The 57,671-nt window shown below is 73.3% G+C and carries 37 protein-coding genes (2 of these 37 cut by a window edge); 14 read left to right on the forward strand and 23 right to left on the reverse strand.

Going from position 1 to position 57,671, the window contains the following annotated elements:
• The 3 genes from ACSRUE_RS44105 to ACSRUE_RS44115 all read right to left on the reverse strand — a co-directional run.
• Positions 1–972, reverse strand: the beginning of a protein-coding gene (locus ACSRUE_RS44105; protein WP_441288812.1) for a protein kinase domain-containing protein. It extends 1,857 nt beyond the left edge of the window; the window shows 972 of its 2,829 coding nt (coding positions 1–972); the start codon lies at positions 970–972; its stop codon lies off the left edge, out of view.
• Between the two features lie 138 nt (positions 973–1,110).
• On the reverse strand, positions 1,111–2,043 hold the full coding sequence (locus ACSRUE_RS44110; protein WP_441288813.1) for a 3D domain-containing protein: 933 nt from the start codon (positions 2,041–2,043) through the stop codon (positions 1,111–1,113).
• The gene (locus tag ACSRUE_RS44115) at positions 2,040–3,797 is read right to left on the reverse strand and encodes a hypothetical protein (protein ID WP_441288814.1); all 1,758 of its coding nucleotides are present in this window, start codon (positions 3,795–3,797) and stop codon (positions 2,040–2,042) included. Before ACSRUE_RS44115 ends, ACSRUE_RS44110 begins: the two co-directional genes overlap by 4 nt.
• Positions 3,798–4,142: 345 nt before the next feature.
• On the opposite strand from ACSRUE_RS44115, the gene ACSRUE_RS44120 reads away from it, so the two are divergent.
• The 6 genes from ACSRUE_RS44120 (at position 4,143) to ACSRUE_RS44145 (ending at position 14,586) form a co-directional block, all read left to right on the forward strand.
• Positions 4,143–5,285: an SDR family oxidoreductase gene (locus tag ACSRUE_RS44120; protein ID WP_441288815.1), complete on the forward strand. Its 1,143-nt coding sequence runs from the start codon at positions 4,143–4,145 to the stop codon at positions 5,283–5,285.
• A complete protein-coding gene (locus ACSRUE_RS44125; RefSeq protein ID WP_441288816.1) occupies positions 5,282–6,706 on the forward strand; it encodes a GDSL-type esterase/lipase family protein in 1,425 nt (474 codons plus the stop codon). The genes ACSRUE_RS44120 and ACSRUE_RS44125 overlap by 4 nt, the downstream gene beginning before the upstream one ends.
• A 132-nt stretch (positions 6,707–6,838) precedes the next feature.
• Positions 6,839–8,305, forward strand: coding sequence for a protein kinase domain-containing protein (locus ACSRUE_RS44130; RefSeq protein ID WP_441288817.1), 1,467 nt, complete (start codon positions 6,839–6,841; stop codon positions 8,303–8,305).
• Positions 8,305–8,961, forward strand: coding sequence for a tetratricopeptide repeat protein (locus tag ACSRUE_RS44135; RefSeq protein WP_441288818.1), 657 nt, complete (start codon positions 8,305–8,307; stop codon positions 8,959–8,961). Before ACSRUE_RS44130 ends, ACSRUE_RS44135 begins: the two co-directional genes overlap by 1 nt.
• A 373-nt stretch (positions 8,962–9,334) precedes the next feature.
• Entirely contained in the window at positions 9,335–13,534 is a 4,200-nt protein-coding gene (locus ACSRUE_RS44140) for a protein kinase domain-containing protein (RefSeq protein WP_441288819.1), read from the forward strand.
• Positions 13,535–13,539: 5 nt separating this feature from the next.
• Complete coding sequence (locus ACSRUE_RS44145; RefSeq protein WP_441288820.1) at positions 13,540–14,586, forward strand: tetratricopeptide repeat protein; 1,047 nt, start codon at positions 13,540–13,542, stop codon at positions 14,584–14,586.
• Between the two features lie 127 nt (positions 14,587–14,713).
• Here the strand turns inward: ACSRUE_RS44145 and rpsS are convergent, their stop codons facing one another.
• The 9 genes from rpsS to rpsL all read right to left on the reverse strand — a co-directional run bounded on the left by rpsS (position 14,714) and on the right by rpsL (position 21,646).
• Complete coding sequence (gene rpsS / locus ACSRUE_RS44150; protein ID WP_437761495.1) at positions 14,714–15,013, reverse strand: 30S ribosomal protein S19; 300 nt, start codon at positions 15,011–15,013, stop codon at positions 14,714–14,716.
• A 2-nt stretch (positions 15,014–15,015) separates the two neighbouring features.
• Complete coding sequence (rplB, locus tag ACSRUE_RS44155) at positions 15,016–15,846, reverse strand: 50S ribosomal protein L2 (RefSeq protein WP_437761496.1); 831 nt, start codon at positions 15,844–15,846, stop codon at positions 15,016–15,018.
• A gap of 2 nt (positions 15,847–15,848) precedes the next feature.
• Positions 15,849–16,145 (reverse strand): 50S ribosomal protein L23, encoded by a 297-nt coding sequence (locus ACSRUE_RS44160; protein ID WP_012233478.1) that lies wholly within the window; start codon positions 16,143–16,145, stop codon positions 15,849–15,851.
• Between the two features lie 15 nt (positions 16,146–16,160).
• The gene (gene rplD, locus ACSRUE_RS44165) at positions 16,161–16,784 is read right to left on the reverse strand and encodes a 50S ribosomal protein L4 (protein WP_012233477.1); all 624 of its coding nucleotides are present in this window, start codon (positions 16,782–16,784) and stop codon (positions 16,161–16,163) included.
• A gap of 13 nt (positions 16,785–16,797) precedes the next feature.
• Positions 16,798–17,109 carry a 30S ribosomal protein S10 gene (gene rpsJ / locus ACSRUE_RS44170; RefSeq protein WP_012233476.1) on the reverse strand — a complete coding sequence of 104 codons (312 nt, stop codon included), beginning with the start codon at positions 17,107–17,109 and terminating at the stop codon, positions 16,798–16,800.
• Between the two features lie 10 nt (positions 17,110–17,119).
• A complete protein-coding gene (tuf, locus tag ACSRUE_RS44175) occupies positions 17,120–18,310 on the reverse strand; it encodes an elongation factor Tu (protein ID WP_012233037.1) in 1,191 nt (396 codons plus the stop codon).
• A 9-nt stretch (positions 18,311–18,319) separates the two neighbouring features.
• The gene (fusA, locus tag ACSRUE_RS44180) at positions 18,320–20,434 is read right to left on the reverse strand and encodes an elongation factor G (protein ID WP_437761497.1); all 2,115 of its coding nucleotides are present in this window, start codon (positions 20,432–20,434) and stop codon (positions 18,320–18,322) included.
• A 305-nt stretch (positions 20,435–20,739) separates the two neighbouring features.
• Positions 20,740–21,210 carry a 30S ribosomal protein S7 gene (gene rpsG / locus ACSRUE_RS44185; protein ID WP_012233474.1) on the reverse strand — a complete coding sequence of 157 codons (471 nt, stop codon included), beginning with the start codon at positions 21,208–21,210 and terminating at the stop codon, positions 20,740–20,742.
• Between the two features lie 37 nt (positions 21,211–21,247).
• The gene (rpsL, locus tag ACSRUE_RS44190) at positions 21,248–21,646 is read right to left on the reverse strand and encodes a 30S ribosomal protein S12 (protein ID WP_012233473.1); all 399 of its coding nucleotides are present in this window, start codon (positions 21,644–21,646) and stop codon (positions 21,248–21,250) included.
• 1,399 nt (positions 21,647–23,045) lie between these two features.
• On the opposite strand from rpsL, the gene ACSRUE_RS44195 reads away from it, so the two are divergent.
• Positions 23,046–23,795 carry a hypothetical protein gene (locus ACSRUE_RS44195; protein WP_441288821.1) on the forward strand — a complete coding sequence of 250 codons (750 nt, stop codon included), beginning with the start codon at positions 23,046–23,048 and terminating at the stop codon, positions 23,793–23,795.
• A 79-nt stretch (positions 23,796–23,874) separates the two neighbouring features.
• On the opposite strand, the gene ppk1 is transcribed toward ACSRUE_RS44195, so the two are convergent.
• Entirely contained in the window at positions 23,875–26,088 is a 2,214-nt protein-coding gene (gene ppk1 / locus ACSRUE_RS44200) for a polyphosphate kinase 1 (RefSeq protein ID WP_441288822.1), read from the reverse strand.
• Between the two features lie 193 nt (positions 26,089–26,281).
• On the opposite strand from ppk1, the gene panC reads away from it, so the two are divergent.
• Both panC and tmk read left to right on the forward strand, forming a co-directional pair.
• On the forward strand, positions 26,282–27,172 hold the full coding sequence (gene panC, locus ACSRUE_RS44205; RefSeq protein ID WP_441288823.1) for a pantoate--beta-alanine ligase: 891 nt from the start codon (positions 26,282–26,284) through the stop codon (positions 27,170–27,172).
• Positions 27,173–27,871, forward strand: coding sequence for a dTMP kinase (gene tmk, locus ACSRUE_RS44210; RefSeq protein ID WP_441288824.1), 699 nt, complete (start codon positions 27,173–27,175; stop codon positions 27,869–27,871).
• Positions 27,872–27,953: 82 nt separating this feature from the next.
• Here the strand turns inward: tmk and ACSRUE_RS44215 are convergent, their stop codons facing one another.
• Positions 27,954–29,510, reverse strand: a complete 1,557-nt coding sequence (locus ACSRUE_RS44215) for a hypothetical protein (RefSeq protein WP_437943865.1) — start codon at positions 29,508–29,510, stop codon at positions 27,954–27,956.
• Between the two features lie 411 nt (positions 29,511–29,921).
• Here ACSRUE_RS44215 and ACSRUE_RS44220 point away from each other — a divergent pair, with 411 nt between their 5' ends.
• Positions 29,922–31,055, forward strand: coding sequence for a vWA domain-containing protein (locus tag ACSRUE_RS44220; RefSeq protein WP_437943864.1), 1,134 nt, complete (start codon positions 29,922–29,924; stop codon positions 31,053–31,055).
• Positions 31,056–31,082: 27 nt separating this feature from the next.
• Here the strand turns inward: ACSRUE_RS44220 and ACSRUE_RS44225 are convergent, their stop codons facing one another.
• Complete coding sequence (locus ACSRUE_RS44225) at positions 31,083–32,255, reverse strand: tetratricopeptide repeat protein (protein WP_437943863.1); 1,173 nt, start codon at positions 32,253–32,255, stop codon at positions 31,083–31,085.
• Between the two features lie 338 nt (positions 32,256–32,593).
• On the opposite strand from ACSRUE_RS44225, the gene ACSRUE_RS44230 reads away from it, so the two are divergent.
• A complete protein-coding gene (locus ACSRUE_RS44230) occupies positions 32,594–32,815 on the forward strand; it encodes a DUF465 domain-containing protein (protein WP_437761505.1) in 222 nt (73 codons plus the stop codon).
• A 267-nt stretch (positions 32,816–33,082) separates the two neighbouring features.
• Here ACSRUE_RS44230 and ACSRUE_RS44235 read toward each other — a convergent pair whose 3' ends face one another.
• The 5 genes from ACSRUE_RS44235 to ACSRUE_RS44255 all read right to left on the reverse strand — a co-directional run bounded on the left by ACSRUE_RS44235 (position 33,083) and on the right by ACSRUE_RS44255 (position 39,267).
• Positions 33,083–33,592: a hypothetical protein gene (locus tag ACSRUE_RS44235; protein ID WP_437943862.1), complete on the reverse strand. Its 510-nt coding sequence runs from the start codon at positions 33,590–33,592 to the stop codon at positions 33,083–33,085.
• A 135-nt stretch (positions 33,593–33,727) separates the two neighbouring features.
• Complete coding sequence (locus ACSRUE_RS44240) at positions 33,728–34,918, reverse strand: serine/threonine-protein kinase (RefSeq protein WP_441288825.1); 1,191 nt, start codon at positions 34,916–34,918, stop codon at positions 33,728–33,730.
• A 36-nt stretch (positions 34,919–34,954) separates the two neighbouring features.
• On the reverse strand, positions 34,955–36,331 hold the full coding sequence (locus tag ACSRUE_RS44245; protein ID WP_441288826.1) for a serine/threonine-protein kinase: 1,377 nt from the start codon (positions 36,329–36,331) through the stop codon (positions 34,955–34,957).
• 78 nt (positions 36,332–36,409) lie between these two features.
• Complete coding sequence (locus ACSRUE_RS44250; protein ID WP_441288827.1) at positions 36,410–37,801, reverse strand: formylglycine-generating enzyme family protein; 1,392 nt, start codon at positions 37,799–37,801, stop codon at positions 36,410–36,412.
• A complete protein-coding gene (locus tag ACSRUE_RS44255; RefSeq protein WP_441288828.1) occupies positions 37,801–39,267 on the reverse strand; it encodes a formylglycine-generating enzyme family protein in 1,467 nt (488 codons plus the stop codon). The genes ACSRUE_RS44250 and ACSRUE_RS44255 overlap by 1 nt, the downstream gene beginning before the upstream one ends.
• A 191-nt stretch (positions 39,268–39,458) precedes the next feature.
• Here ACSRUE_RS44255 and ACSRUE_RS44260 point away from each other — a divergent pair, with 191 nt between their 5' ends.
• Entirely contained in the window at positions 39,459–40,409 is a 951-nt protein-coding gene (locus ACSRUE_RS44260) for a hypothetical protein (protein WP_441288829.1), read from the forward strand.
• 26 nt (positions 40,410–40,435) lie between these two features.
• Positions 40,436–41,470: a PEGA domain-containing protein gene (locus ACSRUE_RS44265; protein WP_441288830.1), complete on the forward strand. Its 1,035-nt coding sequence runs from the start codon at positions 40,436–40,438 to the stop codon at positions 41,468–41,470.
• Between the two features lie 490 nt (positions 41,471–41,960).
• Here the strand turns inward: ACSRUE_RS44265 and ACSRUE_RS44270 are convergent, their stop codons facing one another.
• A complete protein-coding gene (locus ACSRUE_RS44270) occupies positions 41,961–42,491 on the reverse strand; it encodes a GxxExxY protein (protein WP_441288831.1) in 531 nt (176 codons plus the stop codon).
• On the opposite strand from ACSRUE_RS44270, the gene ACSRUE_RS44275 reads away from it, so the two are divergent.
• Positions 42,396–43,097: a hypothetical protein gene (locus ACSRUE_RS44275; RefSeq protein WP_441288832.1), complete on the forward strand. Its 702-nt coding sequence runs from the start codon at positions 42,396–42,398 to the stop codon at positions 43,095–43,097. The two genes, ACSRUE_RS44270 and ACSRUE_RS44275, sit on opposite strands and share 96 nt — an antisense overlap.
• 13 nt (positions 43,098–43,110) lie before the next feature.
• On the opposite strand, the gene ACSRUE_RS44280 is transcribed toward ACSRUE_RS44275, so the two are convergent.
• Together ACSRUE_RS44280 and ACSRUE_RS44285 are read right to left on the reverse strand one after the other, a co-directional pair.
• Positions 43,111–50,961 (reverse strand): beta-ketoacyl synthase N-terminal-like domain-containing protein, encoded by a 7,851-nt coding sequence (locus ACSRUE_RS44280; RefSeq protein ID WP_441288833.1) that lies wholly within the window; start codon positions 50,959–50,961, stop codon positions 43,111–43,113.
• An 11-nt stretch (positions 50,962–50,972) separates the two neighbouring features.
• Positions 50,973–57,671, reverse strand: partial view of an SDR family NAD(P)-dependent oxidoreductase gene (locus tag ACSRUE_RS44285; RefSeq protein WP_441288834.1) — the 3' portion only. The gene runs 957 nt beyond the window's last position; 6,699 of the gene's 7,656 nt are visible here — the last part of the coding sequence; its start codon lies beyond the right edge, outside the window — the gene reads right to left on this strand; it ends in the stop codon at positions 50,973–50,975.

Here is a 57,671-nt window from a genome sequence, read left to right on the forward strand (position 1 = left end):
GGGGCGCCTCGTGCTCGTCGGCGAGGAGCGGCGGGGCACGGACGCGCCGGCCTCCTCGAGGACGCGCAGCACCTCCTGGCGCATCTGCGCGGCCGACTCGAAGCGGTTGCGCTTGTCCCAGGCGAGCGCCTTGTCGACGAGGCCGATGACCGAGGCGGGCAGCTCGGGCGCGATCCGCGCGAGCGACGGCGCCGGCGTCGTCGCCGCGAGGATGAACGCCTCGTTGTCCGAGCGCCCCTGGTGGAGGCGCTGCCCGCTGAGCACGGCGTACAGGGTCGCGCCGATCGAGAAGAGATCCGCCCGCCCGTCGACCCCCTCGGTCAGCCCCATCGCCTGCTCGGGCGCCATGAACGAGGGGGTCCCGAGCGCCGTGCCCGCCTTGGTCTTGTCGCCGGGCGCGCCGCGCATCCTCGCCACGCCGAAGTCGAGCAGCTTCACCACGTTGTCCTTCGTGATGAAGATGTTCGCGGGCTTCAGGTCGCGGTGGACGATGCCCTCCGCGTGGAAGCTCTCGAGCGTGTGGAGCACCTCCCCTGCGATCCAGAGCGCCTCGGCGACAGGGAGCTTCCGGCTCCTGCGCTTCCAGAGCTGCTGGACGGTCTCCCCGTCGAGCAGCTCCATCACGAGGAACGGCTCGTCCTGCTCGGTGATGTCGTCGTCGAGGATCGCGACCCGGCCGGGGTGATCGATCTTGTTGGCGACGTAGCCCTCGCGCAGGAACCGCTCGCGGATGCCGACGTCGCGCGCGAACTCGGCGTGCAGGATCTTCAGCGCGGCGCGCGAGCCGTTCCGGTGGTGGGTGGCGGCGTACACGGAGGCCATGCCGCCCACGCCGAGGAGCGAGTCGATCCGCCACTTGTTCTTGACGGTCATCCCGAGGCGGGCGCGCGCCCGCTGCTTCTCGTCCGGCGCGTCCGTGACTTCCGAGGGCGGAGGGATGACGGACTCGGGGAGGACGCCACGTGAAGTCATTCGGCCACCGGAAGGCGGGAAATCGTATCACCTCCCCGCCCGCGCCAGGTTCCGGATTTCACGCGGGAGGGCGGCCGGCCTTACGGTCCCTCGCGCTCCCTCCGCGGGCGCCCCCGCCGGCGCCGCGGGAGACCGCGCTCAGGAGGCCCCCCGCGCGGCGAAGATCGCGCGACAGCGCGCGTCGTCGAGCACGGGGCGCACGCCGCGGTTCGACGGGAAGAGCGCGTTGAGGCGCGCGGTGACCGCAGGATCGCCCGTGAAGACGTCGATCTGCCGCCCGACGACCTTGATGCCGCGATCCTCGGCGACGAAGCACCCGTCGTGTCGGCCCCCGCCCGGGAGCGGCAGCCCGACGAGCTCGGGCACGAAGAGGGGCGTGCCGAGCGGAATGACGCTCGAGTCGACCGCGACCGTGCGCAGCGGCGTGATCGGGCGCCCGGTCGCGCCGCGGCCATACGGGAACCGCCGCGGATCGAGCCGCTCGAAGCAGACCTGCTGGCCGGTGCGCGGGCAGACATCGGCGCACGCGCAGCCGCGTCGCGCAAAGCTTACCGTGTCACCCGAAGCGAGCCGGCCGCTGCCCTGGACGCAGACCTGGTCGTGGAACGCGCGCGGGACGCTCGCGAGCGTCCCGCAGGCAGCGTCGTAGAGGACCGCATCCTTCGGCCCTCCGCCCTCGCTCGGGAAGTCGTAGTAGGTGTTCCGGAACATCCCGGGCGCGAGCCCCGGCGCCGCTTGCGGCGCCGGCGTCGCGCGCGCGGGCCGGCCGTGCTCGCGCACGAGGATCACGGGGTCGTCCTGCGCCGAGGCCGCGCCCGCGGCGCCGCCCAGCTCGGTCTGCGCCTCGCCGGGCGCGCCGCCGACAGCGGCGCTGGCGCGCCGGTCGCGATCGCGGTCGTCCGGGGAGGGCTCGTGGAGCCAGCCGCCGCCTCCGCGCGCGATCTGCGGCTCGCTCGAGCCGTCGTGGACCCAGTCCGCGCCCCCCTTGGTCGCGCACCCCGCGGGGAGCGCGAGCAGGAACGCATGGATCCCGCCGAGGACGAGCGCTCGCGCGCGTGCCGCGCTCGTCAAAAGGCGCCTCCGAGCCGGGCGAGCTCCCGGATGGCCGCGGCGGCGACGTCGGCGCGCGCCCAGAACGCGGCGGGTGAGCCGGCGCTCTCGGGCGCGGCGCCGGCCGCGATCACCACGGGCGCGGTGTCGCCCGCGCCCGGCTGGCCAAGGCGGCTCGCGACGAGCCGCAGCGGCTCGACCACCAGCGCGAACGCGATGTCCGAGCCGAGCGGCGCCAGCGCGGTCTTCATGGACGGGATCTCGCCGAGGCGCTCTCCCTGGAGCGCGCCGACCACGCTGCGGAGCCCCGCGCCCGGATCGTTGCCGACGGACGCGAAGAGGCCGTCGTCGCGGACCAGGTAGAGCAGCTCGATCGACGACGGCGGCAGCGACGCTCCCTGCGCGGCGGGCCCGCCCTTTCCGCCCTGCGGCCCCTTGCGCGCCTGCGCCCCTCCCGCGCCGGTGGGCGCGCTCGCTCCGGCGGTCCGCTCGAACCGCACCCGCCGCACGTCGCCGTCGAGCAGCGGGAGCGCCGCCTTGCCCGCGGAGACCCGGAGCCCCTCGCGCTGCAGCGCGGCCTTGATCGGCGGGATCTCCGCGCTCCCGAGGAGATCCTGGATGGAGGCCTCGAGCTTGGCCCGGTCGCCCACGGCGGCGCGCACGAACGCCGTGGGACCCGCGCCGTCGAAGCGGAGCCCGCCGGCGAACCAGTCGCCGCGCGCGTCCGACGCCGCGCGGATCGCGGCGCCGACCCGCTCCCGCTCCGCGGCCGGGAGGTCGCCCTCGACGAGCCCAGCGAGGGCGTCGACGAGCCTGGGCACGTCCTCGGCGCGCGTCGCGGCCCGATCGCGGACGAGGATCCCGACGAGCGAGTCGGCGGGCAGATTGAGCAGCGGCTTCACGTCGCCGACGGCGAGCTCGGCCGACGCCTTCGACGCCGGGCCGCCCCCTGCCTTCGGCGTTCCGGAGACGCGCAGGTGCGCGTTCTCGTCCAGCACCAGCGTGAGGCGCGCTCGCTCGAGATCGCCGAGCATCGCGAGCGCGCTCTCGATCATCGGGCCGAGCGGCACCGCGGTGGCGCGCGGCGCGCCGTCGGGGCCGCGCGCCTTGTCCCAGGCGCTCCGCGCCGCCTTGAGCACCGGGCCCTCGAGCGCGGCCCTCGGGATCTCGACCGCGAGATCCTCCTTCGGCACCTGCGCCTGCGGCATCGTCCGCGCGACGTAGGGGCCCAGGGAGATCAGGTCGCCCGGCGTCTCCGCGACGAGCAGGTAGTTGCCGAGGACGCCGAGGGCCACCGGGCTCGCCCCCTGGAGCGGCTCGAGCAGCGCGATGGCGGTCGCCGCGTCGGGCTTCGCGCGGAAGCGCGCCCCCTCGCCTCGCGTGAGCTGGTCGATGAAGCGTCCCCCGTCCTTCACGTGGATGCCGAGCGCGGCCCGCGGGCGCGCCCCATCCGCGGCCTCCACGGCCGCGCCGAGCACCGGCACCCCGCCGTCGATCTCGGACGCGACGGTGATGGGCAGGCCGAGCAGCGACGCCGCGAGGGCGCCGGCGCTGCTCGGGAGGAGCGCCGCCGAGCCGCCGACGAGGGCGCGCGCCCTGGCCCACGTGGCGTCCGGCGTCGGGAGGAACGCCTCGGCGATGAGCCCCGCCGGCGCGGGCACGGGGCTCAGGGCCGCGGCGCCGGCGTCGGACGGCGCGCCAGGCGATTTGCAGCCCAGAGCGCCCGCGCTCAGGCCGAGGACGGTGGCCAGGAGCGCCGCAGCGCCGCGGCGCATGGCAGAGGTCGATCGCGCGATCACGACCCGAACGGTAGCGCCTTCCCGCCGCGATCGACCACGAACCTGCAAAATCACAGCGTGCGCGCCGGGCGACGCACGGGAGGTCCTCGCCGGGCGGCTCGTGCGTGGGGAGGCGACTCCCGGGCACGTCCCATCGACCGAGCGAGGAACCGCCGGGCCACGGTCGCGGATGGCGAACGCCCTTGGCTGCAGCCGCGGGTGCACGCCCCGGCCGGACGGCGCGCGCAGCGTGGCAGCTGCCCCCATCACCCCTGCGCTGGTGCGAGGCGGCGTCAGCGGAAAGCTGCGGAGCAGGCGCACCGCTGCGGTAAGCTCCAGCCGATGCCTCGCCCCGGCTACGACAGCGTGGTGCTCATCACCGGCTTCCCCAAGTTCATCGCGCGGAAGATGCTGCAGCACATCCTCGCGTCGGAGCCGCGCACGCTCGTCGTTGCCGTCGTGATCGCGAAGTCGTCGGCGCAGGCCAGCGCGGAGCGGGACGCGCTCCCGGCGGCGGACCGCGAGCGCCTCGTGCTGCTCGAGGGGGACGTCGCGGCGATGGATCTCGGGCTGTCGGGCGCCGAGTTCCGGCAGCTGGCCCGCGAGGTCGACCGGATCCATCACCTCGCGCACGTGGGCCACGCCGGGGCCGACCGGAGCACCGCCCACGCCGTGAACGTCGTCGGGACGGCCGAGGTGATCGAGCTCGCCCGCGCCTGCACCTCGCTCCAGTGCCTCGTCCATCAATCGACCGCGTTCGTCGCGGGGGACCGGACGGGGATGGTGTACGAGGACGATCTCGAGGCCGGCCAGGCGTTCCGCAACCCCGTGGAGGAGACGCGGATGCGCGCGGAGGTGCTCGTGCGGCGGGCGATGCGCCACGTGCCGGCGGCGGTCGTCCGGCCGACCACGGTGGTGGGCGACGCGACGACCGGGGAGATCGACCGGCTCGACGGCCTGTACCTCCTTGTGCTGCTCATCATGGCAGCGCCGGCCGACATGGCGATCCCGATGCCCGGCCGCGGCGACGTGCCGCTCAACATCGTCCCGATCGATCACGTCGTCCGCGCGTCCCACGCGATCGGCCTGAACCGCCTCGCGCCGGGTCGCACGCTCCACATCGCCGACCCGCACCCGCTGTCGGCGCGGCGGGTCTTCGATCTCATCGCGCGGGCGAGCGGCCGCCGCGCCGCGCGCGGTCACATCCCGTCGAACCTCGCCAAGGCGCTGCTCCGTACGCCCGGGATCGAGCGCTTCGTCCGCAGCCCGCGCGCGTTCGTCGAGCAGCTGATGACCCCGGTGCGCTACGACGCCCGGAACGCGGATCTCGTGCTCACGGCCGCGGGGATCACGTGCCCGCCCTTCGAGTCGTACGTCGACGTGCTCGTCGGCGCCGTCCAGGAGCGCGTCCGCGAGCGGCGCGAGCGCCAGGAGATCGAGGTGAGCGCGGACGCCGAGCCCGACATCGAGGATCCGCTGTCGTGAGGGGCGCAGCCCGCCCCGCAGGCCGCGCGGAGATCCCGGAGCGCCGCGCGGCGCCCTGCCGCGCCCCGCGGCGGCGAGCGCCGGCGCGGCCCCTCTCCGCCGCGTCGCGGCGCGCCCTCGCGGCGCTGCTCGCGGCGCCGCTCGCGGCCGCTGCGCTCGGCTGCAGCGCGACGCGCGAGCACGTCGCGCCGCCCGCGCCCGAGGTGGGCTCCGCGCCGCCCGCGCCTTCGCCCCCGCCGCACCTCGCGGAGGCCCCCGCCCCGGAAACAGCCGCGCCGAGCCCCGCGGAGGCCGCGCCGGCGCGCCCGCCCGAGCTGGATCTGCTGCGCCCCGAGGACGGGGCTTACGCCCACTTCTTCGCGGCGCTCCGCGCGCTCGAGCAGGGTCGCCGCCGGGATCACGTGCGCATCGCCTGGCTCGGCGACTCGCACGCCGCGGCGGACTTCTGGAGCGGCGCGGTCCGCGCCGCGCTGCAGCGGCGCTTCGGCGACGGCGGGCTCGGCTTCGTGCACCTCGGCTATGCCGCCTACCGCCACAACGGCGCGCGGCTCACGGCCGAAGGCAAGTGGCGGACCCGCCCGAAGTCTCCGGGCGGCTCCACGCCGGCGGACGACGGCGTCTTCGGGCTCGGGGGCATCCTCTTCGGCGCGCAGACGGCGCCGGTGCGCGCGGAGATCTCGCTCACCTCGGCGGCGCCTTCCGCGCGGCTGCTCTGGGACGTGTGCTTCCGCCCGAGCGCGCCGACCGACGAGGTCGCGGTGACGATCGAGGGCGGCCCGAGCGAGGTGCTCCGCGCGGCCGCGGGCGAGGCGCCCGGCGCGCTGCAGCACACGCGGCTGGCGAGCGTGGGCGCGGTGAAGCTCGGCGTCGCGCCGTCGGGCGGGGCCGAGCTCTGCGGGCTGGTCGTCGAGCGCGATCCGGAGGCCGGGGCCGGGGTGGTGCTCGACACGCTCGGCATCAACGGCGCACGCCTGGCGACGCCGCTCCGGTGGAGCGAGCTCGCCTGGGCCGCCGAGCTCGCGCGGCGCTCGCCGGAGCTCGTCGTGATCGAGTACGGCACGAACGAGGCGGGCGACGTCACCACGGATCCCTCCCTCTACGCGAAGCAGCTCGCCGAGCTGCTCGCCCGCGCCCGCAGGGTGGAGCCCGACGTCGACTGCCTGGTGCTCGCGCCGACGGACCGGAGGGACGCGCCGGAGCGCACGCCCGTCGTCCGAGACGTCCTGCGCGACGCCGCGCGGGAGGGCGGCTGCGCGTTCTGGGACACGTACCAGGCGATGGGCGGAAGGGGCTCGATCGAGGCCTGGTACCGCGAGCGCCCGCCGCGCGCGTCGCGCGACGGCGTCCACCTGACCTTCCGCGGCTACCAGGAGCTCGGCGTGAAGCTCTCGAACGACCTCCTGGAGCGCTATCGCCCCTGACGAGCGTCGCCGCCGCCGTGGTCGGTTCGACGCCGACGGCGGGCGGCCGGCCCGGTGGCCTTGCTCGTGCTTTCCGCAGTCGTTGCTCGATCGGCGTGAAGGCTTCTCACGCGCGATGGGCGAAGGGGGCACATGCTTCATGCCGGGGACGTTGCAGGAGGTCGCTTCCGGCTGATCCGGCAGATCGGCGCGGGTGGGATGTCGAGCGTGTGGTGGGCGCGCCATGAGCTCATCGGCCGGGACGTGGCGCTCAAGCTGTCCCCGGCGCTCCGGGACGAGCAGGTCGTCGGGCGCTTCATCCGGGAAGCGAAGATCATCGGCAAGTTCCAGCACCGGAACATCGTCGGCGTCGTCGACGCCGGCGAGCTCCAGGACGAGGGTTACCTGTTCCTGGCCCTGGAGCTCCTGCGGGGCTCGCCGTTCGCTGACCGCCTCCAGCCGAACCGGCCGCTGCCGCCCGAAGAGGTGGTGCCCGTCCTCATCGAGGTGTGCTGCGGGCTCTCGGCCGCCCACGCCGAGGGCGTCGTACACCGCGACATCAAGCCGGAGAACATCATGATGGCGACGGTCCCCGGCGAGGGGATCGTGCCGAAGATCGTCGACTTCGGCATCAGCCAGCTCACGGGCGCGGGCGACGCCATCACCATCGACGGGCAGCTGCTCGGGACGCCCTCGTACATGAGCCCGGAGCAGGCGCTCGGCAGGCGCACCATCGACGCGCGCGCCGATCTCTGGGCGATCGGCGTCATGCTCTACGAGGCGCTCAGCGGCGCGCAGCCGTTCACGGGAGGCAACCACCACGCGGTCCTCCGGCGCATCCTCGAGACCGAGCCCGCGCCGCTGCCGAGCTCGATCCCGCCGCGCCTCCGGAAGATCGCCGGCCGGTGTCTCGAGAAGGACCCGGCGCGGCGCTACCCGGACGCGGCCTCGCTGCGCGCGGATCTCCAGGCCGCGCTCGACGATCTCGGCGCGAGCGCGCCCGCGCCGATCGTGATCCTCTCGCCGCCGGCCGCAGGCTCGCGGCCCGGGGAGGTGACGCGAGCCCGCGGCGCGCTCGCCGCGCCCCCGAGGCTCGCCGTTCGCGCCCTCGAGCGGCTCTGGACCCGGGCGCCGCGGGCGCCTCGGTGGCGGGAGGCGACGACGATCGGGCGCACGCAGGGCGCCGCCGCCACGCAGGGCGCCGCCGCCACGCAGGGCGCCGCCGCCACGCAGGGCGCGGCGCGCCGCGCGAGGACGATCCTGGCGATCCGGCTCGCGGGCGCCGCGGCGCTCGCGGCGGCGCTCAGCTCGGCCGCGCTGCGGGAGCAGGCGGACGCGGGGCCCGGGAGCGCGACGCGCGAGAGCCTCCGCCCCGTGCTGGCCACGGCCTTCGCCGACAGCGGCGCCGCCTGGCGGCGCGGCGCCAGCGCGCCCGAGGGGACGAGCAGCGGTGCGCCGCCTCGGAGCGCGGCGGGCCGCGGCGGCGCGCCGGGCTCGCCCGAGCGCGCCTCGAGGGACCCGGGCAGCGACGACGTCTCGCCGGCCTCCGAGGACAAGCCCCCGCGCGGGCAAGCGCCGCGCGGGCCGTCTCGACCCCGCATCACGAGCCCCGGGTTCTGATGACCAGCGCCGCACCGATCACCGCTCCTCGCCGACGCCGCTGGCGGCGCGCCGCTGCGCCCGGGCTCGTTTGCTGGGCGCTGCTCTCGCCCTCCTGGCTGCATGCGCAGGACGACAGCGCGACGCGCGCGCTGAGGCTCCAGTTCGCGCAGGGGCTGACGCTCGAGATCGCGGGGCGCTGGGCCGACGCGCTGGACAGGTTCGAGGCGATCGCCCGCCGGCGGCCGACGGCGAACGTGACGTACCACATCGGCCTCTGTCACGAGCGGCTCGGCCGGCTGCGCACGGCCGAGCGGACGTACCACAACGCGCGCGCAATCGCGGACGCGGACGCGGACGCGCGGAAGGCGTCGCCGGGGGTGCTCGCCGAGATCGACGCGCGCCTCGAGGACCTCGCGGGACGGATGCCGAGGATCGTGCTGAACCTCGCCGGCGCGACCGACGGCGTGACCCTGCTGCTCGACGGCGAGGTGACGCAGCCGTCGCGGGCAATCCGGGTCGATCCAGGCCCTCACGTGGCCGTGGCGCTCCGGCACGGGATCCCCGTCGCCGCGAGCGCCTTCTCGAGCCACGAGCGCCGAACCAGGTTCGTGACGCTGACCGTTCACCCCGTCGCGCTCCGCGTGTCCAGCGTGTCCAGCGTGTCGCGCCCCTGAGCTCGCCGAGCCCGCGCCCCGTACCGAGCTCCCCACACCCCAGCACCTGTGTGTGAGCGGAGGGGGCCCGCGCCCCTCGCTCCGGACATGAGCGCGCAGCGGTGGCGCGCCTTCGCGGAGCGCCCTCGCCGCGCGGCCCTGCGGCTCGTCGCGGGCGTGTGCCCGGTCGCACGCGCCGCGCCCACACGCCGGCGAGATCGCGCGAGCACGCGGCATTTCGCCGCACGGGCGGCGCTGGCCCGACCGTCCAGCGCACGCTTGGATCCCATGCGAGGCCCACCTGACAGGACGCTCCGGACAGGCCCAAACTCGCCGAGTCATCGGCCGTGAACGCTGGATCCAGCTTCTGACGTCCTGATAGCATGCGAATCCCATGGCGCTCGACAGGCCGCCCGGTGCGGGCTCTGCTTCGCGACTCGGCAACTATGAGCTGCTGAGAGAGCTCTCCGGCGGCGGCATCGGCTCCACGTGGCTGGCGCGGGCGTCCACCGACGAGGGCGGGGCGAAGAGCGCGCCACCCGTCACGATCCTGCGCATCTACCGGCACCTCACGAAGAGGGCCGAGACCGCCGACAGCATCCTCCGCGAAGCCGGGATGGCGCAGCAGGTCCGCTTCCCCAACGTGCTCTCGGTGCTCGACGCCCGCATCGCGGACGGCGAGGTCTTCATCGTCTCGGAGTACGTGGAGGGCGAGCCGCTGGGCGCGCTGGTGTCGGCGGCCGGCGCCGAGGGGCTGCCGCCGCCGGTGTCCCTCCGGATCGCGATCGACGCGCTGCGCGCGCTCGCGTCCGCGCACACGGCGCAGCCGGCGCCGCTCGTTCACGGCGAGCTGAACCCGACCCACGTCTCCGTCGGCATCGACGGCGTCACCCGGGTCGGCGGGCTGGGCGTCGCGCGGGCCATCGCCGGGCTCGCGCCCATGGGGACGAGGAACCCCGATCGGCTGGCCTATGCGGCGCCCGAGCGGGTCAAGGCGATGGCAGCGCACGCGGAAGCCCCGCTCGATCCGCGCGCGGATCTCTTCTCGGTCGGCGTGGTGCTCTGGGAGCTGCTCGCGCGGCAGCGGCTGTTCTCGTCGAAGCTGGAGGCCGCGGTCATCCAGAAGGTGCAGTCGGCGCCGATCCCGCAGCTCGCGGGGCTCGCCGGGGGCGCCGTCCCGGCCGAGGTCGTCGAGGTCGTCCAGACGGCGCTCGAGCGCGATCCGACGCGCCGCTTCGAGAGCGCCTCGGCGATGCTCGCGGCGCTGGAGGCCGCGGGAGCAGGGCGGATCGCCGGGGATGAGGACGTGGCCGCGGCGGTGAGCAGGGTGGCCGGCAAGACGATCGAGCCGCGCAGGACGATGATCGCGGCGGCCATGGCGAGCCCCGCTGGCGGGGACGAGCCGCGGCCGCCGCCGCGCGCGCGGGGGATGACGCTGGTGGGCGTGGCGGGCCCCGCGACCGACGGTGCGCTCTCCCCCCGCGGCGACGGCCCGCGTCAGGCGATCACCGCGCCGTCGCCGCGCGCGCGCGCGGCGACGCCTGGCGCGCCGCCGGTGGCCGCGGGCGGCGCGATCGCCGCGAGCCAGGCTCGCCCGACGAGCGGCGCGACGGCGACGAAGGACGCCGCCGCGCCGAAGAACGGCCTGGCGGCCAAGCCAGCGGTCGGCGCAGGCGCGTCGAACGGCGCGGGACCTGCGGGCACCGATGCGGCGCACGCCAGCGTCGACACCGGGTGGGGCTCGGCGGACGAGGCCCCCGCCCGCGACCTGCCCGGGCCGCGGCGTCCCGCACAGACCCTTCCTCGGATCGAGCCGTCGGGCCAGGGGACGGAGGACCGCGCCGCCGCCGGGGCGAGCACCGAGCGCGCCGCAGCGACGGGGGCGGCCACGGCGAAGGAGCAGCCGCCCGCGCGGCCCGCCGCGCCGCGCCCGGGCGATCTGGGCGCCCCCGTCGTGGCGGCGCGGGCGACGCCGACACCGGCCGAAGGGACGGCGCCGAAGCCGCGGACACCCGCCCCGGGAGGGCCGTCCCCGAGGCCACCTCGCCCGCCGCCGCCGGCTCGCGCGACGTCGCCGGCGCAGCCCGAGACGCACGGCAAGATCGCCGCTGCAGCGCCCGCCGCCGCCGTGCCAGCGCACACGCCGAGCCCTCCGACGCCTCGGGTCCCTGTGCCGCCGCCGGCCGCTGCGACGCGCCGCACGCCCATGGTGCCCGCCGTGACGCCGGCGCCACGCGCGGCCGCCACGCCCGCGCCGCCGCTGGCGACGGCCACGAGCCGCGCGCCGGTGACACCGTCGGCGCCCCTCCCGCCCGCTGCGCCCGCGCCGGCCGCGTCTTCTCAGCCGCTGCCCCCCGTCGCGCCCGCGTCGGCCACCGCGCCTGCCATCCCTGTCGCAGCGAAGACCCCGCCGCCCCCGCCGGCGGCGGCCGCGCCTCCGGGCGGGGCGCCTGCGACGCAGGAGGGCGCGCGCGGCAACGGTCCGGCGTCGACCTCCAGCAGGACGGTCGCCACGCCGACCGGGATGCAGGGCCCGAACAAGCTCTGGGGTCGCGCGGCGTCGGCCGTGGACCAGCTGGGCCCGGGGAGCACCCTCGGCCGCTACGAGATCCTCATGCCGGTCGCCAAGGGCGGCATGGCGGCCGTCTGGGCCGCGCGCCTCCAGGGCACCCGCGGCTTCAAGAAGATCGTCGCCATCAAGACGATGCTGCCCGACGTCTCCGACGACCCCGACTTCGAGTCGATGTTCCTCGACGAGGCGCGGGTCGCGGCGCGGATCCGGCACCCCAACGTGGTCGAGATCCTCGATCTCGGCGAGGAGGACGACGTCCTCTACATCGTGATGGAGTGGGTCGACGGCGAGACGGCCGGCACGCTGCAGAAGGCCGCGAAGCGGCTCGGGGGCATCCCGCAGCGGATCGTGCTCCGCATCGCCTCGCAGATCTGCGCCGGGCTCCACAACGCGCACGAGCTCCGCGACGACAGCGGCGTGCTGCTCGACCTCGTCCACCGGGACATCTCGCCGGCGAACGTGCTCATCTCGACCGCCGGGTTCGTGAAGATCGTCGACTTCGGCGTGGCGAAGTCGAAGGGGCGCCTGCACGTCACGCGCGCTGGCGGCATCGTCAAGGGGAAGACGCCGTACCTCTCGCCGGAGCAGCTCGGCGGGCTCCCCATCGATCGCCGGAGCGACATCTTCTCGCTCGGCGCGCTGCTGTACGTGCTCACGACGGGGCTGCACCCCTTCCGCGCCGAGACCGAGCTCGCGACCATCGAGAACATCACCATCAAGAACCCGCTCCCCCCGCGCGACCTGAACGGAGCGATCCACCCCGAGCTCGACAGGATCATCCTCAAGGCGCTCGAGAAGGACCCCGAGAGCCGCTTCTCGACGTGCGCGGAGATGCAGCGGGCCATCGATCAGGTCGCGTCGACGCTCGGCGAACCCACGACCGACGAGGACGTGGCGGCCTTCGTGCGGCAGGCGATCGGCGAGATCCAGGAGAAGCGCGCCCAGGAGCTCCGCGACGCGATCGCGGCCGTCGACGCAGGCGCGGCCGTGAACTCGGAGCGCCGGCCCGGGGCCTCTCTGGAGGGCCACGCTGCGCTGGCCGACCTCGGCGCGGGCTCGCGCGAGGGCGGTCCCTCCGCCGCGGGGTTTCCTCCTGCGGCAGCGGCGCCAGCCGGCGCCGGCCAGGCGTCCAGCAGAGGGCCTGCACCACCGACCGCGGAGAAGGACGAGGAGCCGCCGGTCAGCCTGGAGCCGATCTCGTTCGAAGAGATCGCCGTGCCGGCGCAGCCTGCCGGCGTGCCGCCGCGGCTCATCATCGCGCCCGCCCTGCAGGCCGACGTCGCGCCCGGCGAGCCGGCCGAGCCGGTGAGCCCGCGGCCCGCCGCCCGGGAGGGCAAGCCGCTCGGCCCGTCCGCCAAGCGGATCCTCCCGGCGGCCGGCGTGCCCGCCACGAAGGTGCTCGCGGCAGCGGATCCGCCCGCGTCCCGGGCCGCGGCGCTCAGCGAACGCCTCGCGAGGGGCGGCTCGCGGAGCCTCGCCAACGACGCCGGCGAGGTCACGGCGGTCGACCGATCGTTCGAGACCGGGGAGCGGCGCAAGCGGCTCCAGCTGATCGTGGCCGGCGCGGCGATGTTCTGTGTGGCGCTCGGGGCCGTCGCGCTGGTCGTGCGCGGCGGCGACGAGCGCTCGCGTCCCGAGATCGGCAAGGCGCGCGTCGATGCGTTGCCCGCGGCCGTGGCGGCCGACACCACCGCCACCGCCGCTCCGGCGGAGGCCGTCCCGGCTGCGCCCATTCCGCCAGCGGAGCCTCAGGCGGCGGAGCCGGCGTCGCCGCCCGCTCCCGAGGCCTCGGCGACGCCTCCCGAGGCCTCCGCGACGCCTCCCGAGGCGGCGTCGGCGCCTTCCCAGGCGGCCAAGGCGCCCGCGGCAGCGACGGCGCAGCCCGTCGCCGCGCCGCAGGCGTCGCCCCCACCGTCGACCACGCGCCCCCGGACGACCGCCACGCCGGCGAAGCCTGCGCCCAAGCCAGCAACGACCGGCAAACCCACCCCCAAGAAGAAGTACAACCCATCGGGTATCTGAACACCGTGCGATCTCGACCCTGGCTCCGTGCGCTGCTCTTCGGTGCGGCATCTTGCCTGTGCTTGTGCACGCTCCCCGGGCGCGCAGCCGGCGCGGACGGCGCCGCGGCGACGCCCGCGCCGGACGCGGTGGAGAAGGCGCAGAACCACTTCAAGAAGGGCGCCGCCCTCTACGAGAGCAAGCGCTACGCGCTTGCGCTGGAGCAGTTCCGGGCCTCGTACGCCACCGTGCCGAGCCCGAACTCCCGCCTCTACATCGCGCGCTGCCTCGCGGATCTCGGCGATCACATCGAGGCGTACCTCGAGTTCGATCAGGTCGCGGCGGAGGCCGCGTCCCGGGCGAAGGACGAGCCGCGCTATGCCCAGACGGAGCAGACGGCGCAGCTGGAGCGCGACGAGCTCGCGCGCAAGATCGCCCTCGTCACGGTCACGGTCGCGCACCCGGACGCGGCGACCTCGCTCGCGGTGGCCGGCAAGGACGTCCCGCGCGAGCGGTGGGGCAAGCCGTTCCCGGTCAAGCCCGGCAAGACCGAGATCGTCCTGCGCACCAAGCTCACCTCGACGCCGCAGACCGTCGATCTCTCGGCGGGCGAAGCGAAGACCGTCGCGCTCGACGCCGAGCCGAGCGGCCCGACCGAGGCCGGCTCCGGCGCTCCGGCGCTCCTCGACGAGGGCCCGAGCCCGCCCTTCTCGGAAGCGCCCTCGCCGCGTGCGTACCTGCGGCCTTACGCCTACGCCGCCGGCGGCGTGGGGGTTGCGGGGCTCGCGATGTTCACCGTCGCCGGGCTGATGGCGAACAGCACCTACAGCGATCTCGCCGAGACCTGCGGGGGCCCCTGCCCCGCCGATCGCCAGGACGACATCGACGCCGGCAAGACCCAGAAGACGGCCGCGAACATCGGCGTCGTTGTCGGCGCGCTCGGGCTCGTCACGGGCACGACCCTGCTCATCCTGAGCTTCACCGGAGGCGGCGCTGGCGGCTCGCAGAGCGCCACGGCCTCGACGCAGCTGCTCGTCGGCCCCGGTTTCACCGGTCTACGCAGCACCTTCTAGGCGCGCGGCGACGGAGACGCCCGTGCTGGCGGCGCTCAGGCCGTAGCTGCGCAAAAAGGAACGGGCAGGGCCGCTGCTGCGACCCTGCCCGCTTCATGTCGATGCGCTCGCGGTTGACGCGGAGCGATCAGCGACCGCCCGGGCCGCCCTTGCCGACCTTGGACTTCTTGTCCCCGGAGTGGCCGTGGAACGTGCGCGTCGGGGCGAACTCACCCAGCTTGTGGCCGACCATGTTCTCCGTCACGAACACGGGAACGAACTTCCTCCCGTTGTGCACGGCGAAGGTCAGGCCGACCGACTCCGGCAGGATCGTCGAGCGGCGCGACCACGTCTTGATCACCTTCTTGGCATTGGTCGCCTGGGCCGCCTGGATCTTCTCCAGCAGGTGACCGTCAATGAAGGGCCCTTTCTTGATGCTCCTCGGCATGACTAACCCTTGGTCCCGCGCCGCCGGACGATCATCCCGTCGGTGCGCTTGTTGTTCCGCGTCTTGAGGCCCTTCGAGAGCTGACCCCACGGCGAGCACGGATGGCGCCCGCCGCTCGTCCTGCCCTCACCGCCGCCCATCGGATGATCGACGGGGTTCATCGTGACACCGCGGTTGTGCGGCCGGCGCCCGAGCCAGCGCGAACGCCCCGCCTTGCCGAGGCTGATGTTCGCGTGCTCGGGGTTCGACACCTGCCCGATCGTGGCGCGGCAATCGAGGTGCACCTTGCGGATCTCACCGCTCGGGAGGCGGACCTGCGCATAGTCGCCGTCCTTCGCCATGAGCTGCGCAGCCACGCCGGCCGAGCGCACGAGCTGACCGCCCTTGCCCTTCTTGACCTCGACGTTGTGGATCGAGGTGCCGGGCGGGATGAAGCGGAGCGTCAGGCTGTTGCCAGGCTTGATGTCCGCGTTCCGGCTCGCGAGCAGCGTCGCCCCGACCGCGAGGCCGTCGGGCGCCAGGATGTAGCGCTTCTCGCCGTCCACGTAGTGCAGGAGCGCGATGCGCGCCGTCCGGTTCGGGTCGTACTCGATCGCGGCGACCTTCGCCGGGACGCCGATCTTGTCGCGCCGGAAATCGATGATCCGGTAGCGCTGCTTGTGACCACCGCCGCGGAACCGCGACGTGATCCGGCCGTTGTTGTTCCGGCCGCCGGTGGACGTCTGCTGCTCCAGCAGCGACCGCTCGGGCTCGACCTTCGTGATCTCCTTGAAGTCGCTGACCGAGTAGTAACGCCGCGCCGGCGAGGTCGGCTTGAAGGATCTGATTCCCATCGCTATTCCGCCTTCTCGTCGAAGAACTGGATCTCGTCACCCTCCTTGAGGGTGACGATCGCCTTCTTCCAATTGCGCAGCTTCGCGTAGCCGCGCCCCATGCGCTTGTCCTTGCCGCGCATGATCAGCGTGTTGACGTCCACGACACCCACCTTGAAGAGCGTCTGGATGGCGTCTTTGATCTGGATCTTGTTCGCCTCGCGGCGGACCTCAAAGATGACCTTGTTGCCTTGGTCGCGGAGCCGGCTCGACTTCTCCGTGAGGATGATTGGCCGGCGGATGATCTGCTCGGGCTGCATGTCGGACTCCCCTGACTAGCGAAGGCAACGCGCCTCGAGCGCCTTGGCGGCGTCCCTCGAGACGATGAGGTGGTCGTGCCTGAGGAGGTCGTAGACGTTGACCCCTTCCGGCGGCAGGTACTGGTGGTTCTCCAGGTTGCGGAGGCTCTTCACCAGCTTGTCGTTGCCGGCCGTGTCGACGACCAGCGACTTCCGATCCGCCTGCAGCGTCGTCAGCGTGGCAGCGATCGCCTTGGTCTTGATCTCGGAGACCTCGAGGCTGTCGAGCACGATGAGCCGGCCCTCCTTCGCGAAGAGCGAGAGCGCGCTCTTCAGGGCGCCGATCCGCACCTTGCGCGGCGGACGGTACGACCAGTCCTTCGGCTCCAGCGCGTGCGCCATGCCGCCGCCCGCGTGGTGCGGCGCGCGGATCGAGCCCTGGCGAGCGCGGCCGGTGCCCTTCTGGCGATAGAGCTTCTTCGTGGAGCCGGCGACCGCGCTCCGCTCCTTGGTGGCCTTGGTGCCCGAGCGGCGGGACGCGAGCTGCGCCTTCACGACCTCGTAGAAGAGGTGCTCCTTCACCTCGGTCCCGAAGACCTCGTCCGAGAGGTCGAGTTCGCCGACCTGCTCCCGCTTGAGGTTGTAAACGGTAACCTTCATGGTACCTGGACTCCTAGCTCTTGATCTCGACGTCGACGCCGGCCGAAAGGTCGAGCTTCATCAGCGCGTCGAGGGTCTGCTGAGTCGGCTCGATGATGTCGAGAAGCCGCTTGTGCGTCCGGATCTCGAACTGCTCGCGCGACTTCTTGTCGACGTGGGGCCCCCGAAGAACCGTGTAACGGCGGATCTCGGTGGGCAGCGGGATGGGCCCCGCGACGTGCGCCCCGGTCCGCTTCGCCGTCTCGACGATATCGCTCGTCGACTTGTCGAGCAGCTGGTGGTCGAAGGCCTTCAGGCGAATCCGGATCTTGGTTGTATCAGCCATGGTGCTCTTCCTACGCGAGGATCTTGGTGACGACGCCGGCGCCCACCGTCTTGCCGCCCTCGCGGATGGCGAAGCGCATCTGCTCCTCCAGCGCGACCGGGGCGATGAGCTCGATCGTCATCGTGATGTTGTCGCCCGGCATCACCATCTTCACCCCCTCGGGGAGGTTCACCGTGCCGGTCACGTCCGTCGTCCGGATGTAGAACTGCGGCCGGTAGTTGGTGAAGAACGGCGTGTGGCGCCCGCCCTCCTCCTTCTTGAGGACGTACACCTCACCGGTGAACTTCGTGTGCGGCGTGATCGACCCGGGCTTCGCCAGCACCTGGCCGCGCTCGATCTCTTCCTTCTCCACGCCGCGGAGCAGACACCCGACGTTGTCGCCCGCCTGTCCCTGATCGAGCAGCTTGCGGAACATCTCGACGCCGGTCACGACCGACTTCTTCGTGTCCTTGAAGCCGATGATCTGCACCTCGTCGCCGACCTTGATCACGCCGCGCTCGATGCGGCCCGTGGCCACCGTGCCGCGGCCCTTGATCGAGAACACGTCCTCGATCGCCATCAGGAACGGCTTGTCGATGTCGCGCACCGGCTCGGGGATGTAGCTGTCCAGCGCGCTGAGCAGCTGCTGGATCGTCTCCTCCCACTTCGGGTCGCCCTGAAGCGCGGGCAGCGACGCGCCACGGACCACCGGCGCGTTGTCCCCGTCGAACTTGTACTTCGACAGGAGCTCGCGGACCTCCATCTCGACCAGGTCGAGCATCTCCGGGTCGTCCACCGCGTCGCACTTGTTGAGGAACACGACGATGTGGTTCAGGCCGACCTGCCGGGCGAGCAGCACGTGCTCGCGCGTCTGCGGCATCACGCTGTCGAGCGACGAGACGACGAGGATCGCCCCGTCCATCTGCGCCGCGCCGGTGATCATGTTCTTGATGTAGTCGGCGTGCCCGGGGCAGTCGACGTGCGCGTAGTGGCGGTTCGCCGACTCGTACTCGACGTGCGCCGCCGCGATGGTCACCGTCTTCGTCTCGTCACGGACCGTCCCGCCCTTCGCGATGTCGGCGTACGAGATCGCCTTCGCCAGGTTGCGCTTCGACTGCACCTTGACGAGCGCCGCCGTGAGCGTGGTCTTGCCGTGGTCGATGTGACCGATGGTGCCCACGTTCACGTGCGGCTTCGTACGAGTGAATTTCTCCTTGGCCATGGCGTCTCTTTAACCTCGCTGCTTGGCGACGATCTCTTCCTGGATCGCTGCTGGAACCGGTGCGTAATGAGAAAACTGCATCGAATGGGTCGCGCGGCCTTGCGTCTTGGAACGGACGTCGGTCGCGTAACCGAACATGGTGGCGAGCGGGACCTCTGCGCGGATCACCCGGGTGTTCGCGCGCTGGCCCATATCGAGGATGCGGCCGCGCCGCGAGTTGAGATCCCCGATGACGTCCCCGAGGTAGTTCTCGGGCGACACGACCTCGACGGCCATCATCGGCTCGAGGAGCACGAGCCCCGCCTTCTTGGCGCCGTCCTGGAAGGCCATGGACGCGGCGACCTCGAACGCGGGCCCGGACGAGTCGACCTCGTGGTAGCTGCCGAAGTGGAGCCGCACCTTGATGTCGACGACGGGGTAGCCGGCGAGCACGCCGCGGCCCATCGCGTCCCGGATGCCCTTCTCGATCGAGGGGATGAACTCCTTCGGGATGATGCCGCCGACGATGTCGTTCTCGAACACGAAGCCCGCGCCGCGCTCCGCCGGCTCGATGTCGATCCTCACGTGACCGAACTGGCCGTGCCCGCCCGACTGCCGGACGAAGCGCCCCTCCACGTCGGTCGCCTTCTTCGCGATGGTCTCGCGGTAGGCGACCTCGGGCTTGCCGACGTTGGCGTCGACCTTGAACTCGCGCTTCAGGCGGTCGACGATGATCTCGAGGTGGAGCTCGCCCATCCCGGCGATGATCGTCTGGCCCGTGTCCTCGTTCGTGAAGGTGCGGAACGAGGGGTCCTCGTAGGCGAGCTTCTGCAGGCTGAGCCCGAGCTTGTCGAGATCGGCCTTGGTCTTCGGCTCGATGGCGATCGAGATCACGGGGTCGGGGAACTCCATCCGCTCCAGCACGATCGGGTTCTTCTCCTCGCAGAGAGTGTCCCCGGTGCGGGTGTCGCGGAGCCCCACGGCAGCGTAGATGTTGCCCGCGTAGCAGACGTCGATCTCCTCGCGCTTGTTCGCGTGCATGCGGAGGATGCGCCCGAAGCGCTCCCGCTTGCCGCGCGTCGAGTTGAGCACGCTGACGCCGCTCTTCGTCGTGCCGGAGTAGACACGGAAGAACGTGAGGTTGCCGAACTGGTCGTTCATGACCTTGAACGCCAGCGCCGCGAACGGCTCCTCGTCGCTCGCCTTGCGCGAGACGACCTTGTCCTTCTTGTCGGGCAGCGTCCCCTCGACGGCCGGGATGTCGACCGGCGACGGCAGGTAGTTCACAACGCTGTCGAGCAGGAGCTGGACTCCCTTGTTCTTGAACGCGGAGCCGCACAGGACCGGGACGATCTTGAAGCCGAGGGTGCCCGCGCGGATGGCCGCGTGGATCTCCTGCTCGGTGATCTGGTCGAGCTCACCGGCGATGAACTTCTCCATCACCTTGTCGCTCGCGTCGGCGCACGCCTCGATGAGCTTCTCGCGGAGCTCCTTGCACCGCGGCAGCAGGTCGCCCGGGATCTCCTGCCAGTCGTAGCGCTGGCCCTTCGTCTCCTCGTCGAACACGGCGGCCCGGAGGGTCACGAGGTCGATCACGCCGCGGAACGAGTCCTCCGCGCCGAGCGGGTAGTGGATCGCCACCGGGTTCGCGCCGAGGCGCTCGCGGATGGAGTCGACGCACATGTCGAAGTCGGCGCCGACCTTGTCCATCTTGTTGATGAACGCGATGCGCGGGACGCCGTACTTGTCCGCCTGCCGCCACACCGTCTCGCTCTGCGGCTCGACGCCGTTGCCGCCGTCGAACACCGCCACCGCGCCGTCGAGCACGCGGAGGCTCCGCTCGACCTCGATGGTGAAGTCGACGTGGCCGGGCGTGTCGATGATGTTGATCCGGTGGGAGACGCCCTTCTCGGGGCCCTGCTCCGGCGCCCAGAAGCAGTTCGTCGCGGCGGACGTGATGGTGATGCCGCGCTCCTGCTCCTGGACCATCCAGTCCATCGTGGCTGCGCCCTCGTGGACCTCGCCGATCTTGTAGTTGACACCCGAGTAATAAAGGATGCGCTCGGTGACCGTGGTCTTGCCCGCATCGATGTGGGCCATGATCCCGATGTTGCGCGTCCGTTCCAGGCTGTACTCGCGTGCCACTTTTCCTTCTCCGTCGTGTGATGCGTGGGGTGAGGGTTTCGGACTCAGGATGCAAAACACCCTCTCCAGCCCGGCCCGCCTCCGTTGTGGCGGGCACTTGAAACCTGGAGAGGGTGTCGGGGTACAGCAGCAGCTTTTCTAGGTCCCGCGAGGGCGGGCGCTGTCGCGCTCCCTCGAGAGGACCGGCTCTGTAACCCGATCCTTATGTCAGCCGTGCCATCTCGCTCTACGCGTCTCCTCGCCTGGGGATGGGACCTGAAATGACGAACCAGCGCAGATCCGGGATCTGCGCTGGCCTCGCTGACCTACCAGCGATAGTGGGCGAACGCCTTGTTGGCCTCCGCCATCTTGTGCGTGTCGTCGCGCTTCTTGACCGCGTTGCCGCGGTTCTGCGCCGCGTCGACGAGCTCGGCGGCGAGCCGCTCGCGCATCGTCTTCTCGCCGCGGCCGCGCGAGTAGGTCACGAGCCACCGCATCGCCAGCGCGACGCGACGCTCGGGGCGGACCTCGACGGGGACCTGGTAGGTCGCGCCGCCGACGCGCCGGCTCTTCACCTCGAGCTTCGGCTTCACGTTGTCGAGCGCCTTGCGGAAGACGTCGATCGGCTCCTCCTTGAAGCGGTCGCGCACGATGTCGAACGCGCCGTAGAGGATCCCCTCGGCGGTCGCCTTCTTGCCCGACTGCATCAGGGAGTTCGTGAACTTGGCGACGAGCTTGTCCTTGTACTTCGGGTCCGGAATGATCTTCCGCTTCGGGACTTCGCGACGACGGGGCATCTTCGTTCCTCTGCTCGGCTTTCGCGCGTTGAGGCGGTCAGGCCTTCGGGCGCTTCACGCCGTACTTCGAGCGCTTGCGGTTGCGGGTCGCTTTGTTGGTGGAGCTAGGCCCGGCAGCGCCGGACGCGTCGAGCGTGCCGCGGACGACGTGGTAGCGCACGCCCGGCAGGTCCTTGACACGGCCGCCGCGGATGAGGACGACCGAGTGCTCCTGCAGGTTGTGGCCTTCGCCCGGGATGTAGCTCGTCACTTCCATCTGATTGCTCAGCCTGACACGGCAGACCTTGCGGAGCGCCGAGTTGGGCTTCTTCGGCGTCGTGGTGTAAACACGTACGCACACGCCTCGCCGCTGCGGGCAGGACTTGAGCGCAGGAGAGGCCGTTTTGTAACGAGCGGCCTCGCGGCCTTGGCGGATGAGCTGGCTGATGGTCGGCATAGTGACGCGTATTTCCACCTGAGGGATGGGGACGCGCAGGATACCCAGGAGGCGACCCATGTCAAGCGGGACGACATTCGTTCGTGTTGGATACGCCAGCGCGCCGTTCGTTCGCGTCGATCCCGTGCGCCGCGCCCGCCGCGTCGCTCGCGTCGGTCGCATCGCTCGCGTCCGTTGCGTCCGTTGCGTCCGTTGCGTCCGTTGCGCTGGCCAAGGCGCGGCATCGTTCGTGTCGGGCGCGTCGGTCCCGGCGCGCCTGCGGAGGCCGTGTTCCGCGCGTCCCGGCCGCGCGCGAAGGGCTCGTGGGTTGAGGCGCGCGGCGGAGGCCGTCCGTGCGCGCCTCGTTCGACGGGGCGCTCGGCGTGCGACCGCGGCTCCCGAGACGGGCGGGAGCCTGCGCGCGCGGCACGAGTCGGACGCCGACACGCGCCGCGGGCCCTTGGCGGCCCGCCTGCTGTTCGGTACGGTCGCTGCGTGGCGAAGAAGCTTTCACGCTCCCAGCGTAAAGAAAGCCGGCGCAAGGCGCCGCAGAGCAGCGCAGCGTCGAGGCCTGCGTCCGGCGTGGACACGGGGGGCGCGGAGCGCTCGTCGCGCGGCGATCAGGGCGACAGCGCGACGGCGCGAGGCCCTGCGGTGGCGCGCGTCGATCCGGCGGCGAGCCGAAGCGGCGACGACCCGCGCGGCGCGCGCACAAGCGGCGCCGCTGCGCCGAGCAGCGCGGCGCCCGCGCGGGCGCGCGACGCCGGCGATCGATCCCATCGGAGAGGCGGCGTCGAGGCGCAGCCCGCGCGAGCGCGCGGCGGAAGCGCACAGACGAAGCCGAAGCGAGATCGCGCGCTCCTTGTGTTCCTGGGCCTCGTGGCGCTCGCCGCGGTGATCGTGTTCGCCGCGCAGTCCCCCCGCGCCCCAGCGCGCGCTGACCCGGAGCCCGCGGGAGCCGCTCCGGCAAAGACACACGCCGCGGAGCCGTCCGCCGCGCCGACGGCGACCGACGGGCTGCCGGCTCCACCTCCCGTCGACTCGTCGCCGCCGACGATCGTCACCGCCGAACCGCCCGCAGCGGAGGGGGCACGCGCTGCAACCCCGCAGCGTGCCGCAGCCGGCGCCCCGCCAAAGGGGACGGCTGCCAGCGCCTCTCCACCACCAGGAGCGGCCACCGGAGCAGCCGCAGCCGCCCCGCTGAAGAAGCGCACCAGCGCACCGAAGCCGGCCGCCGCCCCGCCCGTGGCGACGACGGCAGCGGGGGCGACGCCGTCCGCCCGGGTGCCGACAGCAGAGGCGGCGCCCCCGCCGGAGCCGGCGCCCCCGCCGGAGCCGGCGCCCCCGCCGGAGCCGGCGCAAAAGCCTGCCGAGCTTCCACACGAGTGATCGCAACCGCCGTGATGAAAGGACGCCCGAGATGCTTCGCTTGAATGCTTCGCCCGACGCCGCTCGAACGCCGGGCCGTTCGCCGAGCGCCCGCGCGCAGGCGCTCGCCCTGCCGCTCGGCGTCGCGCTGTCCGGCCTCCTCGCCGCGGCGACGGCGGGCGCGCAGCCGGCGCCGCAACCCGCGCCGCCCGCTGCCTCCGCGCCGCCCGCTGCCCCCGCGCCGCCGTACCCGGCGGCTCCCCCGCCGTACCCGGCGGCCCCCTACACAGCGCCTCCGCAGGAAGTCCCGCAGGCTCCGCCAGGGGCCTCGCCGGGCTATCCGCCGCCTGGTCCCCCGGGCGGCTACGCTCCGTACGGCGGCGCCTACCCTTCGCTCCCGCCGGGCTACCCGGTGACACCGGCCGAGATCCCGCCTGCTCCGCCCCCGGTTCCCCTGCGCCGGAAGAGCCCGAGCCTCATGCTGGGCGGCATCGCGCTCACCGCCGGCGGCACGATCGCGTTCTTCACCGGGACGGGCCTGCTCGCGTCGGCGAGCAACCGATACGAGATCTACTGCGATTTCGGTGGCTTCACGGGCATCTGCGAGACGCGCTCCGACGGGCGCCGCCAGCTCGCCGGCGCGCTCGTCTCCGTGGCGGGCGGCATCATGATCGCCGTGGGCATCCCGCTCTGGGTCATCGGCGGGAAGAAGGTGCCGGTCAGCGACGCGACGCCCAAGGCGTCGGCCCAGACCACGCTCTCGCTCGGCCCCGGCTCCGCCGCGTTGCAGACGCAGTTCTGAAGGGCTCCCCTCGCCCGATCCCGCTCCTGCCCGCGCGCGAGGCCGCGGGGACTCATCTGCTGCTCGTGCGCGTCGTCGCTCAGGGCAGACCCTTCTTCTTCTTGGCGCCCTTGCGGTGGCGCGGCCCGCCGTCGTCCGTGCCCGCGGGCATGCGGAGGATGTGGAAGCGCCCGCCGCCGCGCGCCAGCGGATCGCTGAGCTTCACCCGCTCGCGCGCGAGCTCGATGAAGCGCTGCTGCGACCGCAGCTGGGGGGCGCCGGCGGGCTGCTGGAGCTTGTGGTAGCTGCCGTCGCTCGCGAGCTCCCAGGTCTTCGCCGTGTCGGACATCACGGTGTTCAGCATGTCCTCCACGCGCGCGCGGGTGGCGGGCTCGATGATCGGGATCATCAGCTCGACGCGGCGATGGAAGTTGCGCGGCATCCAGTCGGCGCTCGACATGTAGATCTCCGCGCTGCCGCCGTTCGCGAACCGGAACAGGCGCTTGTGCTCGAGGAAACGATCGATGATCGCGCGCACCTGGATCCGCTCCGACAGGCCCGGGATCCCCGGCCGGAGGCAGCAGATGCCGCGCACGGCGAGCTTGATGTCGACCCCGGCCTGCGACGCCGAGTAGAGCGCGTCGATGACGTCGACGTCCACGAGCGCGTTCATCTGCGCCACGATCTCCGCCTTGCGCCCGGCCCGCGCGTGGGCCTCCTCGCGCGCGATGAGGCCCAGCACCGCCTCGTGCAGGCCGAGCGGCGCCACGAGGAGGCGGTTCCACTTGGGCGGCGCGCTGTAGCCGGTCAGCAGGTTGAAGAGCGACGTCATGTCCTCGCCGATCTCCCGGTTCGCCGTGAACAGGCCGATGTCGGTGTAGAGCCGCGCGGTCTGCGGGTTGTAGTTGCCCGTCGACAGGTGCACGTAGCGGCGCAGCTTGTCCTTCTCGCGCCGCACCACGAGCAGCGCCTTCGCGTGCGTCTTCAGCCCGAGCAGGCCGTAGATCACCTGCACGCCGCTCTGCTCGAGCGTCCTCGCCCACTGGATGTTGCTCGCCTCGTCGAACCGCGCCTTCAGCTCGACGATGGCCGTCACCTGCTTGCCGCTCTCGGCCGCGCGCGCGAGCGCCTTCAGGATCGGCGAGTCGCCGCCGGTCCGGTAGAGCGTCTGCTTGATCGCGAGCACGTTCGGATCGTCGGCGGCGCGGGAGACGAACTCGGCGATCGGATCGAACGACTCGTACGGGTGGTGCAGGAGCACGTCCTGCTCCCGGATGACGGCGAAGACGTCCTCGACGTCCCGGAAGAGCGGCGGGACCTGCGGCGCGAACGGCTCGTCCCGGTACTCGCGGCGCTCGTCGTCCGCGACGATGCCCATGAGGTCGGCGATGTGGAGCGGCCCAGGCACCCGGTAGACGGCGTGCGACGCGTCGACCTTGAGCGCGCGGCAGAGCCGCTGGACCGAGGTGCCGGCGCCCTCGCCGAAGCCGATCTCCAGGCGCACGGCGTTGCCGCGATCGCGCCGGCGGAGCTCGGCTTGGATCGTCTCGAGCAGGTCCTCGCCCTCCTCCTCGTCGATCTCGAGGTCCCAGTTCCGGGTGACGCGGAAGGGGTACGTGCCGCGCAGCCTGCCCGAGGGGAAGAAATCCTTCACGTGCCGGGCGATCACGTCCTCGAGCAGGACGAACGCGCGCGTCGCGCCCTCCACGCGGACCCGCATCAGCCGGCTCAGCCCCGGGGGCACCTGGATGACCGCGAAGCCGGGCTCCTGCGCTTCATGCTCCCGGGAGAACATGATCCCGAGGTTGATCATCTTGTTGCGCAGGTGCGGGAACGGGTGCCCCGGGTCGATCGCGATCGGCGTGAGGATCGGGAAGATGTCCGTGCGGAACCGCTCGTCGAGCACGCCGAGCTCGGTCGCGCCGAGCTCGTCGGGCCGGACGATCACGATGCCGGCGCGCTGGAGCGCCGGGATCAGATCCGAGTGCCACAGCTGGTAGGCGTCATCGACGAGCGCGTGGACCCGCGCGCTGATCGCCACGAGCTGCTCGTGGGGCGTGAGCCCGTCCGGCGGGACCTCCGCGATCGTGCGCTGCGTCTGCGCCTGGAGGCCGGCGACGCGCACCATGAAGAACTCGTCGAGGTTGGAGAAGAAGATGCTCAGGAACTTGAGGCGCTCGAACAGCGGCACCTCGTGCGACCTGGCCTCCGACAGCACCCGCGCGTTGAACTCGAGCCACGAGAGCTCGCGGTTCAGGTAGTGCGCCGGGTCCCCCTCGATCGGGAGCGCCCCCGAGGCGGCCGAGATCGACACCGGGCCGCTCGATGGAGCGGAGCTCCCCCCGGGCCGAGCGCTGGACGCGCCGCCCGGGCGCGATCCAGACGCGGCGGCCTGGGCTGAGTCGATGTCGTCCTCGGAGTCGGGAGCGAGTGAGCTATCTGGGGTGGACGGCAGGTCAACCATGATCGAAGCTCCGATTTTGTCGTACGTCTGGTAGGGTTCAATCATGGAGTTTTGGCGACATCCTGGCGACCTCAGGGTGGCGTGCGACCGGGCTCGTGCGGCGGGACGCCGCGTCGGCCTCGTCCCGACGATGGGCGCGCTCCACGCAGGCCACCTCGCCTTGATCGCGGAGGCGCGGCGGAGGACGGACTTCGTGGCCGTGACCGTCTTCGTCAACCCGACCCAGTTCGGCGCGGGCGAGGACCTGGCGCGCTACCCGCGGACGCTCGAGCGCGACCTCGCCGCCTGCGCGGAGGCCGGCGCCGACGGCGTGTTCGCGCCGGACGTCGCGGCGATGTACCCGCCCGGCGAGGAGACGCGCGTGCGCGTCGGCGCGACAGCGGGCCCGCTCTGCGGCGTCCATCGGCCCGTGCACTTCGAGGGCGTCGCCACCGTGGTGACGAAGCTGCTCTCGCTCGCCGGGCCGTGCGTGGCCGTCTTCGGCCGGAAGGACTACCAGCAGCTCCAGGTCATCCGGCGGCTCGTCGCCGACCTGTTCCTGCCCGTCGACGTCGTCGGGGCCACGACGGTGCGCGAGCCGGACGGCCTCGCCATGTCGTCGCGGAACGCCTACCTCTCGCCCGAGCAGCGGAGCGCGGCGCGCGCCATCCCGCTCGCCCTCGCCGGCGCGTGCCGCGCCTTCGCCCGCGGCGAGCGGCGCGCCGCGGCGCTCCTCGAGCCCGCGCGCGCGCGCCTCGCGGCCGCCGCGACGAGCATCGATTACGTGGACCTCGCCGATCCCGAGTCCCTGGCGATCTGGAGCGACGCGGCGGCGATCGGCGATCGGGCGCTGCTGGCGGTCGCCGTCCGCGTCGGGACGACGCGGCTCATCGACAACGTCGTGCTCGGGGAGGACGCGCCGCCCGTCGCGGAGTCGAGCGAGGAGGCGAGCTAGATGTCGAGGACGAGAGGCGAGCAAGAGAGCCCCGCGTCGCGCCCGGCGGGGGAGGCCGGCCGTGGCGTCTTCGTGGTGTTCGAGGGCATCGACGGCGCCGGCACGAGCACGCAGGCCGAGCGCTACGCGGCGCACCTCAGGGCGGCGCGGCGCATGGTGCACGTCACCCGAGAGCCGAGCGCCGGGCCGGTGGGCGCGCTGCTCCGGCAGATCCTGACCCACCGGATCTCGCTCCCCGGCGCCCGCCAGGCGGAGGTCATGGCGCTCCTCTTCTCGGCCGATCGCCTCGATCACCTCGGCGCCGAGATCGAGCCGCTCCTCCGTGACGGGTACGTCGTGATCTCGGATCGCTACGACCTGTCGAGCCTGGCCTACCAGTCCACGACGGCGGGCGAGGACGGGGCGGGCTCCGGGGCGATCGTCGAATGGATACGTGAGCTCAACCGCCACGCCCTGAGGCCCGACGTCACGGTGGTGATCGACGTGGCGCCCGAGATCGCCGAGAAGCGCCGCCGCGGCCGCGGGGGGCCGGAGGAGCTGTTCGAGAAGACCGAGCTGCAGGCGCGGCTCGCGGAGGCATACCGCCGGGCGGAGGAGCTCGTCCCGGGGGACAGGGTCATCCATATCGACGGGGATGGCGCCGTCGACGACGTCTCCCGGGCGATCACGGCGGCGCTCTCGGCCGTCGTGGATCGGTGAGCCGGGGTCCCCGCTCGAGCATCGGAGTCGAGCTGCCGAGGGCGCAAGGTCCCTGAGCCTCCCCGCGCCGCTGTCGCGCGCTCTACGGGCAAGCTGCGTTCGTGATCTCCACATCGTCGATGTTCCAGCTCGACACGGTGTCGACGAAGGCTTCCCGCCCGATCGCGTAGCCGAAGCGGACCCGCAGGCTGGCGTTCTTGTAGGGCGTCAGGTCATGGACGACCTTCGTCCAGGCCGAGTCGCGGACGCCGGGGTACGCCCCCGACTCGAAGAGCACCTTCCAGCGGACGCCGTCATAGACCTCGACACGGTTCGTCATGTGAGGCGTCTCATCGCTGTTCAGGAGACGCCAGAACGTCAGGTACACGCCGCCCGCGACATCGACGTTGACGACCGGGCTCGTCAGGTAGAAGTACGGGTGGACCCCGAGGGGCGCGTTCCCTCCGATGACCACGCCGGCCACCCCGTTGTCCGACGTCGCCGTGTGATCGAGCGCCGGATCGGGGTGCCCATAGGTCTGCCCGGTTGACGCCTTCGCCGCGCCGATCTGCCAGGTCGGACCGAGCTCCCACCCGGCCCCGTCGCTCTCGAACGTATCCCGGAAATAGACCACCGGCGCCGCCGCGGCGGCGCCGCCCTGACAGACGCCAGCCAGGCAGGACTCCCCCACGGTGCACGAGTCGCTGTCGACGCAGACCCCGCCGTCGGGAACCGGGCGCGCCGTGCACACCCCGGCCTCGCTGCAGACGCCGCGCGTGCAACCGACCGCCTGCGAGAGGCACGACTCCCCGGGGGTGGGGATGGAAATACAGGCGCCGCTCTCGTCACAGACGCCACGATTGCACTCGTCGGTCCCAGAGAGGCAGGCGCCGCCCGGTCCGATCGGCTCAGCATAGCAATTGCCAGAGCCCGGATCACAGGCGCCATCGTTGCACCCGACGCTCAGCGCGCTGCAGTCCTTCGGGACGCCCCCCTCGCAGCGGCCGCTCTGGCAGGTCTTGCCGACCATGCAGAGATCGCCGGAGTCCGCGCACGGCGCCCCCTCGTTCCCCGGAACCGCCTCGCACGCACCGGTGGCCGGGTCGCACGCACCAACATGACAGGAGTCCGGCAGGTGGAAGAAGAAGCAGTCCCGCGGCGTCCCGACGCAAGCGCCGTCCAGGCACGCCGCGTCGAGGATACAGCGGTCTTCCGTCGCGCACGGGGCCCCGTTCGCCCTCGGCTCCACCCCGCAGCGCGGCGCGCCGCCCGCGTCGACGCACGTGACCACGTGACAGGCGTCCGGCGCGAGGCCGCAGTCCTCCTGGGCCCCGCCCTGACAGACACCCTCCTCGCACGTCTCGCCGACCGTGCAGGCGTCCCTGTCGTCACAGGGCTCCCCGCCCGCGCTGGGGACGAGCTCGCAATCGCGCGTCGCCTCGTTGCACACGGCCACGACGCATTGCGAGGTCGGAACGAGCGAGCAGTCGATCCGGCACGGCGCGCCGTCCCCGCCCGCGCCGCCCCCTCCGCTCGAGACAGCCGCCCCAGCGGCGCCGCCGGCCCCCGTCGGGCCCGAGCTGCCCGCAGATGTCGCAGTCGAACAGCCGAGATCCGTCAGGGCGACAGCGGAAAGTACCCATGGAATCCACCTAGTCATGTTCGCCTCTTTCCAGCAAGCGTGACGCACCTCGTGGGAATTACGCGTCCTTCGCGGCTGCGCAAGGAAACATGATGTTCCGGCGCGCGAGCACCCGGAACGGTCGGCGTGCTCAGCGACGAGCAAAGACGCCGAGCCCCGCCGCGCCGGCGCGCGCACGAGACCGCGAGAGCGACGAGAGCCGCGACAAGCGACGAGAGCCGCGACAAGCGACGAAAGAAGAGAGAGCAACGACAGCGCGACACGAGCGGGGCTTACAAACCGGAGAGCCCCTATCGCGCCTCGATCGAGAGCTGCATACACTGACGAGATCGTCTCGGAGCTCGGCCATCCCTCGATAGACAGACCACTTCGCGCGTGGAGCCCCGCGGCAGCGAGCCACGTCGCACCCATTTTCAGAGGAGCGCAGAGATGTCCTTCCGACGCCATTTCGTGTTTGCCCCTTTCCTCGTCGCCGGCGGGATCGCGGCGCAGTCGGGCGGCTGCGCGGCCACCGAGGACGAGAAGCCCGCGAGGATCCCCCGGCCGGATGACGCCGCGAGCGACGGCGGCTCCTTCGGCGTGAGCAGCGCGAGCGGAGACACGTCGCTCGGCGAGGGGGGAGGGCTCGGCGGCGCCGGCGCGGGCGGCCTCGGGGAGGGGTCCTCCTGCGCCCAGGCGAGCGCGGAGGCCACGCTCCTGCCGCTCGATATGCTCGTCCTGCTCGACCGATCCGGCAGCATGCTCGGCTCGAAATGGGTCGGCGTCACGAACGCGCTCTCGGCGTTCGTGACCGACGCCGCCTCGGCCGGGATGAACGTGGGGTTGACCTACTTCCCGCGGAGCAGCAATGGGCAGAGCGACTGCGACCACACGAGCTACGACGAGCTCGCGGTCGCCATCGGCGAGCTGCCGGTGAACACGCCGGAGCTCACCGCCTCCATCCAGAGCACCTCGCCTGGCGGCGGGACGCCCATGCGCCCGGCGCTGCAGGGGGTGCTCGCGAACGCGACCGCCTACAAGGACGCGAACCCTTCCCACAAGGTGATCGTCGTGCTCGCGACCGACGGCGATCCCTCGGGCTGCTCCGGAAACACCGTCGCGAGCACCGCGGAGATGGCGCAGAGGGCCCTCCGCTACAACGGCGTCCAGACCTACGTCGTCGCGGTGCAAGGCTCGACGCTCACCAACCTGGACCAGATCGCCGCCGCCGGCGGGACGACCCGCGCGTTCGACGTCACGGCGGACATCACGGCGTTCTCGGCGAAGATGGCCGAGATCCGCGCGTCGGCGCTCCCGTGCGAGCTCCTCATCCCCGCGCCGCCCGCGGGCGCGGTCCTCGACACGAGCCGGGTCGCGGTCAGGTTCGCGCCCGAGGGCGCGAGCCCGCTGGAGGTCCCGAAGGCGGACGACGCGGCGGACTGCGGCGCGGGGCCGGGGTGGTATTACGACGACGAGGTGCTCCCGAAGAAGATCATCCTCTGCCCGGCGTCCTGCACGACGGTGCAACACGAGGTGCGCGCGGAGCTCGACGTGCTCTTCGGGTGCGCGCCGACGCTGAACTGAGCCCCACCCCCGCCGCCCGCGCGGGGCTCACGGCCGCTTCGGCGCCGCCGTCTTCAGGGCGTCGAGCGCCGCGAGGAGCTCGGCCTCGGTGAACGGGAGCCTCGCGAGGGCCGCCTGCTCGTCGGCGAGCGCGAGCGCTATCTCGCGCTGCGCGTCGCGGGCGCGCAGGACCCACGCCGACGACTCCCCGGTGCGGTCGCCGAGGCGCACGGTGCCGGCGAGCATCTTCTGCCCCTTCTCCAGGAGCACGCGGTAGCGCAGGCGCATCGCCCCCTCGAACAGCTGCCTCTCCCTCGGGGTGTCGGCGCCCCGCGGCGGCGGGACCTGCATCACGTCGCGGTGGAGCTCCTTGTAGAGCTGCCCGATGCGGTAACCCGCCATCGCCGACCAGTGGGCGTCGAGGCTGCGCATCGCCTCGGTGTAGGCGCTCTGCGCGTCGAGCAGCCCCTGGCAGCGGCGCTCGAGCGCCTCGGCGAAGCTCGCCGGCACCGGCACGAAGGTGATCGCCTCGCTCCGGCGCCGCCGCACCTCGCCGAGCGCGAAGCTCACCTGCGCGAGCTCGATCGGCGGCTTGCCGGACTCGCCCAGCCGGTGCTCCTCGATGAGATCACGCGCGAGCGCGACCTGACGCGCCGCCTCCTCCACGAGATCCTGCTCGACCAGGCCGAGCGCGAGCGCGCCGCGCGCCTCGATCGCCTCCAGCACGCTCAGATCGCCGAGGCGGAGCAGGCCGCGCGACACCTCGACGAGCTCGGGCCACCGCTCGAGGGCGGCCGCCGCGCGCGAGAGCCGGAAGAGCGCGCCGCGCGCGACCGCGTGGTCCGGGAAGCGCTGCGCGACCTCGCGGTAGCGCTCGGCCGCGAGCGCGCGGTCGCCGAGCGCCTCGTGCGCGAGCCCGGCGTTGAACAGGCTCGGGGGCGCGACCTCGCCGCCCGGCGCGAGGCGGGCGAGCCGCTCGAACAGGGGCGCCGCCTCACGCGCCTTGTCGGCCAGGAGCAGCGCGCGCGCCCGCTCGAACTCCGCCGCGAGCTCGGCGTCCGAGTAAGGCGACACGACGACCGGCGCGAGCTCGACCGGCGCGCGCGCCGGGGCCGGCCGCGGCGATCGCGCCGGCGCCGGCACGTTGGCCTCCGAAGTGCATCCGCCCAGGACGACCGCAAGGGCCAGAAGGGCGACCGAGGTGGCGCTGGAACTCGACATTGCCGGGGAAGAATAGCCCCACGCTCGAGGTTGTTCCGCAACGTGCATGGACGGAGAGTCCGGCCCGGCCGTCCGGGACACCGGTGGATTGCTGTACGCCGTAGGGCAATCCCTGACTACAACGGCTGCTCTGTGAAATTGCAGAATGGCCTCGCCCGACAAAAAGCCTGCATGGATCCGCCAGGTTGCGGTAATCTCGCATTCGTTCATCAGGCCGCTGTCTCGGCGTGTAGCTCGGTCGGCGGCGTTCTCCTCTCCAGCGACGATCGGAACGAGGGCCTCTGTTGTGGGCCCTCGAAGGCATCACGGCCCCGTTGTGGGGCCTTGGAGGTGGGCACATGAAGCATCAGATCATCTCTCCTCGCGCGGTGATTGGAATCGGCCCCGAGCAGCGGCTGAGCATGGCGGAAGCGCGTCATCGCGAGCTCGACTCACGCCTCAGGCAGCTGGGTCGACGGGCGTTCCTGACACCGGGGGAGAGAATGGAAGCTGCCCAGCTCAAGAAGCGTAAGCTCGCCGCGAAGGACGAGATCGAATCCCTGCGCCGGCGGTTGTCGTAGCGAGCGACCCCTCGCCGACCCTCGATCCTGCGCCACACACGGCGCACCCCCCGCCCCTTTCCGTTCTATTCCAGACATCCCGCTCGCCCACGCAATGGGCCGCTCGCACGCTGCGCGCGTCGCACGGATCTGCGCGCGCTGCTGGGACGCGCCCATGCCCGATCGCCGCGGTGGACGTGCCCGCAGGGACGCGCGCACGCAATGCGGTGCTCGCACCCGAGTCGACGCCCGCGAGGCGCGACGAGCGGGGACGTCAGCGCGCGGCGGTCAGAGCGTGGGCGCCGACGGCTCCGACGCCGGCGGCGGCTCCTCGGGCGACGCGGGAGCGTCGGTCTGCGGCGCGGCGCCCCCCTCCGGCAGCGCCTCGGCGCCGCCGTACACGTCGCGGTTGAGGTCCGCGAGGGTCTCGGTCAGGCGGTTCTTCTGCTCGCTGGTGATGCCGCCGGGGGCCTGCTTCTCGGTCGCCGCGGCGAGCCCGAGCCAGTGGCGCGCGTTGTCGCGGTAGCCCTTGCGCGGATCGGCGACGCCGGTGCCCTGCGGCGCGAGGTCGGCCAGGCGGTAGTCCGTCATGCCCCGGAGGTAGGCGTACTGCGCCCGCTCCGGGACCGAGAACGAGTCCTGATCGTGCTCGAGCACCCGGAACAGCGCCAGCGCCTGCTCGAACCGGTTCGCCTCGTAGTGGCTGCGGGCGCGATCGAGATCCTGCGTGTAGGTCGCGCAACCCGACGCAAGGGCGAAGGACGAGAGAAGGAGGACGCACGGGACCAGGCGGCGCATGCGCGCAGGGTATCTCCCGCGTCGCCAGGCGATCAAGCACGAAGGCAGCGCGCCACACACCACGCGCCACGCCGGCCGCTGACGCACCCCGGCACCGTCGCACGCCCGCGGCGCTCCGCATCCAGCGGAGCGCCGTCAGCGCAGGAGCGTCGCGGCGAGGACGCCGCTCACCGCGAGCAGCGCGACCGCCAGCAGGACGACCGCCCAGACGAGGCCGCGCGCGGGCGCAACAGGGCGCGCGGCCGCGACCGCGCCCGGCCCCGTCGCCGACGACAGGGGGGCGACCGGGGGCCGCGGCGCAGCCGGGGGCTGCGGCGCAGCGACGACCGGCGCAGCGGCGACCGGCGCCTGCCCGTCGCCCGAGGGCAAGGCCACCGTGTCGGCCGTCTCCCACACCCCGGCAGGGGGGCGCACGGCCGAGGGCGGCTTGCCGTCGGGGAGGCCCGCGGAGGAGCCGCGATCCATCGAGTCGGCGACGCCCGACGCCACCATGAACGCCTCGGAGAGCTCCCGGGCCGAGGCGAAGCGCGCGTCCGGCTCGACGGCGAGCGCCTTCCGCATCCAGGCCTCGACCTCCACCGGGATGCCAGCGCCCGGCGCCGCCGCGGTCAGCGCGGGCGGGGGCGTCCCCAGGATCTTGGCGATGAGCGGCCCGAGCGCCGGGGCGGTGAAGGGACGTTCCCCCGTGAGGAACTCGTAGACCACGACGCCCAGGGACCAGAGATCGGACCGGTGATCGACGCTCTTCAGGCCTTTCGCCTGCTCCGGGCTCATGTAGTAGGGCGTCCCGAGGAGCGCCCCCGTGCGCGTGGGATCCATGCCGGTGACGGCGAGCGCGTCTGTCACCTTCGCCACGCCGAAGTCGAGGATCTTGACGATCTCCCCATCATCCTCGCGCGCGATAAAGATGTTCTCCGGCTTGATGTCGCGATGGACGAGCCCGGCCTCGTGGGCGCGCGAGAGGGCGCGGCAGACGTGAGAGACGATCTTCGCCGCCTCCGCCGCCGTCAGGCGCCGGCGCGCGGAGAGGCGATCGCGCAGGCTCTCGCCTGCCAGACACTCCATCGCGATGTACGGTAATCCATCGTCGGTGAGGCCATGGTCGAGCACCTTGACCACATGGGCGCTGCGGAGCCGCGCCGCGATCTGCGCCTCACGGTCGAAGCGCGCCCGGGCGGTCGCGTTCTTCGCGGCCTCGACGTCGATGAGCTTGATGGCCACCGGCGTGCGCAGCGACAGGTGCTCTGCCAGCCACACCGAGCCCATCCCGCCCCTGCCGAGGAGCCGGGCAAGGCGGTACTTCCCGGCGATACGTTGACCTTCCATGGCGCGGGAGCAGGGTAACGCGGGGCGCGCTCGCCGTCAGTACGGGAGTTGGTCGACGATCCCCCGCGCTTGCGTCGCCGGCGCCGACGGCGCGGACGGCGTCGCCGATGGCGCCGGCGCCTTCAACGTGCCTGAGAGCGCGCTCGGTGAGGGCCGCCTGGACAACGACGACGCCGCGGGCGGCGCGACGCCTACGAGCACAGGCTCGTCCCCAGCGGGAAGGGGCGGCGCGGGCGAACTCGGCATGGATGCTGGAGGCACCGCGACCGCCGTGGGCGGCGGCTCCACCACCGCTTCCGCCGAGGCGGGGACCGGAGCGGCAGGCCCGTCCGGCGGCGGGGGGCGGAGCGCAGCGAACGCCGCCACGGAGGCCACCGCGAGGAGCGCCGCGACCGCGAACGCCCTCTTCAGCGCTCTCGCGCGCCCGCCGGGGGCCGCGAGGGCCGGAGGCGCCGCGACGGCTCCCGAGCTCAGGGGCGCGGCGAGCGGCGCGAGCGCGCCGACGACCTTGCCTCCCGCGAGCGCGCCCGCCGACGTGGGATCGGCGTAGCGGCCGAGGACCTCGACGAGCGGCGCCAGATCGTCGAGCCGATCCTCACGCCGCTTTTGCAGGCAGCGGTCGAGCACCCCGGCGACGTCCGCGGGCAGGTCGGGCACGGCCGAGCGGATCGACGGCACCTCGCGCTGCAGGAACGCCGTGTACATCTCGCCGAGGTTCTCGAACTCGAGCGGCCTCCGGCCGGTGAGCGCCTCGAAGAGGATGACGCCCATCGCCCAGATGTCCGCGCGATGATCGATGTCCTTCTCGCTCATCGCTTGCTCGAACGACATGTAATGAGGCGTCCCGAGGATCGAGCCGGTGCTGGTGTTGCCCCCCTGCGTCTCCGCGCTGATGGAGGTCGGGTCGAGCACCTTGGCGATCCCGAAGTCGAGCACCTTGGGCACGCACCCGCCGGCCTGCGGCTCCGAGAGGAAGATGTTGTCCGGCTTGAGGTCGCGGTGCACGATCCCCTTCTCGTGCGCGGCGCGGAGCGCGGAGGCGACCGGCACGAGGAGGCGCGCCGCCTCGTACAGCGGCAGGGCGCCCCTGCGCTTGCGCAGCCCGGAGAGCGGCTCGCCGCGGAGCAGCTCCATGACCATCACGGGCGCGTGGTCCTCCTCGAAGACGTCGAGCACCTCGATCACGTTCGGGTGCTGGATCGCGGTCGCCGCCTTGGCCTCGCGGAGGAAGCGCCGGGTCTGCGCGGCGTCGGCGACGCCGCGGATCATCTTGAGCGCGACGTCGCGCCCGGTGCCGACGTTCCTGGCCGCGTACACCTCGCCCATCCCGCCGCGGCCGATGAGGCGCTCGATCCGGAAGCGCCCGGCGATGATCTTGCCGGCCGGGAGGGAGCCCTGGAGATCGTCCGGCACGAGCGGCAGCGTACCGTGGTTCCCACCCGGACGCAGCGGTTCGCGGTCGCCGGCCGGCCCCGATCCGCGGCAGCGCGGTCACATCGGCCGCGCGCAGCGGAAGCCGGTGGCCGGGTTGAACGCCGACGCCCTCTCATGGCTGCGCGCCGTGGCCCGGGCCCCCAGCTTGTAACCCGACCAGGAGCTCCCGCGATAAGAGAAGCCCGGCGCCGCGCCGGGCGCGGGCTCGCGACACACCGGATCGACGAGGAGCGGCCCGCCCGACTGCCAGCAAGGCGCGGCGTAGGGAGCGAAGGTGTCGGCCACCCACTCGGACATGCTCCCGGCGAGGTTCCGGATGCCAAGGGCGGTCACGTCGCTCGGGGCGCCTCCTACGACAGGCCCCCAGGGCACCGGCGCGTCGAGCGGGCGACAGCCGGAGTTCTCGAACACGCCCTGGTCGACCTCCCCGCTGCCCCGACCCCTGCCGAGGAGCGCCATCGCGCAGAGATCCCCGCCGTTGCCCCAGGGATAGGCGGTCTCGTCATCGAGGTTGCCGGCCGCGTACTCCCATTCAGCCTCGGTGGGGAGCCGCAATCCCCGCGCGGAACAGACCTCCTCCGCCAGCGCGTGCGTGACGCAGTTGACGGGCAGCGCGTCGTTCGCGCCGTCGGACACGCCGAGGTACGTGCACGCGCCCAGATCCGACCCCGGCGCGTCGAGGCCCCTGTCCACGGGCGCAGACCGGATCTGCCCTGTCGCCACGAGCTCCCGGACCGTGCCCACGGTCACCTCGTCCGCGTCGAGGGCGAACGCGCCGAGCTGCACGAGGCGCTCGGGCTGGCTCAGCTCGTCGAGATCGACGGTGTATCCGGGCCGCGGCGTCCCGAGGAGGAACACCCCTCCGGGCACACACACCATCCCCGCCGGCGCCGGCCCCTGGCAGGGTACCGGGGCCGCGCTCGGCCAGGAGCCGGGCTCGGGCCGGGCTCCGACCTCGGAGAGCAGCGGGAGCACCGGCTCCGGCGCGAGCGCGCCCGCCTCCGGGTCGCACGTCGCGCGCTGCTCGGGGAGGCTCGGGACGCCGAAGCAGCGCATGGACAGCTCGAGGGCCACGCGCGTCTCGCCATCGAGCGGCGGGAGCCTGGCGACGGCGTCGATCAAGGCCGGACCGCGGGGAAGGCCGTCGGGGCCCGCCTGCTCGGCCCGGTAGAGCCGCGCGCGGACCCGCACGGCGGCGCCTTCCTCCTCCGGGACGACGCCGAAGCTGACGGGCAGGCTGTCCGGCCCATCCACCCCGATGAGCCGCGTGCAGCCGGTGCAGATCGCGCCCTCGCCCATCACCTCGAGCAGCAGGTGATCACCGAACCGGGGCGCCGGCGCGTCCGTGGAGACGCTGACGAGCCACTGGCGCGGCTCGGGCGCGCACGCCGAGAGCGCCGACAGCAGAAACCCGGCGGCCGCGAGCGCCGTCGACAGGCCACGAGCCATCACGGCGCACCGCCCGCGTAGACACACCGGAAGCCGTGCAGCGAGTCCAGGACATCGCCTCTCCGGAACGCGGGTCTCGTGTTCGCGGGGCCGCTGGCCCAGTCTCCGCCGCGGGCGGCGCGCGCGTTGATGCCGTCATCGTCGCAGCGGGGCTCGACGAAGATCCCGGGCGCGCTCCAGCAGCCCTCTCCGTACGGAACCAGCTTGTCGGCGCACAGCTCGCTCAGGCTCCCGCCGAGATCCAGGACGCCATCCCTGGAGCTGTCGCCCAGGCCACCGCACGTCGCCGAGGGCCGATGCGAGCCGACCTCCTCCGGCCCCGGATCGCCAGGGCACAGCGTCCCGCGCCCGGCGCTCGCCGTGCAGCACGCCGGAGACGCGTCACCCCAGGGATAGATCCGCCCCTGCCCTCGACCCCGCGCGGCGTGCTCCCACTGCGCCTCCGTCGGCAGATCACCGCCGCTCGCTCTGCACGCCTCCCGGGCAAGGCGCCACGAGATGCAGTTGAGGGGATATCCATCGTTCGCTCCGTAGGCGGCGCCCAGCCAGCGGCAGTCTGCGAGCCCCGCCCTGCCCGGATCAGGCCCGACGATGTCATCGGCTTCGGCGTGGAGGAGCCCCTCGTTCAGCAGCGCACGGAGACGGCCGACCGTGAACTCCGTCCTGTCCATGAAGAACGGGCCCACATGCACCGGCCGCGGCGGCACGACCGAGACATCGCTCTGCTCGTCGACGCCGGCGAGCTCGGCCTGGCCGATGACGCTGAATCCACCGGGGATGCAGGCGGCATCGGCGCCCTCGGGCGCGGCGCCGCAGGGGACCTCCCGCGCGCGCGACCACGTGCCGGCGCGCGTCGCGCCCCTCTCTGCCCCTGATCCGACGAGGACCCCCTCCGATGGGGCCGCCGTCCGCCTGGAGGCATCGATGCATGTGTGCGGCGGCTTGCGCAGCGACGCGGGCACGCCCAGGCAGTCGGCCGAGAGCGTGAGTTGCACCGTCACCACGCCGGACACGGGGAGCGCGACCTCGAGCAGCCGGTCGATGGCGGCCTCTGGCGGAGGATCGATGGTCGAGAACCCCCTCCCCTCGATGGAGTCCTTACCCCGCGTCGCGACGGCGCCGCGGAACGCCCGGATGCGCAGGCGGAGCACGGCGCTCCCCTCCTCCGGCGCGGCCACCCCGAAGGAGAACGGCCAGGACGAAGGGTCCGGCAGGACGAAGTTCGCCGTGCAGTCGACGTCATCGATGCAGCCCGGGCGCCACGCGCCGTCGAACCCGTCGATGCGCACCGTATCGATGACCGCCTCCGGCGAGATGGAGGGGTCTGCCAGGAGCTGCGCGGCGACCGGCGCGTCGGTGTCCACGACGACGAGGAGCTGCGGTCGCTCTCGCTCGCCGCAGGCGCCGGAGAGCCCCGCCGCAGCGAGCACGACGAGGATCGAGAGCGCGCGTGTCGGTTCGACCACCTGCCGCCTTTCGCCTTTCTCGTTGCCGCCCGACAGGACCCAGGGGTAGTCTCCTCGCTATCATCGAGGAGGGGCGAGGCCAAGAGGGTTCTTTCGCCGCTTCATCCGAATCCCCCCAATCACCCGAATCACTCGTCATCCGAATCCCCCGAATCACCCGAACATCGCTCTGCCGCTCGCGAGGAGATTGTATGTCGTGGGTCACCCGGCCAGTGCTCGCCGCGCTCTCCGTAGCCATCGCGGCGGCGCTCTCCCCCGCGTGCGACGGCGATTCCCCATCCGGAGATCCGGGAGCGGCGGCGAGCACGGGATCGGGCGCCGGCAACGGCGGTGGCGGCGGTGAGGCCACGTACGGCGCGAGCTCGTGCGGAACGTGCGTGGAGCAGACAGCGTGCTTGTCCCAGGTGAACGCCTGCGCGGCCGACCCGGGCTGCGCCGCCTACCTCGACTGCCTCGACGCTTGTCCGCTGGGCCCAGGTGGGGACGCGGACATCGCGTGCGAGCAGGCGTGCCCGCCCGTCACCGGCTCTCTTGGCCAGAGCGCGAAGCAGGCCTTCATCGACTGCCGCCTCGCCGGCCCGGGCGCGGCGTGCGCCGGTTGCGGTCAGATCCCCGCCCCGACAGACCCGGATTTCAACCAGACGTGCTCGCCGTCGACGGATCCGAACACCTGCTACAAGTGCGAGGACGAGCGCTGCTGCGAGACCTACCAGGCTTGCAGAGACGACCAGGATTGCCAGGACCTTGTCACGTGCGTCAAGGCGTGCGCCGAGGACCCGGATGACGCGGCCTTCTCGCCCTGCGAGAGCGCGTGTTACCAGGCGCACGCCGCCGGCTACGCCGCCTACGGCCACCGGATGGCGTGTATGCAGTACTTCTGCTTCGACGACGACGCTTGCGGCAATGAGCCGCTGGACCCCTGCGTCAAGTGCCAGAACCTGCACTGCGCCGATGAGATGGCGGCTTGCCAGCATGAGATCGAGTGTGCGTTGCTGGACAACTGCAAGGTCCCGTGCGACGTCGGGGACCAGGCCTGTCTCCTGGAGTGTGACGTCATGTTCCCGGACGCGGTGGCGACCCACGAGGCCGGGCTCGACTGCGCGCTCGCCCACTGCGAGATCGCTTGCGGCGGGACGGACTGAGGGGGCGGCCAGGGACGAGGGGTACGATGCGGACACGATGGATCCTGGGTGGCCTGGTCGTGGCGGCGGTCGATCTCTCGACGGCCGGGCGCGCGCGCGCCGAGGCGCCGGGTCCAGCGGCGGCGCCGGCAGAGGCGCCGGCGGTCGATGAGCGCACCGCGCGTGGCAGGGCGGCGTTCCTGCTCGGCGTGCAGCGCTCGAAGGACGCGCAGTGGGGCGAGGCGCTCGCCGCCTTCGAGGAGGCGGCGGCGGCGCGGGACGCGCCCATCGTCCAGTACAACATCGGCTTCTGCGAGCGCGCCCTGGGCCGCTACGCCGCCGCGCGCCGCACCTTCCGCCGCGTTCTCGCGGGCACCGAGGGCCTGGCGCCCGCGCAGATCGACGACGCGAGGGCGTTCGTCGCCGAGCTGGATCAGCTCGTGGTCCGGGTGGCGGTCACGCTGGATCCCCCGGGCACCCCGCTGACCGTCGACGGGCGCGCGCTCCGGCTGGCCACCGACGACGGGACCCGGGTGTTCGTGACGCTCCCCGGGACCGCCGAGCGCGCGGCGGCGCCGGTGGAGAAGAGCTTCACCGTGGAGCTCGATCCCGGGGTCCACCTCTTCCGCGCGGCGCGGCCAGGGCGCCAGGACGCGTTCGTCCAGAAGACCTACCGGCCGGGGGAGAAGGCCACGCTCGATCTGCACCTGGACATCCTCCCCGCGCGCGTGGCCGTGCGCGCGGAGCCGGCGCAGGCGCTCGTGCGCGTGAACGGCCGCGAGGCCGGGCTCGCGCCCATCGACCTCGAGCGGCCGCCGGGGAAGTACAGGATCGAGGTGGTGCGGGACGGGTTCGAGACGTACGCGGCGACGCTCGCTCTGCACGCGGGGCAGCGGGCGGATCTGACGGCCAAGCTGATCCCGGTGCGGCCGTCGCTGTGGACGCGGTGGTGGTTCTGGACGGGCGCGGCGGCCGTGGTGACGGGAGGCGTGGTGCTGACGTACGCGCTGACGCGGCCGGAGCCGGACTACAACGGGGGGAGCCTGAACTGGGTCGCGGAGCCGGCGGCGATCAGGTGGTGAGCGGCATCGGGCGCGCGAGGCGCCCAGATGCCAGGGCCGCCGTGCTGCGCGCGAGGCAACCGAGCGGCGCGCGTACGGTGGTGGGGCAGCTAGAGCGACAAACGGGTTGAAACCCCGAGAAAAGCGGGAATTTCACAGGGAGGCGAGGAGGCGGAGAGCGAGAGACGGCGAGAAGGAGAGATTCTTTTTTTTCTTCCTCCCCGCCTCCTCGCCTCCCTGTGAAATTCTCCGGGTTTCAACATGATTGATTGGTGTTCTAGAAAGGCCCGGCAACGGTGCCCGCACCGTGTCGCTGCGCGAGGTTGACGCGGTTCTCGAGACCACGGCCAGCGAGGCCGCCGAATGACCGGCAGGCGGCTCTACCTACGCGCAAGACGCTATGCGGAAGGTCCGAGTGACTACGACTTTCTCTTGCCGCTCCTCGTTGGGCGGAGAGGAAGAAGGAAAGATTCACAGGGAGGCGGGGAGGCGGGGAGGCGAGAGATGGGGATCAGTCGTTCGAGCCATCAGGCTCGGCGCCGGCTGCTTCGGGCGGCATCGATGCGGGGCGGCCGGTGGTGCTGGGGTGGCCGTCTTCGGTGCGACATCGGGAGAACCGGACAGCCTCCGCATCGCGACGTACCAGGCGTCGGATCCCGCGGCGGAGCACCGGCGTGTTGAAGTTGACGAGCAACCCGACGTCCAGGTGCGTCAGCTTCAGGTATGTGAGCACCTGAGCTCCATAGACGGGCAGCATGTGCTCGACGGCCTTGAGCTCCAGGATGAGCTTCTCCTCGACGACAACGTCGAGTCGATAACCACACTCGAGCGTCGCCCCCTTGTAGGTCACTGGAAGTGGCCTTTGCCTCGCGAAGCCCAAGTCCATGAGCGACAGTTCACGACACAAGCATTCTTCGTAGGCAGACTCCAGGAGCCCGGGACCGAGGTGGCGGTGCACCTCGATGCACGCTCCGATGACTCGCTCGGACAGATCCCACAATCTTCTCGTTTCCCTGTCACCCCGTGCCGAATCCATGCTCATGCGTATGTATCGACGCAAAACCAGCTCTGGTTGCGCGAATTGACGTCACCGGGAACCGCCCCGCAAACGAGCGACCTGAAAGCAGTCAACCCCCAAGCGAGCGGCCTCGAAGAATGGCCCACCTCTCGCCTCTCCACCTTGATCTATATATATCTCTCTCCTCCCCGCCTCCACGTCTCCCTGTGCAATCTCTCTCTGTCTCCCTCCCAACAAGCCGCTGCTGCCGACCGCGCTTCGCGCGGCGGCACACCGGCAAGACGATCGACTGCTGTCCTCGTTCGCGTTGTCGCTATATTTCCCGGCGCCTGCGATGTCGAGACCGAGGCGCGGATGCTGGCCGATGCCGAGGTCTTCCGGACCTTGCTCAGCAGCGGCGCGCAATCAGCTCTCCCCGCCGAGCCAGAGCGCGAGGCCGATCCCAAGCTGGCGCTGGGGCGAATCTTGAAAGAAGGAGGGATGAGACGAAAGCCGGAGCGGCTCTACCGCTTGTTCGGCGAAGAGGTCAGCCTCGAGGCGCTGCGCACACTGCCCGCTTTCCAGCGCTTCGGAGCGGAGCTCGCCGAAGCAATCTGCGCTGTCGCGCGCTCACAGGGATGGCCCCGATGAGCTCCACCTCGGCTCACCCCCCGAGCCGCCTCCCGAGGAGCCGCGCGGCGAGCTTCCGCAGCCAGTCCGCCCGCCGCGCGTCGGGCGCGACGAGCCGCCCCGTGCGCGCGGCCTCCAGGATCGCCGCCGTCTCCGGCGTCGGGTCGGCGCACGCCTGCAGCACCCGGAAGACCGTCGCGTCCTCGTGCGCGACGCCCGCCTCCTCGACCCAGGCGTCCACCGACGCCGCGAACGCAGGATCCCCGGGGAACGGCTGCTCCTCCGCGTTGCTCGGGCCGAGCCCGTTGATGCCGCTGATCACGAGGTCCTTGCGATCCTTGTAGGTCAGCCCCGCGAGCTCCTCGGGCAGCAGCGGGCGGCCGATCCAGATGTCCTGCACGCCCATGCCGAGCGGGAACTCGAGCCGCCGCTCGAGCGGCTCCGGCGGCAGCGCGCCGGAGAAGCGCACCGGCACCACCGGGACGCCCACCGCGAGCGCCATGTCGATGAACGAGCCGCTCATCTTGCGCACCGGCGTGCGGCAATCGAGCGACCGCGTGCCCTCGACGTGCACCATCACGCCCTTGCCGGCCCCCTGCATCTCGGCCCCGAGCTCCGCGATGATGCTCCCGAGCGACGCCTTGTCCTCGCGATCGAAGTACGTGATCACCTTCGGATCGCGCGCGCCAGGGTACGCGAAGCAGTGCGCGAGCATCGTGCCGAGCCACGTCGTCCGGTGCTCGGCCTTGGCCAGCGTCACCGTCGAGACCTCCGTCAGGCCGGACACGGCGATGCCGAACAGCAGCGACTCCACGCCGACCTGGTGGTTGCCGAGGTAGAGCAGGCTCCGGCCCTTCACGGCGCGAAACGCCGCGGGATCGACGACGTGCACCCGGCGGATGAACCGCTCGATGAGGCCGAAGTACAGGTCCTCCGCCGGCCACCGGCCGATGCCCATGGCCGCGCCCCAGTAGCGGCGGACAGGCGCGATGTCGATCACGGGCGGGCCCGCGTCGCGGACCACGACCTCGGAGCCCTCGCGCGCCACGGCGAACGGCCAGCGCGTGAGCGGCTGCGCCGAGGAGAGGCCGTCGAGGGACACGGTCGACGGGTGCACGCCCGCGCGCCGCGCGACGTGATCCTTCACCGCCGCCGCCTCGACGAGGTCGCCCGACGCGGCGTAGAGCTGCGCCACGGTGCCGGGCATCCAGTCCATCGTGCGCACGTCGGCGGGGCTGCAGCGCGCCTCGCCCGACGCCGCGTCGACGCGCGAGACGCCGAGGTCGACCGGCGCGCGATCGCGCAGGAACGCCCGGCGGATCCCGGGAGGCGCGCCGCCGATCGGCCCCTGCGGGAGCAGCACCTCGACCAGCCGGAGCTCCAGCCAGACGCGCTCTCCCGCCTCGGCCCCGGCCTGCGCGATGGCCTGCACCCGGAACGAGACGAAGCGATCGTCACGGCCCTCGTAACGCACCTCCACGCGCACCGGCGACCCGGGCGCCGGCCCGTACAGGCGGAGCGACGGGATGCGCGACGGGAACGCGATCTGGGCGGGCGGGCACTCCGGATCCCACAGCGACAGCCGGTCGTGCGGGATGGTGTGGGTCAGCGCGTCGAGCATGCCCTGGTGCAGCGTGCCGGGGGGCACCGAGCCCCTCCGGGGGTCCAGCACCGCCGATGACCCGCGCGCGCCGAGGCGGAGCGCCGTCAGGTACTGGAACGCAGGGCCGTGGAACAGCGTCCCCGCCGCGTACGGATCGTCCGCCTCCGGCGCGTCGAGCGCCGGCTCCGGCGCCGGGGCGGGCGGGTAGTCACGGGCCACCCGCACGCGGCCGGTGCACACGGGCTCGAACCGCGAGAGCGCCGGGTTCGATGCCTCGCGCCACGCGAGCAGCCGGACGTCGAGGACGTCGCCGGATCCGGTCGCCTCGGCCTTCACGCGCACAGGCCCCGGCACGGGCAGCCAGCGCAGCACCACCACGTCCTCCACGGCCACGACCACGCTCCCCGGGCGCGCCCGCAACGCGGCGCTGGCCAGCCGATCGACCATGCTCATCCCGGGGAGCGCCGGGACCGTCCACGTGGGGCGGTGGTCCGCGACCCACCCGTCCGGGTCCAGCACCTCCTCGACGTCGTCGAGCGCCGGCGCCGGCGCGGCCTTCGCCGCGGGCTGCTCCTGCGGGCGCAGGCGCGGGCTCCCGCCCACGGCGCCCGGGAGCGAGGCGAGGCGGCGCGCGCTCGCGCGCGGGTCGAAGCCGACGTCGCGCCGCGCCCGCGGCGAGGCGCCGTCCACGATCCGCACGCCGAGCGTCGCGCCGTAGATGCGCAGGCCGTCCACCCAGAGGTAGGACTCGGCGATGACGTAGGGCCCGCGGTCGTCGCGGCCGACCTCGAGGATGTCGGTGTCGACCGTCACCCGCCGGCTGGCCGGCAGCACCTGGCCCCGGTACCGCCAGGAGTGCTCGTGCCCCGTCATCACGGGCTCGAACCGCGGGTCGCGGAGGCCCGCGTGGAGGTCCTGGTGCAGCATCCAGAACTGGATCGTCTGCAGCATCGCCTCGATGCCGAGCGAGCCCGGCTGCACGGGATCGCCCAGGAAATGGGCCTTGAAGAACCACTCCGACGCGTGCACGTCCCGCCGCGCGCGGAGCCGGCCGAGCCCCTTCCGGCCGCCGGCCTGCCACAGGCCGTCGATCCGGTCGATCATCAGCAGCGACGGCCGCGCGAGCCCGAGCTTGCCGCCGCAGTACCGCGCGGGGCGCTCGCGGAGATCGACCTCGAAATCGGACGGCTCATCGAGCGCGGCGACCTCCTCGGGCCTCGGCGGGATCCCGATCTGCGTCGCGAGCGCGGCCTTCGGGAAGAAGCCGAACACGGTGTCGAGGTCGTACACCCGCGCGCCGCCGAGGCTGCACTCGACCCGGAACGAGAGGATGATCATGCCGCCCGACCGGGACATGTTCGTGAGCCGCGATCGGGTGCGCAGCGCGCTCACTGCCGGCGCCGGCGCCGGCAGGACCTCGGCGTGCAGCGTGCCCTTGCCGTCGAGGTTGCGGAAGTACAGCGCGCCGTCGGTCGAGAGCGCGCAGCCGGCGTAGCTCGCGAGCCAGCCGCACGTCTGGAGCGCGGCCTCGAGCACCACCGCGAACGGCATCGTGAGGCTCGCGTTCTCGTCGAAGTACCACGCGTCCTCCGGGACGTCGTACTCGACCTCGACCTCGGCGCCGGCCTTCATCGACGCCATGGGGCGCGAGACCGACAGGACCCGGCTCATGAAGTGATACGGCGGCCCCGGCAGCCGGGCGACGTGCTGGCCCCCGTCGAACCTGCGGTAGAGCGGGCCGAACGCGTCCGACGGCCGGCCCCAGGCGCACGAGAGCAGGCTCCGGTAATCGAACGGGAAGCCGCCGGCGTCCGCGTGTCCCGCCGAGGCGGCGCCGTCCGGCGGCGGCGCGCCCGTCTCGGACCAGGGGACGCGCGCGACCGGCACCGGCTCGACGTGGCCGTCGAGCAGCTCGGGGGCGCTCGCCAGCGGCCAGTCGGGGCTGAGGCGCAGGCCCACGCGGCGGGCGTGGAACGCCTTGAGGCCGTCGACCGTGCACAGGAAGTCGGCGAACACCGTCGGGCACGGGCCGTCGTGGACCTCCTCGACGAACACCTCGTACGTGAGCACCCGGCTCGCCGGGACCACCTGGCCCCTGCAGCGGAGCAGGTACGGGATCTCCGGCACGGGCTCGAAGCGGAAGCCGTCCGCGTCCACCGTGAAGCCCATGGCCGCCATGTAGAACGCGAGCGCCTGCAGGCAGCCCTCGAACATGAGCGTCCCCGGCATGCAGGGGTCGTCCTTGAAGTGGCCCTCGAAGTACCAGCCGTCCTTCGTGATCGGCAGCGTGGCCCGGAGATAGCCGCGCTTCCACGGGCCGCCCGCCGGGTCGAACACGTCGACGCGCTCGAAGAACAGCATGGGCGGGGCGCTGATCCGCGGCGTCCTGACGTGCGTGCTCAGACGATCGAAGCCGGGGCCGAACGCCGCCGCGCCGTCGCCGGCCGCGAACGCGAGGAGGTCGGCCCGGTCGAACGCGGACTTCCCGCACGCGATCCGGGGCGGATCGAGGCGGGCGGTCGTCGCGTGCTCGGCGGTGTCCGCGTCCCAGAGGACGCCGCCGGAGCTCGCGAGCTCCTCGTCGGTGAAGAAGCCGGCCTGGCCCTTGCGCGTCTTGAGGCGCAGCTCGCCGCCGATCCGGCAGTCGTAGTGGAAGAAGAACAGGCGCACGTCGCCGTGCTTCGCGTGCCCGTCGACGTGGATGTCGTAGACGAGCGTGTCGCCCGGGCGCGGCAGGCCGCCGTAGAAGGTGAGCTCGCAGCCGAGCAGGCGGTAGACGCGCTCGCCCTTGTTCTCGAAGTCGGCGCCGAGCCAGCTGATGAGCAGCAGGTCGGCCTGGCCGCTCTCGATCATGACGCCGGCCGGCATCGCGCCGTCGTGCAGGTACCAGGAGTCCCACCGCACGTCGGTCTCGGTCCACATCGTGCCGAGCTTCATCGAGCCGGGCTCGGCGTCGATCCCGGTGACCCGATCGGCGAGCAGGAGCGGCGGCATGGGCATGCGCACCTGGCGTCGATAAGCGTCCTGCCGGGCGAAGAGCGGGCCGAACACGTCGGAGATCCGGCCCGAGGCGAGGTGCTCGAGCTGCTCGCGGCTGAACCGGGGGCCGCGTGGCGCAACGGAAGGCGCCGCGGCGAGCACCGGCTGGGCGGAGGGGCGCGGCGCGGCGGCGGGGCGCGGCGGCTCGACGACGCGCGGCTCGAACGAGCGCGGCGCCTCGGCGCGTGCGGGCTGCGGTGGCTCGACGCGGACGGGACGCGGCGCCTCGATCAGCTGCGGCGCAGCGGCAGGGCGCAGCGCCTCGATGCGCGCGAGAGGCGGCGCATCGATCGGCCGCGGCGCAGCGGCGGGGCGCGGCGCCTCGACCAGGCGCGGGGCCTCGGTACGGACCGGCGCGGCGTGAGGCACGTGCGCCAAGGGGGCCTCGACCACCACCGCGGCCGCGCCCGACGACGCCTGCACGAGCGAGTCCAGCGCGCGCTGCCGCATCCGAAGGAACCGACGGTGGACCTGGGCCTGCTGCTCCGCCCACTCCTTGTGGATCTGCGCGAGCTGCACGGTGAACGCCGCGGCGCCGGCGATCACGTCGCCCGGAATGTCCACGGCAGCGGCCGCGACGACGGCCGGTCCGACCGGCGGCGGCTCCTCCGCGAGGCTCGCGGCGACGGCCGTGACGACCGCCGACCCGACCGGCGGCGGCTCGTCCCAGGACGGCGCCCGATCCGCGTCGGCGGCAGAGAACCCCGTGGGCCCGGGGTACAGCGGCGGCAGGTCGTCGAGGGCGGACGGCAGAGGCGGCGCAGGTTCCATGGAGTCTCCGGGGGATGAACAGGAGGCCGCGCCGGGCACGACGATCGCCGGCGGGTGGGCGGGGAGCGTGAGCGTCGGCCCCTCCGCCGATCGCGGCGGCGGGAGCGGCGCGGCGGGGCCGCCGGCCCCGATGCGGACCGACAGCGAGCCGCCGCCGAGGCCGGCGCAGCGGACCTCGGCGACCCGGATCTCGTCGGGCCACGGCGCCCCGTCGGGCTTGCGGCCGTGACGGCAGGCGAGCACCGCGGCGGCCACGTGCAGCAGGCCCGAGGCGGCGTGCGCGTGGCCGAACCGCGGCGCGAGATCCGTGGACGACAGCACGAGACCAGGGTCGGCCGGCTCGTCCACGACCACCGCCAGGACCGGGTGCCGCTCCCGGACGGCGTCGTCGAGGCGCTCGAGCACGAGCACCACGGCGGCGTCGCCGGGGGGCAGGCGGACGCCGAGCGCCTCGAGCGCGGCCGCGTGGGCGGGCTCGCACGAGAGATCCACCGCGCCGACGATCGCCGCGTCCACCGCGCCGGCGCGCAGGGCGCGGGACGCCACGCGCAGCGCCCAGGGACCGGACAGCTCCTCGGCCGCGATCGTGAACGACGGGCCACCGACGTCGAGGTGGCTGTTCAGCCGGTTCGCCGGGATGTTGGGCATGTTCCCGACGACGCCCGCCGCCTGCAGCGCAGGGATGATCGCGTCCTTTAGCGCGCCGACGTCGACCGACGGACCGAGCCGCGCCGGCGCCGTCTCGGCGAGCCGCCAGCGCGTCATGTACCGGCACACCTCGGTGTCGGCGCCCATGCCGATCAGCACGGCGGTGCGATCGCGCGGCAGCGCGAGCCCCTCGGTGGCCTCGATCACCGCCTCGAGCAGCAGCGTCTGCTGGGCGAGCGCCTGCTGCAGATCGCGCGGCGGGAACCGGAGCCGATCCGCGGGCAGCGCGACCGCCGCCCGGCGGGGCGAAGCGCCGCGGCCCGAGAGGAGCGGCTCCGCGAAGGCCCGGACGCCGCCGAGCTCACCGACGCACAGGCCCATGGCCACCACGGCCAGGGGCCCTGCCGGCGCGGGGCGCCCGGCATCGACAGGGCGCGAGGCCGCAGCGGCGGCCTGCGGCGCGGCGTGGGCCGCGCGGCCCCTCGGCGAGGACGGCTCGTACGCCTCCACGAGGAGGTGGGCGTTGTTCCCGCCGAACCCGAACGCCGACAGGCCCGCGAGCCGCCGCCCCTCCCACGGCTCGGCGCGCTGCAGCACCCGGAAGGGGCTCGAGGCCACCGCCTCGCTCAGCGGATCGGCGTGCAGCGTCGGCGGGCGGACGCCTGCCGCCATGGCGCCGAGCAGCTTGAGGAGCCCGGCCGCGCCGGCCGTCGTGACGAGGTGACCGAGGTTCGACTTGAGCGAGCCGAGCGGGACCTCGCGGGAGCCGAACACCTCCTTGAGGGTCGCGATCTCGGTCGCGTCGCCGAGGGGCGTGCCCGTCGCGTGGCACTCGAGCAGCGACACCTCGCGGGGATCGAGGCCCGCCGTGGCGTACGCGGCCCGCATCGCGCGCAGCTGACCCTCGACGGAGGGCGCCAGGAGGCCGCGGCCGCGGCCGTCGTTCGACAGGCCGATCCCCCGGATCACGCCGAGGATCGGCCTGCCCGCGGCCTCCGCGTCCGACAGGCGCTCCAGGACCACGAACGCCGCGCCCTCCGCCGGGACCAGGCCGTCGGCCTCCGACGAGAACGGGCGGCTCTGCCCGGTGCGGCTCATGGCCGACAGCGCGCAGAACCCGATGTGCATGAAGAGGTCGTCCGAGCGGCACACCGCGCCTGCGAGCATCCGGTCGGCCTCGCGGTCCTGCAGCCGCTCGCAGGCGAGCGCGATCGCGTACAGCGACGACGCGCACGCGGCGTCGAGCGCGAACGCCCCGGCCCCGAGGCCGAGCACGTCGGCCAGCAGGTGGGCGGGCAGCCCCGACATGAACCGGTTGCGCGGATCGGGCCGCGGGACGCCGGCGAGATCGCCGAGCCACGTCGACTCGACCCACGCCGACATCGCCGACGACGGGAACGAGAGGTTCCCGAGCACCGCGCCCGCGCGGTCGGACCGGCCCTCGTGCCCCGCCTCGCGCAGCGCCTCGCGGCCCGCGTGCAGCACCCACTGGAAGAGCGGGTCGAGCGCGAGCAGGGACTCGGGCGGCCCGCCCCGCCGCGGGAACGGGTCCCTGGCGAGCACGCGGCGGAAGTGCTCGTCGAACCCGGTGACGTAGCCGCCGCGGTCGCTCCACGCGCGGTCCTTCGCGTCGCGCACGTCGCGCGCGCCGCGCGCGGGAAGCCCCCCCTGCGCGAGGGCGCGCTCGCGCGAGAGGCGCCAGCGGCCGTCGGGCGCGGCGGACACGAGGTCCCTGCCGGCGAGCACGTTGTCCAAGAGGGCCGCGGGGTGGAGCGCGCCCGGGAGGACGCACCCGCGGCCGACGATCGCGATGGGCTCGAACACGCTGGCCTCGATCACGCCTGGCCGCGCGCCGTGTCGGGGCGCAGGACGTACTGCACGTCGCGCAGCTCCGCGACGAGCGAGCCGCGGTCGTCGACGAACGAGATGTCGGCCTTCGTGCGATCGCGGGCCACGATCTGCCCGCGCACCACCGCGCGCAGCGGGCCGTCGGACGGCCCCTCGGCGAAGGTGTGCAGCGCGCCCACGGACATCGGGAGCGCCGCGCCGCCGAGCACGTGCTGCGTCCACAGCGTCGCGAGCTGCAGCCCGCCGTCGAGCGCCGCCGGATCGGTCTTCCACGGCTGGGCCACCCAGCCGGCCTCGCGGAGGCCCACGACCGTCCCCGCGATCCCGTCGCGGCTCACGCCGTCGAGCCGCCGGATCACCTGGAAGTCGCGGCCGTGGAAGAGCGTGCGGCCGTCGTACAGCTCGCCGCCGGCGGTCCACGGGCCGAGCTCCGGCGCGGCCGGGCCCTTCGGGGCCACGCGCCCTTCGGGCTGCTGCATCTGGATGGTCGCCGCGTAGTGCAGCGCCCCCTGCGGCCCGCGCAGCTCCGCCGCGAGCACCGCGCCGTGGCCGTTGCTCACCTCGCGGCAGTCGACGCGGAACACCTCGCCGCCGGACTCGTACGCCGCGAGCTTGATCCCGCGCAGGACCCGCACGTCGCGGAGCTCGGTCACGACGAGATCCGGCCGGCACGCGCGCGCGGCGCGCGCGAACCACTCGAGCGCGATCACCACCGGCACCACGGGCACGCCGTTGATGGCGTGATCGCCGAGGTAGGGGTGCGTCGCGCGGTCCGCGCGGACGGCCAGCGCGACCCGGCCGCCGTTGCCCTGGGCCGCGAGCGCCTTCGGCTCCGCGCCGAGCACGAGCTCGACCGCGCCGGGCGGGGCGCTGCCTTGCCCGCGCGCGCCGCGATCGCCGCGATCACCCGAGGCGTCGCACAGCTCGTCGAGGAGCATCTTCGCGCCCGCGGCGAGCGGGATGAGCGGCACGCCGAGCTGCGCGAAGTGGGCCTCGAGCGCCGCGTTCACCATGCCGCCTTGCCAGGGGCCCCAGCCGAGCGACTTCACCCGGCAGCCCGGGCGGCGGGCTGCCTCGGCGGCCGCGACCTTGTTCAGGACCTCGTTCGCCATCGCGTAGTCGCACTGCCCCTTGTTGCCGCCGCGCGCGGCGACCGAGCTGAAGAGGACGATCGCCTTGAGCGGGTCGCCCGCGGTCGCGCCGAGCAGGGCCCGGAGGCCGTCGACCTTCGTGCTGAACACGCGCTCGAACTGCTCGGCCGTCTTCTCGGCGACGAGCTTGTCGGCGAGCACGCCCGCGCCGTGGACGATCGCCGTGACGGGGCCGAGGGCGCCGCGCACGCCGTCGAGCGCCGCGGACACCGCCCGCGCGTCGTTCACGTCGACAGGGACGTAGAGGGCCTCGCCGCCGGCGGCGCGGATCGCGTCGAGCGTCGCGCGGACCTCGCGGTTCGCGAGGATCTTCGCGACGCCCCGGCCGATCTCCGCCGGGGTCACCCGATGGCCCGCCGAGGTCGCCGCCTTGACGAGCGCCGCCTTGAGCGCGGCCTCGCCGTCGATGCCGCGGCAGGCGGCCGGCTCGTCCTCGAGCGCGGTGCGGCCGAGCAGCGCGAACCGCGCGTGGCTGGCCCTGGCGAGCGCGATCAGCGTCGCCGCGGTGACGCCGCGGGCGCCGCCGCTCGCCACGACAACGTCGGACGGCCCGAGGGGGAGCGGCCCGGGCTGCGCGTCCTGCCGGACGCTGCGCGGGGTGGTGCGCCGGCCGTCCGCGCGCAGGCCGATCTCGAGCTCGACGCCGCCGGACAGGAGCTCCGAGGCGATGGCCTCCGCGAGCTCGCCGTCGGAGCGGCCGGCGCGCTCGAGGTCGATCGCGCGGCAGGACGCCTCGGGCCACTCTAGCGCCGCCGTCTTCACGAGGCCTGGCAGCCCGCCGACCCAGGCTCGGTCCGAGCCCGCGAGGCCGAAGTCGCCGCCGGTGTCCTGGACCGTGACGAAGAGGGCCGGCTTCGCCGCGATCGCCTGGGCCGCGAGGAACGCCGCGCGATGGACGGCGAGCGCCTCGTCGGCCGTGGCCAGCTCGCGCAGGCCGCCGAGGAACACGGCGCCGCGCGCGCCGCGGGGCACGGCGGGGGCGTACTCGGCGGCGATCCCGCGCGCCGCGAGGACCGCGACGAGCGCGTGGCCGATCGCGTCGTGACCGGTGACCACGAGGGTGCCTGCGTCGAAGAGGCCGGGCATCGCGAGGCCGGCGGCGGGCGCCGGCTCCTCGACGAGCGTCCACCGGCCGAGGGGCGCGGAGGCCGGCTCCTCGGCGGGCTCCGCCGGGGCAGCGCCGGCGGCGGCAGCGGCGGGACCGAGGCTCGCGCGGAGGTGGTCGACGACCTGCCCCAGCGTGCGCAGCTGCGCCAGCGCCGACGCGTCGACCTCCGCCAGCCCCGGCGTCCGGTCGCGGACCGCCGACAGGATCTCCACCCGCTTGATGCTGTCGATGCCGAGATCGCTCTCCAGCTCCATCTGCAGCCCCAGCATCTCCGCCGGGTAGCCCGTCGTCTCCGCGACGACCGCCATCACCACCCGCTCCACCTCGGCCGCGCCGGGCGCCGCGCCGGACGCGACGGCAGGCGCGGCGATGGCAGGCACGGTGGCGGCGGTGGGCGTGACGACTTCCGAGCTCGCGCTGGCGGCCGGCAGCGAGGCGCGGAGGTGGTCGACGACCTGCCCCAGCGTGCGCAGCTGCGCCAGCGCCGAGGCATCGACTTCCGCCAGCCCCGGCGTCCGGTCGCGGACCGCCGACAGGATCTCCACCCGCTTGATGCTGTCGATGCCGAGATCGCTCTCCAGCTCCATCTGCAGCCCCAGCATCTCCGCCGGGTAGCCCGTCGTCTCCGCGACGACCGCCATCACCACCCGCTCCACATCGGCCGCCGCGGGCGCCGCGCCGGACACGACGGCAGGCGCCTTCGCGGCGGGTGCGGCGACAGCCGGACTGGCGCTGGCAGCCGGCCCGGCGGCCGGGAGCGAGGCGCGGAGGTGGTCGACGACCTGCCCCAGCGTGCGCAGCTGCGCCAGCGCCGAGGCATCGACTTCCGCCAGCCCCGGCGTCCGGTCGCGGACCGCCGACAGGATCTCCACCCGCTTGATGCTGTCGATGCCGAGATCGCTCTCCAGCTCCATCTGCAGCCCCAGCATCTCCGCCGGGTAGCCCGTCGTCTCCGCGACGACGGCCATCACCACCCGCTCCACATCGGCCGCCGCGGGCGCCGCGGCGGACACGACGGCAGGCGCCTTCGCGGCAGCCGCGGCGACAGCCGGGCTGGCGCTGGCGGCCGGGAGCGAGGCGCGGAGGTGGTCGACGACCTGCCCCAGCGTGCGCAGCTGCGCCAGCGCCGACGCGTCGACCTCCGACAGCCCAGGCGTCCGGTCGCGGACCGCCGACAGGATCTCCACCCGCTTGATGCTGTCGATGCCGAGGTCGCTCTCCAGCTCCATCTGCAGCCCCAGCATCTCCGCCGGGTAGCCCGTCGTCTCCGCGACGACCGCCATCACCACCCGCTCCACATCGGCCGCGCCGGGCGCCGCGATGGACGTGACGGCAGGCGCCGCGACGGCAGGCGCCTTCGCGGCGGGCGCGGCGGCAGCCGGACTGGCGCTGGCGGCCGGCCCGGCGGCCGGCAGCGAGGCGCGGAGGTGGTCGACGACCTGTCCCAGCGTGCGCAGCTGCGCCAGCGCCGAGGCATCGACTTCCGACAGCCCAGGCGTCCGGTCACGGACCGAGGACAGGATCTCCACCCGCTTGATGCTGTCGATGCCGAGATCGCTCTCCAGCTCCATCTGCAGCCCGAGCATGGAGACGGGGTATCCCGTCTTGTCCGCGACAACGTCGAGGACCAGCCGCTCGATATCGACACGCGGCGCAGCGGCGGCCACCGCCTGCGTCGCCACGGCGGCCACGGGCGCGGTGACGGCCGCAGACACTGCCACCGCCGGCGCCGCGGCTGCGGCCTTCACAGCCGCAGCAGGCGCCGCGGTGGCCGCCTTTGCTGTCACGACGGGCGCTGCAACGGCCGCCTTCGCTGTCACGGCAGGCGCCGCCTGCGCCGGCAGCGCGACAGCCGTAGGGAGCTCCCCGCCTGCGCCGTTCAGGCCGTCCAGGGCCATGTTGCTCCTGCCCTCGCTGGAGCGCGCGGTCGGCGCCGCTGCAGGCCGTACGGACGCCTCCGAGACAGGCCCCACATGCACCGGAGCGAGGAGAACCGGCGCAGGCCGTACCTCGGACACCGTCGTCGGAGCGACCGGGTACGGAGCGCCGGTCGCCAGCGCGGCGAGCCCTGCGAAGGACGCCTCGGCGGCCTGGAGGAAGGCGATATGGCTCTCGGCCATCGTGCGCTGGTACACGCCGTGGGCTTCCGCCGTGGCGCGCTGCGCTTCCTGGTACGCGGCCAGCCACGACGCGCTAGCCGCCGGCCGCGACGCGCTCACCACAGGCGTCGACGCGCTCACTGTCGGCCGCGGCGTACTCGCCACAGGCGCCGACGCGCTCACTACCGGCTGCGACGCGCTCACCACCGCCCGCGGCGCGCTCACTGTCGGCGCCGACGCGCTCACTACCGGCTGCGACGCGCTCACTACCGGCTGCGACGCGCTCACTACCGGCGCCGACGCGCTCACTACCGGCCGCGGCGCGCTCACTGTCGGCGCCGACGCGCTCACTCCCGGCTGCGACGCGCTCACCACCGCCCGCGGCGCGCTCACCACCGCCCGCGCCGCCTCCGGCGCCGGCCTCTGCGCCGCCCGCGGCGGGCTCGCCGCCGGCAGCGCCTTCGCGCCCCCCTGCGGCGGGTACGGCTTCCCGTAGTTGCTGCCGTTGATCTGCAGCGCCAGCTTCGGCTTCGGCAGCGCCCGCGGATCGCTCGGCACCGCGAAGCCTTCCCACAGGACCCGCGCGTCCAGCGGCACCCCGGCCACGGCGAGCCGCGCCACCGCCTCGAACAGGCTCGTCACGCCGTGCTTGCCCTTGCGGTCGAGCGCCACCGCCCGGTGCGGCCGGCCGCTCAGGATGTCGCCGACCAGGTTCGTCAGCACCGAGCCCGGCCCGACCTCGACGAACGTGCGCACGCCGTCCGCGTACATCCGCTCGATCTCCTCCACGAACCGCACCGGCTCCGCGAGCTGCCGCGCCAGCCGGTCGCGCGCCGCGTCACCGCCGCCCCCGTACGGCTCGATCTCCGCGTTGCTGTACACGGGCGCCGCCGGCGCCTCGACCGCGATGCCCGCCAGGAACTCGCGGAGCGGCGCGCTCGCCTCCGCCACGAGCGGCGAGTGGAACGCCGCGGCCACGTCGAGGCGCCGCGCCTGGATCCCGGCGCCCTTCAGCCGCTCCTCCGCCGCCTCGATCGCCGCGACCGAGCCCGACAGCACCACCTGCTTCGGGCCGTTGTGGTTCGCGATCACCACGCCGCCGAGGCCGAGCGCCCGCACCTCGTCGATCCCCCGCGGGACCGCGATCATCGCGCCCCGCTCCGACGACGCCGCGCCCATCAGCTCGCCGCGCCGCCGCGCCACGCGCAAGAGGTCCGCCGCGGACAGCGCGCCGGCCGCGTGCAGCGCCGTGATCTCGCCGAAGCTGTGGCCCGCGAACGCCTCCGCCCGCACCCCGAGCGCCGCGAGCAGCGCGAGGTGCGCGAGGCTCGTCGCGCCGATCGCCGGCTGCGCCCACCGCGTCTCGCGGAGCCGCGCCTCCTGCGCCGCCCGGTCCTCGTCCGAGAACACCGGCCGCGGGAACACCACCTCGTGCAGCGGCGCGTCCGCGATCGCCACGCCCGCCGCCGCGTCCCAGGCCGCGCGCGCCGGGTCGAACGTCATGAGCGCGTCCGCGCCCATCCCGGCGTACTGGCTCCCCTGCCCCGGGAACAGGAACGCCACCCGCCCCGGCGCCTCCCCGCTCGCGCAGTGCACGAGCGGCGCCGAGAGCGCCTGCTCCGGCCTCGCCTCCAGGTGCGCCGCGACCTGCTCGAGCTTCTTCCTGAGATCCGCCTCGTCCGTCGCGCACAGCCCGAGCCGCGCCGGCCTCGACGCGTCGAACGAGAGCACCGACTCCCGCGCCAGGAAGCGCAGGATCTCGGGCACCTCCGCCGCCTTCGCCAGCGCCCGCGCGCGATCCGCGAGCGCCGCCGGCGTGTCCGCCGACAGGAGGAACAGCTCCGCCGGCAAGGCCCGCACCCGCCACGCCTTCGGCGCCGGGCCCGTGTACTCCTCCAGCGCCACGTGGAAGTTCGAGCCGCCGAAGCCGAACGAGCTCACCGACGCCCGCCGCGGGTGGTCCCCCGGCCGGATCCACGGCCGTGCCTGGGTGTTCAGATAGAAAGCAGTCTTTTCTATGTCGAGCTTGGGGTTCGGCCTGTCGACCTTGATGGTCGGCGGGAGCACCTTGTGGTGCAGCGCCATGATCGCCTTGAACAGGCCGGCCGCGCCGGCCGCCGCCTTGGTGTGGCCGATCTGCGACTTCACGCTGCCGAGCGCGCACCACTGGCGGTCTTCGCGCCCCGACTCGTCGAACATCGCGCGCAGACCCTCGAACTCGGCCGCGTCGCCGGCCTTCGTCCCGGTGCCGTGCGCCTCCATCAGCTCGACGGTCTCGGGGCCGTACCCGGCGGCGGCGTACGTCCGGCGGAGCGCCTTCGCCTGCCC

It is taken from the genome of Sorangium sp. KYC3313 (assembly GCF_052075895.1).
GTDB classification, from domain to species: domain Bacteria; phylum Myxococcota_A; class Polyangia; order Polyangiales; family Polyangiaceae; genus Sorangium; species Sorangium cellulosum_B.

What these genes read in the sequence shown, in the direction of transcription:
- rpsG (WP_012233474.1), bottom strand. Translation starts at nt 21,210, where the DNA reads ATGCCCCGTCGTCGCGAAGTCCCGAAGCGGAAGATCATTCCGGACCCG.
- rpsJ (WP_012233476.1), bottom strand. Translation starts at nt 17,109, where the DNA reads ATGGCTGATACAACCAAGATCCGGATTCGCCTGAAGGCCTTCGACCAC.
- ACSRUE_RS44235 (WP_437943862.1), bottom strand. Translation starts at nt 33,592, where the DNA reads ATGCGCCGCCTGGTCCCGTGCGTCCTCCTTCTCTCGTCCTTCGCCCTT.
- ACSRUE_RS44140 (WP_441288819.1), top strand. Translation starts at nt 9,335, where the DNA reads ATGGCGCTCGACAGGCCGCCCGGTGCGGGCTCTGCTTCGCGACTCGGC.
- ACSRUE_RS44135 (WP_441288818.1), top strand. Translation starts at nt 8,305, where the DNA reads ATGACCAGCGCCGCACCGATCACCGCTCCTCGCCGACGCCGCTGGCGG.
- tmk (WP_441288824.1), top strand. Translation starts at nt 27,173, where the DNA reads ATGTCGAGGACGAGAGGCGAGCAAGAGAGCCCCGCGTCGCGCCCGGCG.
- ACSRUE_RS44160 (WP_012233478.1), bottom strand. Translation starts at nt 16,145, where the DNA reads ATGCAGCCCGAGCAGATCATCCGCCGGCCAATCATCCTCACGGAGAAG.
- ACSRUE_RS44260 (WP_441288829.1), top strand. Translation starts at nt 39,459, where the DNA reads ATGTCGTGGGTCACCCGGCCAGTGCTCGCCGCGCTCTCCGTAGCCATC.
- rpsS (WP_437761495.1), bottom strand. Translation starts at nt 15,013, where the DNA reads ATGCCGAGGAGCATCAAGAAAGGGCCCTTCATTGACGGTCACCTGCTG.
- ACSRUE_RS44220 (WP_437943864.1), top strand. Translation starts at nt 29,922, where the DNA reads ATGTCCTTCCGACGCCATTTCGTGTTTGCCCCTTTCCTCGTCGCCGGC.
- ACSRUE_RS44130 (WP_441288817.1), top strand. Translation starts at nt 6,839, where the DNA reads ATGCTTCATGCCGGGGACGTTGCAGGAGGTCGCTTCCGGCTGATCCGG.
- ACSRUE_RS44115 (WP_441288814.1), bottom strand. Translation starts at nt 3,797, where the DNA reads ATGCGCCGCGGCGCTGCGGCGCTCCTGGCCACCGTCCTCGGCCTGAGC.
- ACSRUE_RS44225 (WP_437943863.1), bottom strand. Translation starts at nt 32,255, where the DNA reads ATGTCGAGTTCCAGCGCCACCTCGGTCGCCCTTCTGGCCCTTGCGGTC.
- ACSRUE_RS44270 (WP_441288831.1), bottom strand. Translation starts at nt 42,491, where the DNA reads ATGAGCATGGATTCGGCACGGGGTGACAGGGAAACGAGAAGATTGTGG.
- ACSRUE_RS44250 (WP_441288827.1), bottom strand. Translation starts at nt 37,801, where the DNA reads ATGGCTCGTGGCCTGTCGACGGCGCTCGCGGCCGCCGGGTTTCTGCTG.
- rplB (WP_437761496.1), bottom strand. Translation starts at nt 15,846, where the DNA reads ATGGGAATCAGATCCTTCAAGCCGACCTCGCCGGCGCGGCGTTACTAC.
- rplD (WP_012233477.1), bottom strand. Translation starts at nt 16,784, where the DNA reads ATGAAGGTTACCGTTTACAACCTCAAGCGGGAGCAGGTCGGCGAACTC.
- ACSRUE_RS44215 (WP_437943865.1), bottom strand. Translation starts at nt 29,510, where the DNA reads ATGACTAGGTGGATTCCATGGGTACTTTCCGCTGTCGCCCTGACGGAT.
- ACSRUE_RS44195 (WP_441288821.1), top strand. Translation starts at nt 23,046, where the DNA reads ATGCTTCGCTTGAATGCTTCGCCCGACGCCGCTCGAACGCCGGGCCGT.
- ACSRUE_RS44265 (WP_441288830.1), top strand. Translation starts at nt 40,436, where the DNA reads ATGCGGACACGATGGATCCTGGGTGGCCTGGTCGTGGCGGCGGTCGAT.
- ACSRUE_RS44240 (WP_441288825.1), bottom strand. Translation starts at nt 34,918, where the DNA reads ATGGAAGGTCAACGTATCGCCGGGAAGTACCGCCTTGCCCGGCTCCTC.
- panC (WP_441288823.1), top strand. Translation starts at nt 26,282, where the DNA reads ATGGAGTTTTGGCGACATCCTGGCGACCTCAGGGTGGCGTGCGACCGG.
- ACSRUE_RS44120 (WP_441288815.1), top strand. Translation starts at nt 4,143, where the DNA reads ATGCCTCGCCCCGGCTACGACAGCGTGGTGCTCATCACCGGCTTCCCC.
- rpsL (WP_012233473.1), bottom strand. Translation starts at nt 21,646, where the DNA reads ATGCCGACCATCAGCCAGCTCATCCGCCAAGGCCGCGAGGCCGCTCGT.
- ACSRUE_RS44230 (WP_437761505.1), top strand. Translation starts at nt 32,594, where the DNA reads ATGAAGCATCAGATCATCTCTCCTCGCGCGGTGATTGGAATCGGCCCC.
- tuf (WP_012233037.1), bottom strand. Translation starts at nt 18,310, where the DNA reads ATGGCCAAGGAGAAATTCACTCGTACGAAGCCGCACGTGAACGTGGGC.